The organism is Aeromonas sp. 62-46 (assembly GCF_001898585.1).
GTDB classification, from domain to species: Bacteria; Pseudomonadota; Gammaproteobacteria; order Enterobacterales; family Aeromonadaceae; genus Aeromonas; species Aeromonas caviae.
Genome location: NZ_MKUI01000022.1, coordinates 1 through 56,374, shown reverse-complemented (window position 1 = coordinate 56,374; position 56,374 = coordinate 1). Strand labels below are relative to the sequence as shown.

The window sequence follows — 56,374 nt, the reverse complement described above, 5'->3', positions numbered from 1 at the left end:
GGAGTGACCATGATATAATCCGCCGCCCTCTGGCGCCGGAAGATAGGAGAAGACATTGCAAGGCCAAGAATTGCTCGCCTTTATCGTCGACAAGATCGATGACATGAAAGGCCGCGACATCATCACCCTCGATGTGCGCGGCAAATCCAGCATCACGGACACCATGATCATCTGCTCCGGCAACTCCAATCGTCACGTCAGTGCCATCGCCCACAACCTCGCCAGCGAGGCCCGTCATGCGGGGCTCGACCTGCTGAGCGTGGAAGGGGAACTCACCGGTGAGTGGGTGCTGGTGGACATGGGGTCGGTCATCGTCCACGTGATGCAGGATGAGTACCGCGACTTCTACCAGCTGGAAAAACTCTGGAGCGGCGCCGCCCAGGTCAATTCGCAATAAAGGGCGACAGCGTAACCAAAGATGAAGATCCAGTTGATTGCCGTGGGCACCAAGATGCCTGCCTGGGTAGAGCATGGCTTCGAAGAGTACCGTCGCCGCTTCCCCAAAGACATGCCGTTCGAGCTGGTCGAGATCGGCGCAGGCAAGCGCGGCAAGAATGCCGATATTCCCCGCATCCTGCAAAAGGAAGGGGAAGCCATGCTGGCCGCCGCCGGCCGCTCCCGCATCGTGACCCTGGACATTCCGGGCAAGCCCTGGACCACGGAGCAACTCGCCGTGCAACTGGAAGCCTGGAAGCTGGATGGCCGGGACGTGGCGCTGCTGGTGGGTGGCCCGGAGGGGCTCTCCCCCGAGTGCAAGGCTGCCGCGGAACAGAGCTGGTCGCTCTCGCCCCTGACCCTGCCCCATCCCCTGGTGCGGGTACTGGTGGCCGAGAGCCTCTACCGCGCCTGGAGCATCACCACCAATCACCCTTATCACAGAGAGTGACCCATGCCGACCCTGAGCATGCATTTCTCCTCTCTCACCCGCACGTCAGCCACAAGGTAACGGCATGCTGAAGAATCGCATTGAAATGCGCGATCACAGTGCCGAGGGACGTCTGTTCTTCCGGCGCACCCTGGTCGCCTACATCGGCATGGTCACCCTCATGCTGGTGCTGCTGGCTAACCTCTACTACCTGCAAGTAGAGTCTTACGAAACCTATCAGACCCGATCCAACGACAACCGCATCCGTGTGGTGCCGGTGGCGCCGCCCCGTGGTCTCATCTACGACGCCAACGGTGTCCTGCTGGCGGAAAACCGCCCGGTCTACAGCCTGGAGATCGTGCCCGAAGAGACCGAGAACCTGGAGAAGACCGCGGACGACCTCATCACCCTGCTGGCCCTGCCGGAGGGGACCAAGGAGAAGTTCCTGGCCGAGGTCAAACGTCAGCGCCGCTTCAAGCCCGTGCCCCTGTTCGAGAAGCTGACCGAATACCAGGTCGCCCTCTTCTCGGTCAACCAGCACAACTACCCGGGGGCCAGCATCGAGGCCTACCTCAAGCGCTACTACCCGTTCGGCGATACCCTGACCCATGCCCTGGGCTACGTGGCCAAGATCAACACCCGTGACGTGGAGCGCCTCGAGAAGGAGGAGAAGCTCGCCAACTATGCCGCCACCAAGGACATCGGCAAACAGGGGGTAGAGAAGTACTACGAGGATCAGCTGCACGGCGTGGCGGGGTATCAGGAGGTCGAGGTGAACAACCGCGGCCGGGTGGTACGCACCCTGAAATTCCAGCCCCCCGAGCCCGGCAAGGACATCTACCTCAACATCGACATCCGCCTGCAGTTGAAAGCCCAGGAGCTGCTGGCCGGCCGCCGGGGCGCCATCGTGATGATGGAGCCCAACACCGGCGCCATCCTGGCCATGGAGTCGAGCCCGAGCTACGACCCCAACCTGTTCGTGACCGGCATCTCCAGCGCCAACTACTCGGCGCTGCTCAACGATCCCGCCCGGCCGCTGGTGAACCGAACCACCCAGGGCATCTATGCCCCCGCCTCCACCGTCAAGCCCATGATGGCGGTGATGGGGCTCAACGAGGGGGCGATCACCCCCAATTACCGCTATTTCGGCGGGCCCAGCTTCTCCATCCCGGGCACCACCAAGAAGTTCCGGGACTGGCGCCGCTGGGGCCACGGCTGGCTCGACGTCTATCGCGCCATCGAGGTCTCGGCGGATACCTATTTCTACGATCTCGCCTACCGGGTCGGCATCGACAAGATCAACAGCTACATGACCAAGTTCGGCTTCGGCCAGTACAGCGGCGTGGACCTCTATGAAGAGACCCGGGGCGTCATGCCCTCCCGGGACTGGAAGATGGCCCGCTGGCGTCAACCCTGGTACCAGGGGGACACCATCTCCATCGGCATCGGCCAGGGCTACTGGAGCGCCACCCCGATCCAGCTCGCCAAGGCCATCAGCATCCTGACCCAGAACGGTCACGACGTGACGCCGCACCTGCTCAAGAGCACCGCCTCCTCCGATGGCGTGGTCAACGCCCCCATCAACCCGAACGTGGCCATCGCCGCCAAGAGCGATACCTACTGGCAGGTGGCCAAGGACGGCATGTGGCGCGTCATCAACGGCCACGAAGGGACGGGGCGCCGCGCCTTCGCCAATACCCCCTACAAGGCGGCGGGCAAGTCCGGCACCGCCCAGGTGGTGGGCCTCAAGGAGAACCAGGTCTACAACGCGGCCACCACCAAGGTGGAGCACCGCGACAACGCCCTGTTCGTCGCCTTCGCCCCCTTCGAGGCACCCAAGGCGGTGGTCGCCCTGGTGCTGGAGAACGCCGGGGGCGGCAGCGCCATGGCGGCACCGGTCGCCCGCCACATGCTGGATGCCTATCTGCTGCCGCCGGAACCCCAGTTGCCACCGGCACCGGAAAAGCCGTCCCAACCGAGTGAGGTCGTTTCCCAATGAGTAATTCTGCCCGCCAGCAGAGCATCTGGTACAAGCTGCACATCGACCTGCCGCTGCTGCTCGGCCTGCTGACCCTGATGGCCCTCTCCATGGTGGTGCTCTACTCCGCCTCGGGCCAGGATCTCGACTCCATCGTGCGCCAGCTGGTGCGCGGCGCCCTGGCCTTCGGTCTGATGATCGGCATGGCCCAGCTGCCGCCCTCCCTCTATGCCCGCTGGTCGGTGCCCCTGTTTGCGGTGGTGGTGCTGCTGCTCATCGCGGTGGACGTGTTCGGCCATATCGGCAAGGGGGCCCAGCGCTGGCTCGATCTCGGCTTCATGAAGTTCCAGCCCTCCGAGGTGATGAAACTCTCCATGCCCATCATGGTGGCCGCCTGGCTCAGCCGGCACTCCCTGCCGCCAAAGTTCAGCCATGTGATGATCGCCCTGGTGATGGTGCTGCTGCCCACCCTGCTGATCGCGGCCCAACCCGATCTCGGCACCTCCATCCTGGTGGCCGCTTCCGGCTTCTTCGTCATCTTCCTGGCGGGGATCAGCTGGTGGCTCATCGGGCTCGCGGTCTTGCTCATCTGCGCCTTCATGCCGGTACTCTGGTTCTTCCTGATGCACGACTACCAGCGCCAGCGGGTGCTAATGCTGCTGGACCCGGAGAAGGACCCGCTCGGTCGCGGCTATCACATCATCCAGTCCAAGATTGCGATCGGCTCCGGCGGCGTGTTCGGCAAGGGGTGGCTGCAAGGCACCCAGTCCCAGCTCGAATTCCTGCCAGAGCGCCACACCGACTTCATCTTCGCCGTCTTCAGCGAGGAGTTCGGTCTGGTGGGAGTGGCCCTCTTGCTGGTCATCTACCTCTACATCATCAGCCGCTGCCTGTTTATCTCCATGCAGGCCCAGAACAGCTTCGAACGCCTGCTGGGGGGCGCCCTGACCCTGACCTTCTTCGTCTATGTGTTCGTCAACATGGGCATGGTAAGCGGCATCCTGCCGGTGGTAGGGGTTCCCCTGCCACTGGTGAGCTACGGCGGCACCTCCATGGTGACCCTGATGGCGGGCTTCGGCGTTCTGATGTCCATCCAGACCCACAGGCGGCTGCTCGCCTGATGCGGCTCGGCTGGCTGGCTCTATCTCTGTGCACCCTGACGGCGGGTGCTGCCGTCTCGCCGGCCCGGCTCAGCCTGCTTGCCGAGCAGCAGCAGGTGCCGCTGGCAGAGTTGCAGGCCGCCGCCGCCCAGGCCAGCCTGCGCCAGGAGGTGCTGGACACCATCCGCCGCCCCTGGGAAGCCAAGCCCTGGCACCGCTACAGGCCGCTGTTCATCACCCCGGAGCGCATCCGGGACGGAGTGGGATTCTGGCAGCGCCATGCCGCCACCCTGGCACGGGCCGAGCAGACCTACCAGGTCCCCGCCTCCCTCATCGTCGCCATCATCGGCATCGAGACCTTTTACGGTCGACAGATGGGCCGCCATCCGGTGCTCGACAGCCTTTACACCCTGGGATTCCACTACCCAGAACGGGCGGATTTCTTCGCCAAGGAGTTTGCCCAGCTGGTGCTGCTTGCCCGGGAAGAGAAGTGGCCGCTCACCAATCTCAAGGGCTCCTATGCCGGCGCCATGGGCATGGGCCAGTTCATGCCCTCCAGCTACCGCCACTACGCGGTCGACTTCGACGGAGACGGCAAGCGGGATCTCTTCGCCAACCCGGCAGATGCCATCGGCAGCGTGGCCAACTACTTCGCCCTGCACCACTGGCGCTGGGGCGAGCCGGTGGTGGAGCCCGCCTTGATCGGATTGGCGCCAGTAGGTACCCTGCTTGCACCCGAGCCCGAGCTAAGACACCGCTGGGCAGAGCTGGCCGCTGCGGGCATAGAAGTCGCCACACCGCCGTCACCCGAGACGCCGGTAAAACTGCTGGCGATGGAGCAGGCCGAAGGACCGGAATACTGGGTCGCGCGCCACAATTTTTACGTGATCACCCGCTACAATCGCAGCCCTCTCTATGCGATGGCGGTGCATCAACTCAGTCAAGCAATCCAGGACGCTTATGCATTACAGCCACAAACTTCTTCCCCTCAGCCTGACCTTGTTGCTGGCCGCCTGTAGCAGCCAACCCGAACCCCAGCCGCTGCCCCCGGAGCCCGTCCCCCAGGAGAAGCCCCAGGTCATCGAGATCCCCCAGGCGACCGGCGCCATTCCCCGTCCCGAACCCATGAGCGAGAGCGGCAACCGGGACTACTGGATCGGCAAGCAGAAGTTTGAGGTGTGGCGCGACGTCAAGCACTACAGCGAGGAAGGCACTGCCAGTTGGCTCTCCCGGGATCTGGACGGCAACAAGACTGCCAACGGCGACGTGCAGGACAGCACCCTGTTCAGCGCCGCCCACCGCAACCTGCCCCTGCCAAGCTACGTGCGGGTCACCAATCTGGACAACGGTCTGGAGACCATAGTACGCGTCAATGATCGCGGCCCCTTCGGCAGCGATCGCCTCATCGATCTCTCCCACGCCGCCGCCGCGCAGTTGGAGATGGTGGAAGGGGGTGAGGCCCGGGTGCGCCTCGAACTCATCACCGATCAGCCGGATCAGATGGTGGAGATGGTGCCCATGACCCCGATGACGCCCATGGAGCCAGCGGCGCCAGCAGCCAATTCCTTCGTCAACGAGACGCCGGCCCCCACGGCACCGGCCAAGGCCGAGCCTGCTCCTGCCGCCACGGCAACCACCACCGTCTCCCCCCCCAAGGCCGGTGCGACCCAGGGCAAGATGATCCAGGTGCTCGCCAGCGGCTCGCAGGCGCGGGCCGAGGCCATGGGCAAGGTGATGACCCAGCGCTATGGCGTGCCGTACCAGGTGGTGGCACATGGCGCCGTCTTCCGCGTCCTGCTCGGACCCGTGGCCAGCGACAAGCAGGCCCCTCTGCTCGAGCAGATCCGCCAGGGTGGGTTGGAGCAGGCCTTCATCGTGCCCTGATACCCGCCCCGACCTCGCGCCGGGATACGACGCGAGGTCGGGGACCATCCCATAAAATCCCGTCCAGGTCGCATCTCGGACTATGACCGACACGCACATCTGGTATAGTGGGGCCCGCTTTTTTTCAACTTGGGTACATCCCATCCAGGCACCAGGAATTTCAAGATGTCCAAATTTGCCCGCTCCGTTATTCTGGCCTCCCTGTTAAGCGCCACCGCTCAGGCCAACCAGCCTGTTCCGACCCCGGATTCGGCCCTGCCGAGTGCCCAGCCGGTCCCCACTTTGAACAGCGCCCCCATGGTGGTGCCTGCCGCGCCCGAAATCTCCGCCAAGGCCCACATCCTGATCGACTACTTCTCCGGACAGGTGCTGGCCGAGCAGAACGCCGACGAGCGTCTGCCCCCCGCCAGCCTGACCAAGATGATGACCTCCTACATCGTCGGCGACGAGTTGCACAAGGGGAACATCAAGGGCACCGACATGGTGACCATCAGCCAGAACGCCTGGTCCAAGAACTACTCCGATTCCTCCAAGATGTTCATCGAGGTGGGCAAGCAGGTCTCCGTCGATGATCTCAACAAGGGCATCATCATCCAGTCCGGCAACGACGCCTGCGTCGCCATGGCCGAGCACCTGGCAGGCAGCACCGACTCCTTCGCCAGCCTGATGAACGCCTGGGCCGCCAAGCTCGGCATGAAGGACTCCCAGTTCAAGAACCCCCACGGCCTGGATGAAGAGGGCCACTACAGTACCGCCCGCGACATGGCCCGCCTGGGTCAGGCCCTGATCCACGATCAGCCGGAGGAGTACAAGATCTACTCCCAGAAGTCCTTCGTGTTCAACGGCATCACCCAGCACAACCGCAACCGCCTGCTGTGGGACCAATCCCTGCAGGTTGACGGCATCAAGACAGGTCACGTCAGCCAGGTCGGCTACAACCTGGTCTCTTCCGCCACCAACAACGAAGGCATGCGCCTGATCGCCGTGGTCATGGGGGCCAACAGCGAGGCCTCACGCGCTGCCGAAAGCAAGAAGCTGCTCACCTACGGCTTCCGCTTCTTCCAGAGCCTGACCCCCTACAAGGCGGGCACCGAACTGGTCACCCAGAAGATCTGGATGGGCGACAAGCCGGAAGTGAAGCTGGGGGTCGACAAGGACGTCTCCGTGCTGGTCACCCGTGGCCAGGGCAACAACCTCAAGGCGGACTTCCAGCTGGAGAGCGAGCTGAAGGCGCCCCTGGCCAAGGGCCAGCGCGTCGGCACCGTGTACCTCAAGCAAGGGGACAAGGAGATCAAGCAGGTTCCCCTGGTTGCCCTGGAAGAGGTGCAGGAAGGTGGCCTGATGAGCCGCCTGTGGGATTACCTGGTCATGCTGGTCTCCAGCTGGTTCAAGTAACAGACCCTTCCTCAAGCAGCGGCGCCAACAGGCGCCGCTGCTGTCTTTTGCGGTCTGTCCAGTCAATAACCCTGTAATCTGCAGGTTCCGCCGACTGACGATTTGTGGTAAAAAGCAGCATTTCCACGTCTTGCCGCACCGCCGGGTCTTGATCCCGAGGCGGCTCATGCCCATATAGACTGGGAACTGTCCCCTGGGGGCAGATGAGGGGACCGTTTCGGCGGCCCTCAAAGACGTAAAGATGACGCCGCTTCCCGGCGACCCAGAAAGGTGAAGTAGATGAATACCAAGTTTGATGAACTGCTGGAGTTCCCCTGCAAGTTCCCGTTCAAGGTGCTTGGCGTGGCCGATCCCGCCCTGCCCGACATGGTGGTGGAAGTGCTGCAGCAACATGCTCCCGGCACCTACAGCCCGACCGTTCAACCTAGCTCCAAGGGCAACTATCACTCGGTACGGGTGACGGTCACCGCCCAGAGCAAGGAACACATCGAGGCCATGTATACCGCCCTTGGCAAGATCGAGCTGGTTCGTTACGTCCTGTAAGTTGCCTCTCTCGCCCCACCACCGGGGCGACTGATTATTTGCCGCCCGGTCGCAGCGGCGACCGTACCGACACCGCGCCGCCAGTGAGGAAAGATGTCACTCGAAACGCCCGCCGAGCCACAACCGTCAGCCGGCCAACTGCTCGTCAGACAGCTGGGCCGTCGCCCCTACCAGCCGGTGTGGGACGCCATGAAGGCGTTCACCGACAATCGCACCCCCGACACCCCGGACGAGTTCTGGGTGGTGGAGCATGACCCCGTCTACACCCAGGGCCAGGCCGGCAAGGCCGAACACCTGCTCGCCCCGGGCAACATCCCGGTGGTGCAGAGTGATCGCGGCGGCCAGGTGACCTATCACGGCCCGGGCCAGCTGGTGCTCTACGTGCTGGTGGATGTGCGCCGCAGCAAGCTCTCTGTACGGGAGCTGGTGACCTGCCTCGAAACCGCCATCATCAACACGCTCGCCAAAAGCAATATCAAGGCCTACGCCAAGGCCGATGCCCCGGGCGTCTACGTGAAGAGCGATCTGGGTATGGAAGCCAAGCTGGCGTCCCTGGGTTTGCGCATTCGCAAGGGGTGCTCGTTCCACGGGTTGGCCCTCAACGTCAACATGGACATGACTCCCTTCCTGCGCATCAATCCGTGCGGCTATGCGGGCATGGCCATGACCCAGACCAGCGCCCTGGGCGGCCCGCAGAGCGTCGCCGAGGCACAGTCCCTGCTGGTGACGGAGCTGGCCCGCCTGATTGGCTACCAAGAGATCACGAATACCGAAGAGGCGGCATGAGCAACCCCATGCCCCGTGGTCACGAGGGAGCCGGGAGGCCCCTGATGACCGTCAACCAGACAATAACAAACACCGAGAGTGAATCATGAGCAAACCCGTTCGTATGGAGCCGGGCGTCAAGCTGCGCGATGGCGACAAGATGGCCCTGATCCCGGTGAAATTCATGCCGGATCCCAACGAGGAAGTGCTGCGCAAGCCGGAGTGGATGCGGATCAAGCTGCCGCCGTCGAGCCAGAAGATCGAGCACATCAAGAGCACCCTGCGCAAAAACAAGCTGCACTCTGTGTGTGAAGAGGCTTCCTGCCCCAACCTGGCGGAGTGCTTCAACCACGGCACCGCGACCTTCATGATCATGGGCGCCATCTGTACCCGCCGCTGCCCCTTCTGCGACGTGGCCCACGGCCGTCCGTTGCCGCTGGATCCGGAGGAACCGAAGAAGCTGGCACTCACCATCAAGGAGATGAACCTCAAGTACGTGGTGATCACCTCGGTGGACCGCGACGATCTGCGGGACGGCGGTGCCCAGCACTTCGCCGACTGCATCCGCGAGATCCGCGAGCACAGCCCCCAGACCCGTATCGAGATCCTGACCCCGGACTTCCGTGGCCGGATGGAGCAGGCGCTGGAGGTGTTCCGCGAGACCCCGCCTGACGTCTTCAACCACAACCTGGAAACCGCCCCGCGCATGTACCGGGTTGCCCGTCCGGGTGCCGATTACAAGTGGTCCCTGGAGCTGCTGCGCCGCATCAAGGAGATGCACCCCCACGTGCCGACCAAGTCCGGCCTGATGATGGGCCTTGGCGAGACCAACGAGGAGATCGTCGAGGTGCTCAAGGATCTGCGCGAGCACGGCGTCAACATGCTGACCCTGGGCCAGTACCTGCAACCGAGCCGCCACCACCTGCCGGTGAAGCGTTATGTGCCGCCCGCAGAATTCGACGAACTCAAGGATGTGGCCATGGATCTCGGCTTCAGCCACGCCGCTTGCGGTCCCTTCGTGCGTTCCTCCTACCACGCAGACCTGCAAGCCAAGGGGGAAGAGGTCAAATAAGCCTCTTTTCCTGCTGGCAGAAAAAAGAGCGCCTCTGGGCGCTCTTTTTTTATCGCCGTCACCTCGCAGGCAGCGGTTGTCCCTTTGTGATTGGCGCCGTTCTGGCGTAACGTGGCCACTCCCCTTCTCTGGAGTGCTGTGCCGGATGCCGACTCTCACCGTTCGCCTGATCCCCCTGCGTGACGCAGACTTTCCCGCCTATCGCGACTACTTCATCGAGGATTACGCCCAGGATCTTGCCAGCAACCACGGGATGGCGCTGCCTGACGCCCACCGTCAGGCCGACGCCTCGTTGCAGCAGCTCCTGCCACTGGGTGTCGCCACCCCGGGTCATCACCTGCTCGCCATGGTACCTGAAGCCTCGAACACACCGGGCGAGCCTCTGGGCTATCTCTGGCACGCCATCGACGGCGCCGCCGGCACCACCTTCATCTACGACTTCTATGTGACACCGCCCCATCGTGGTCGCGGCCTCGGCAAGGCTGCCATGGCCGCCCTGGAGGCGCAGCTCGCCCCCCTAGGCATCCACCAGATCAAGCTGAGGGGGGCCCATGACAACCCGAGGGCACTGGCGCTCTATCAGGCACTGGGCTTCACCATCACGGGCTACAACATGGCAAAGCGTCTGGATTGAGCACCTTCATTGGGCCACCACCCGGCCCATGGCTCAGAGCGAGATGCCGGAAAAAGACATGAAGCCGAGGGACATCAGCCCCGCCACGATGAAGGTAATGCCAATCCCCCTCAACCCCTCGGGCACATCCGAATACTTCATCTTCTGGCGCAACCCCGCAATGGCGACGATGGCCAGCAGCCAGCCCAGCCCTGAGCCCGCCCCGTAGACCACGGATTCGATGAAGTCGTAATCCCGCTGGGCCATGAACATCACCCCGCCGAAGATGGCGCAGTGCACCGTCAGCAGCGGCAGATAGATACCGAGCGCGTGATGGAGCGCCGGGAAATGTTTGTCGAGCACCATCTCCATCACCTGCACCAGCGCCGCCAGCACCCCGATGTAGACGATGAAGTCGAGAAAGCCCAGATCAAACTCCCCGAGGAAGGTACTCTCGGGACGCAGGATATGGCGGTAGATCAGGTTGTTGAGGGGGATGGCGATCACCATGACCACCAGCACCGTCATGCCCAAACCGAAGGCCGTGTTGATGTTTTTCGAGACGGCCAGGAAGGTGCACATGCCAAGGAAGAAGGCCAGCGCCAGGTTTTCCACAAAGATCGCCTGGATGAAGAGATTGACGTAATAGTCCATGAATGAGTTCACCACTTGATTGCAATAAGAGCATGTCCGCGCCCGGCCAACGGCCAGTCGCGAAGATGACGTTTACAGAGAGAGCTGGCGCAGCACCCGGTAATGACCACGGCAGCCGCCAGACTGCCGAGCAGCCCGGTCAGCGGTACTCAATGACGGGGATCAAACGGGCGGGCGCCCGGCTGGTGAACCTAGTCGCCCTGGCAGAAGCGATATTGCAGGTGGTGGCAGCGAAGCCGCCGTGTGTGCAGAGCGCCGAAGTAGTCGGGCCGCTGCCTGAGATAGATGAGGGGCAGGAAAAACAGCAGGCCGCAGAGCAGGCCGAGGATCTCGTGCTGGAACCAGGCCAGCAGCATCTGGTAGAGCTCGGCATGAGCGGCCCCTTCCAGTCGCCGTCCCTGTTCGAAACCGAGCCGCCACTGGGAGGCGGGCGGCAGGCTGACGTTGTCGGCAAGCCCCGGGTTCGCTGGCTCATGGAACAGCATCGGCCACTCCTGCCCTTGCGTCTCCATTCCCGGCGTTGCAACGACCCCTGCCGCCGCCGCAGCGGCAAGCCACAGAAGGCAGGCGATGGCAAGCACCATCGGCCATGACGAGGGGCGGCGAGAGGATGACAAGGGGGCGGTCCGTCAAGAAAAATTACAGGTGGAATATATCACAATACCGTCACTTATTGCATTTTCCACCATGAGATATCAGAAAGGTTGATATTAAACACCGCCCCATTTCCTAAAACCGACAAGGTTGCACCACCTTGAGAAAGCGACTTGCATCTTCCTCAAGGTGAGGGCTCACCCCTGCTGGAAGGCCTGGTGGTAGCGCACTTCACCACTGGGCATGGCAGCGCCGAACGAGCAGGCCATGAAGTACTCGGGCGGCACGCCGAGCAGCGTCAACCCCGGCTCGGGCACGAAACCGAAACGGCCGTAGAAGCCGGGATCCCCCAGCACTACGCAGCCGGCCGCCCCTATCCCCTTGAGCTCGGCCAGACCCGCGTCCATCAGCCGTGACCCCAGCCCCCTGCCCTGAAGCGCAGGGGAGACGGAAATGGGGCCAAGGCCATACCAGTGCGGGCTGCCATCGCTGATGGTGACCGGCGAGAAGCAGAGGTGGCCGACCACCCGCCCCGCCTGCTCCGCCACCAGCGACAGGCTGAGTGCCCCGGCCTGGCGCAAGGCGCGCACGATCAGCTGTTCGTTGTGATCGGTATGGGGGGCATTGAGGAACGCGGCCACGGTCAGCGCTTCAATGGCGTCGTGATCGGCGCCCGTTTCAGGTCGAATGAGAATATTCATAAGGTTTTCTCCGTTTGCTCTCTTTCAATGGATGGCCTGATCAGACTGTCTGCAGGCAGCAGATCACATAGCCATAGCTGCCCAGGTATTGGCGGTGGATGGCCACTTCCCGGCTCAGATCCTGCCAGGCTGGGCTATCCCCCAGCTCGGCACGGTGGCGCGCCAGATTGCGCTCGATGGGATCCAGATAGTTGTCCCAGGCCCTTTGCGGCAACTCGGTGTGCCACAGGCAGCGATAACCCGCCTCCTGCACCGTTTTGAGCAGGCCCGCGAGGGTCTGCATGGCGGGATAATCCCGCTGCCAGAACGCCAGTGCCTCCTCTGGCGGCGTGTCCGTCAGCCACACCAGGTCGCTCAGCACCAGGCAGGCAGCAGGATCGGCAAGGTACGGCCGCCATGCCTGCAAGGCGTTGGCCACCCCGATGGTGTAGGCGCTCCCCTCGGCCCAGATGAGATCGGCGGGGGTCAGGTCTGCCGGCAGCGCCGCCATGTTGGCGCACAGGGTAGTGACCTGACTCAGCCCCGCAGCACTGGCGCTACGGGCCACGGCGGCCAGCGCCTCCTCGTCCAGATCGATGGCTACGATGGTGGCGTCCGTCACCTGTGCCAGCGCCAGGGTGGCGGCGCCGCGCCCACAGCCCATGTCGAGGATCCGGCGAGGCTGGCTGGGCAGCGCGGCAAATTGCTGCTGGGTGAAGAGGCTATCGCCCGGCCCCCAATAGCTCATGCCATCCAGCAGCAGCTTGAAATCCCGGATGTAACGTTCATGTTCATTCATGTCTTTGCTGAGCCACTGCAGGTGGTAGCGCTCTTTTTCACTGAATCCCTGCTGCATCACCCAGGCAAAGTAAGCCTGCGGGGCTTGATGCTGCAGTTGCTGCTGCCAGGCCTTGAACTCGTCGCCGGAGTGCGCACGCAAACCGGCGAGATCTGCCAGCAAATCCCGGGCGCGTTGCATCCGCGCCAGCTCTTCATCCAGCTCCCTGACCCGGGCTTCCAGTGTCGCCTGCTCCAGCTCGCCCGCCAGACAGGCGAGGCACTGCTTGAGGCTGAGGCCACCCGCCTGCAGGGCCTGTACCATCCGCAGCCGCTGCAGATCGTCATCGTCGTAGTGGCGATAGCCGTTGGCGCCCCTCGTGCCCGCAATCACCCCCAGCTTCTCGTAATAGAGCAGGGTGGAGCGGGCCAGGCCGCAGCGCCGGGCCAGTTCGGATATTTTCATGACAACCACTCGCTGAGGGGTCCGTGACCCGATGAAGGGAAGCTTAAACTGTGAAGCAATAGACGGGTCAACGACCACATCCGGGTTCACACCATAAAAAAACGGCCACCCTGAGGTGGCCGTCATCGACAGCAAGAGAGACTCGCGGGATCAGAGGCCGGCGGCTTCCAGATGCTCCACCAACAACTGCACGCTGCGGTTGCCACGCCACTCGTTGACGTCGAGCCGGTAGACCAGCCGCACCCGCTTCACCGAAGCATCGGGCCAGCGCTGCAAGTCGACGCCAAAGGCGATGGCATCCACCGCGTGGCCGGAATCCGTGGTCAGCATCATCTTGAGGTGCTTCTCCCCCACCAACCGCTGCTGCACCAGCACGAACTCGCCGTCAAACAGCGGCTCGGGGAAGGCCTGACCCCAGGGGCCGGAGGCGCGAATAAGCTCCGCCAGCTCGAGGGTGAGCTCGTCCGGCAGCAGTTCGCCATCGGTGAGCAGCACCCCGGTCAAGAGCTCAGGGGTCACCAGCTCGCCGATGACCGCCTCAAAAGCCCGCCCGAAGGCCTCGATATTGGCCTTGGGCAGGGTCAACCCGGCCGCCATGGCGTGGCCGCCAAACTTGCCCATCAAGCCGGGGTGGCGGGTATCGAGCAGTTCCAGCGCATCGCGCAGGTGCACCCCCGGGATGGAGCGCCCGGATCCCTTGAGCTCGGTCTCGCTGCTCTCGGCAAAGGCGATGACCGGGCGGTAGTACTTCTCCTTCACCTTGGAGGCCACCAGCCCCACCACCCCCTGATGCCACTCGTTTCGGTGCAGCACGATGCCGGAGGGCACCTCGCCGTCACGAAAACGGATCTGCTCCAAAGTGGCGAGCGCCTCCTGCTGCATCCCCTGCTCGATCTCCTTGCGCTCCTGGTTGAGGCTGTCCATTTCGGAGGCGAACTGGCGCGCCAGGTTGATGTCGTCACAGAGCAGACAAGCGACCCCGAGGGACATGTCATCGAGCCGGCCCACCGCGTTGAGGCGCGGCCCCAGCGCAAAGCCGAGATCGGCAGCGCACAGGCGACGACCGTCGCGGCCCGACACATCCACCAGCGCCTGGATGCCGGGGCGACAACGGCCGGCCCGGATCCGCTGCAAACCCTGATGAACCAGGATGCGGTTGTTGCCATCCAGCGCTACCACGTCGGCCACGGTGCCGAGGGCCACCAGATCCAGGTAATCTGCCACGTTGGGGGCGCGCAGCCCCTGACGCTCATACCAGCCGCTCTGGCGCAGATGGGTGTTGAGGGCCGCCATCAGATAGAAGGCGACCCCGACCCCGGCAAGCGACTTGGAGGGGAAGTCGCAGCCATGCTGGTTGGGGTTCACTATCGCGTCGGCGTCAGGCAGTTCCAGGCCCGGCAAATGGTGATCGGTAACCAGTACCTGCATGCCGGCCGCCTTGGCCGCCGCCACCCCGGCGATGCTGGAGATACCGTTGTCCACCGTGATCAGGAACTCGGCGCCACGGGCCACTGCCAGCTCGACGATCTCCGGGGTGAGGCCATAACCGAACTCGAAGCGGTTGGGCACCAGAAAATCGATGTGGCGACCGCCCATGGCGCGCAGGGCCAGCACGCACAGCGCCGAACTGGTGGCGCCGTCGCAGTCAAAGTCACCGACGATGAGAATGCGTTTTTGCGCCGTCAGCGCCTCGGCCAGCAGCGGCACCGCCTGCGCCATGCCGAACAGACGTTGGGGCGGCAGCAGCTGGTTGGCGCTGCGCTCCAGCAGGGCAGGGTCTTCTACCCCGCGGCTGGCGAAGATCTGGCGAAGCAGCGGGTGCAGGGTGGCGGGCAGATGGGAATCATCAACTCGCGGACGACGACGGATTAGCAGGGGCATTGATGTGATCCAGTATCTTGAGCAGTTGTTCGGGGCTCTGGTAACCGCGCACCAGGTCGCCATTGGGCAGGACCCAGCTCGGTGACGCCTTGATCCCGAGCCATTGGCTCAGGCCGATATGATGGGCAAGGATCGCATTACAACCGCTCTCAGGCAAACGATCGCTGAAGTTGAGTTCGCGCAGCAGCCCGGGATCGCACCAGCTAGCCTGATCCGAGGCGGCGACAGGCGCAGGCAGCAGTTGCACGCTCACGCCCCTCGCCTGCAAGCGGGGCAACTCCTCCAGCGCGATGCGGCAAGGACCGCAGGCGAGATCGGTAAACAGGGTGAGGCGGTGGCGTTCAGGGGTGGCCTTGAGCCAGAGCCGGGCCTCCCCTATCTGGGAGAGCGCCAGCCTGCGTTGCTGCTGCTGGCTGAGCCGGGTGAGGTTTCTCATGTCGTGGGCCAGATCCAGCATGGAGCCCTGCAGCACATAGTCTCCCCTGGCATCGCTGTAGAGCAGTCCCTGGGCCGTGCCCAGCAGATAGAGGCCCGGCATGGGGGTCTCGTCCACCAGGTAGACCTGCACACCGAGGCGCTGCTCTATGGTCTGTTTCAACACATGGGGGTCCATCCCCGCGCTGGCCGCAAAAGCGCACAGCAGCATCATTCCCAGCAGTAAATATCGCATCAGCTCATTCACTTGGCATGATTGAAGGGTCTCATAAGGTAACCCAGACAATTCCCTCTCCCAAAGGCCTTAATTAGTGATCGATTAATAACGTCCGCAAGAAAAAATCACGGGATGACAGGTTGCCAATCGGGCTTGAGCCCCGCAAGCTAATCAGGACGACGGGAGACATCTTTAGTCATCCCTCTGTTTTGCTGATGTTTTATTATTCAAATCGACGTGCGCTCAGGTGGCACGTCGTCCATTTATAGGGGGAAAAATGAGTCTTATTCAAGAGTTCAAGGCCTTTGCATCCAGGGGCAATGTGATCGACATGGCGGTCGGTATCATCATAGGTGCCGCCTTTGGCAAGATTGTCTCCTCCTTCGTGGGAGACGTGATCATGCCCCCCATCGGGCTGATCCTGGGGGGCGTGGATTTCAGCGATCTCGCCGTGACCCTGAAGGCCGCCGAAGGGGATGCCCCTGCCGTGGTCATCGCCTACGGCAAGTTCATCCAGACCTGTATCGACTTCCTGATCATCTCCTTCGCCATCTTCATGGGGCTCAAGGCCATCAACACCCTGAAGAAGAAGCAGGAAGAGGAAGCCGCTGCCCCGGCCGGCCCCACCAAGGATCAGGAGCTGCTGACCGAGATCCGCGACTTGCTGAAATCCCAGCAGGGGAAATAACCGTTTCCTCCCTGTCGTGTGCTGAAAAAAACCGCCTTCGGGCGGTTTTTTGTTGCAAGGCAGGTGAGGCGATCAGGCTCTGGGGTGGTGCTGGCCGTGCAGTGCCTTGAGCCGCTCGTTGGCCACGTGGGTATAGATCTGGGTGGTGGAGAGATCCGCGTGGCCCAGCAGCATCTGCACCACTCGCAGATCGGCACCGTGATTGAGCAGGTGGGTGGCGAAGGCGTGACGCAGGGTGTGGGGGGAGAGCTCGCCCTGGATGCCGGCGCGCTGGGCATAGAGCTTGATGCGGTGCCAGAAGGTCTGACGGGTCATCATGCGCGCCTGCTTGGAGGGGAACACCACGTCCGAGCTGGTGCCGCCGAGGAGCAGGGTACGCGCCTCCCGGTAGTAGCGCTCCAGCCAGTGCACCGCCTCCTCCCCCATGGGCACCAGGCGCTCCTTGTTGCCCTTGCCCACCACTCGCACCAGCCCCTGGCGCAGGCTGACGTGTTCGGCGGTCAGCCCCACCAGCTCGGACACCCGCAGCCCGGTGGCGTAGAGCAGCTCAAGCATTGCCTTGTCCCGCAGCTCCAGCGGGTCGTCCACCAGGGGCGCTTGCAGCAGCGCCTCCACCTCGGCTTCGCTCAGATCCGATGGCAGCTTTTTGGGGAGCTTTGGCCCCTCCAGCAGCACGGTGGGATCGTCGCTGCGCAGCTTCTCGCGATTGAGGTACTGGTAGAAGCGGCGCAGGGCCGAGAGGAAACGGGCCGTGCTGCTGGCCGCGAACTGATGGTCCACCCGCCAGGCGAGGTAGTGCTGGATGTCGTCCAGCCCCGCCAGCAGCAGGGAACCGCCTTGCTCATCGAGCCAGAGGGCAAATTTTTCCAGGTCGGTGCGATAGGAGCTGACCGTGTTGTCGGAAAGCCCCCGCTCCAGCCAGAGGGCGTCGAGAAACGGCTCGATCAGGGGATGGGGTTCTGCTTTGCTCATGGTGCTCCGCGCTCAGGGAAACAGGTCGCCATTGTAACGTGCCGACCCACCCGGGCCGCAAGGCAAGGCTGCACATCCCCTCAGGCGGTGAAGAGCCCGGCGCAATCTGCTAGACTGGCGCCCTCCCCCCGGGCGCCGCTGTGCCGGTCACGCCCCTTGCCGACTGCGATCAAGAGAAGAGCGATGAAGATAGGTTTGTTTTATGGCTCCACCACCTGCTACACCGAGATGGCCGCCGAGAAGATCCGCGCCCTCATCGGCCCCGAGCTGGTCGATCTCCACAACATCAAGGATGTGCCCCTCGCCCGCATGCAGGAGTACGACATCCTGATCCTGGGCATCTCCACCTGGGACTTCGGCGAGCTGCAGGAGGACTGGGAATCTCGCTGGGAAGACATCGCCGACCTGCATCTGGAGGGACGCATCATCGCCCTGTTTGGCATGGGCGATCAGCTGGGCTATGGGGAGTGGTATCAGGATGCCCTCGGCCTGCTGCACGATCAGCTGGTCCCCAAGGGGGTCAAGCTGGTGGGCTACTGGCCCAACGAGGGGTACGAGTTTGACGCCTCCAAGGCGCTCATCGACGATGGCCGTCACTTCGTCGGGCTGGCCCTCGATGACGCCAACCAGTACGACCAGACTGAGTCCCGTATCGAGCAGTGGGTCGACCAGATCCTGAACGAGATCCACGAACTGCTCTGATCCTGGCCGCCTGGATGTTCGACGACGCCGGCCAATGGACGACCAGACCGACCCCGCATCGAGCCGTGGGTCGACCTCATATCAAGCGAGCGCCATGAGAGGCGCCAACCTCCCCTGCCGGTAGCCTGCGCTCGGGCTGCCGGGCGCATAAATCGCACCGATTTTCTCGTTTGGTATCATCGGCTGACGCTATAGCGACTTTTTGCTTCTGGTCTGCAACAATGAGGTCGACACCCCATAACAACACAACGCCGGGTGTCGGAAGCAAACGGACAGACCAGAAAAGGATATTCTATGACTTCATTCTCCCTGTTGGCCCCCGCCATCGCCCGCGACGTGCTCGATCACGCGCTGGCTCTGGGTGCCGACTTCGCCGAGCTGTTTGTGGAGCGCAAGCGCCGCAGCCAGCTCAGCCTGCTCTCCAGCCAGATAGAGAACATCAGCGGTGGTCTCGACTTCGGTATCGGCGTTCGCCTGTGCTACGGCCACAAGGTGCTCTACGGCTACACCAATCTGGCCGATCGCAACGAGCTCTTGCGCATCGTTACCCTGCTGGCGGCCAAGGACAAGCGTGACCCCGTGGTCACCGCCACTGCCTTTGACTTCACCCGCCTGACCGACCGCAACCCGATCGCTCTGCCGCTGTCGGCCGACAAGCTGCTAGAGCAGAAGATCGCCTACCTGCATGCCATGGACGCTGCGGCCCGCGCCGAGAGCGACAAGGTGAGCCAGTTCTCGGGCAACGTGCTCGGCTGGGAGCAGGAGGTGGAGATCTTCAACAGCGAAGGGGTGCAGGTGAGCGATCGCCGCCACTACAACCGCATCATGGCCCAGACCATCGCCCTGGACGGGGGCGAGCAGAGCGTAGGTTATGAAGCCCCCGGAGCCATGAAGGGATGGGAGCATGCCGAGAGCATCGATCCCCGCGAGCTGGCTCTCACCGCCACCCGCCAGGCACTGGTGAAGCTGGGAGCCGCCCCCTGCCCGAGCGGCAAGCTGCCGGTCATCATGGAGAGCGGCTTTGGCGGCGTCATCTTCCACGAGGCGTGCGGTCACCTGCTGGAGACCACCTCGGTGGCCAAGAAGGCATCCGTGTTCCACGACAAGATGGGCCAGCTCATCGCCAACCCCGCGGTCAGCGCGGTGGACGAGGGCTTGCAGGGCAACGCCTGGGGCTCCATCAACGTCGATGACGAGGGGATGGCGACCCAGCACACCCAGCTCATCAAGGACGGCGTGCTGACCGGCTTCCTGGTGGACAGAATGGGGGCCCTTCGCACCGGCTACGCCCGCACCGGTTCCGGGCGCCGGGAATCCTACAAGTTCGCCCCCGCCTCCCGCATGCGCAACACCTATATCGAACCGGGCAACTACAGCCTCGACGACATGCTGGCAACCGTGGAACACGGCATCTATGCCAAGCGGATGGGGGGTGGCTCTGTGCAGCCCGGTACCGGCGAGTTCAACTTCAACGTGCAGGAGGCCTACCTCATCGAGGGGGGCAGGATCACCCGTCCCCTCAAGTCGGCCACCCTGATCGGCACCGGCCCGCAGGTATTGAAGGAGATCTCCATGGTGGGGCACGATCTAGCCCTCTCCGCCGGCATGTGCGGCTCGGTCTCCGGATCCATTCCCGCCTCGGTCGGCCAACCGCCGCTCAAGGTTGACAGCATTCTGGTCGGAGGGAACGCCTGATGAACATCCATGACACTCTATGCGGTTCCTTCTCCCGCCTCATTCGCGTTGCAGTCGGCCAGCCGCCGCTCAAGGTTGACAACATTCTGGTCGGAGGGAACGCCTGATGAGCCAACTCGACATGAACCAACTGCTTGCCCGTCTGCTGGACCAGGTCGCCGATCTGGGTGCCGAGGCGGACGTCATCGCCAATCAGGAGAAGGCCTTCTCCCTCAAGGCCGACAAGGGCGAACTCAGTGAATACAAGGTCACCAGCAGCCAGCAGATCGGCATTCGCCTCATCAAGGAAGGCCGGGTCGGCATCGCCTATTCCGAGTCCCTCGACGCGTCGGCCCTGGACGCCATGGTGCAGGATGCGCTCGATGCGAGCCGCTTCGCCAAGGTGGACCCGGATCAGCGCATCACAGTGCAGCAGAGCAGGCTCATCACCGACTGCGCCGAGATACATCAGGCCGACACCACGGCGGTGGAAGAGAAGATTGCCCTGACCCTGCGCCTCGAGTCCGACATGCTGGCCCTGCCGGACGTGACCGGCGCCCCCTACAACGGCTTCTTCGAGGGGGAGAGCCGCCTCTGGCTTGCCAACAGCCAAGGCAGCCTCTGCGAACATCAGGAGTTCAGCGTCGGCTGCCACAGCTCCGCTCTCATCGAGCGGGAGGGCCGCCAGTCCATGCACTACCAGGGACAGTACGCACGGCGCTTCGACGAGTTGGAGAGCCAGCCTCTCATCCGCCAGATCCACGCCGTGGCCGATGGCCTGCTGATGGGTGAGGCGGTGCCGAGCGGTCGCTACAGCGTCATCTTCAGCACCCACTGCTTTGCCAGCCTGTTTGGCTGCTTCCAGTCCGCCCTGTCTGGCAAGTGGGCCCAGCAGGGGATCAACCCCTGGCGCGACAAGCTGGGCCAAAGCGTGGCTTCTCGCTGGCTCACCCTGGAGAGTCGTGCCTATATGCCGGGGGGCATGAAGATCAAGGCGTTTGACGGCGAAGGGGCCGCCACTTCGGATCTCCTGCTCATCGGCGAGGGGGAGCTCAAGACCCTGCTGCACAACAGCGCCACCGCCCGCCACTTCGGCGTGACGAGCAACGGTGCAGCCGCCCGCAGTGCCCGCAGTGCCCTGGACGTGGCCCCTCGTCACCTGGTGTTCGGGCTCGGCCCCCACGGCGAGGCCGAGGTACAAAACGGTGAGTACCTGGAGCTGGTCAAGCTGGACGGCCTGCACTCCGGGGCCGATGCGGTGAGCGGCGACTTCTCGTTCGGTGCCTCCGGCTTCCTCTGCCGAAATGGCGAGCGCGTGGCACCGGTACGCGGCATCACGGTGGCGGGCAACTTCTATCGTCTGCTCGGGGAGCTGGAAGCGGTCGGCAACCAGCTGCACCATGACGATGGCAAGGACTTCTATGCCCCGCTGATCCGCTTTGGCGGGCTCAGCATTGCCGGCAAATAAGAGGGGGAGCCTTACTCGGCTCTTCCCCCTTCAAGCGGCGCCATCAGGCGCCGCTTTTTTTATCCATGGCGCCCCCCGACAGCCACTTCTAACCTCAAAGAGCCACCGACCGCGTTGGCCGGGAACTCTGGAGAATACGACGATGGACAACACCCTGGTCTGGGCCGACATTCCGACACGGGATCTGGATCGCGCCATGGACTTCTACTCGGCCCTGCTCGATGTGCAGGTCACCCCCATCCAGGAAGAGACCATGCGCTTTGCCATGCTGCGCCACGACGGCAGCAACGCGGCGGCCTGTCTCGGCCCCATGGACAAATATCACCAGCCCGGCGGTGCCGGTCCCCTCATCTATCTCTCCCTCGGTGACAGGCTGCAGGAAGCGGAACTGCTGGTCCCCCGGCTCGGCGGGCGGGTGCTGGAGCCTCTGCACAGCATCGGCAGCGGTCATGGCTCCCGGGTCATCATCGAAGATACCGAAGGCAACTGGCTGGCTCTCTATGCCCCACCAGCCAGCTGACGTCCGGATATGCAGAAACAACAACGGCGACCTGATGGTCGCCGTTGTTGTTTAACTGCACTTGCCGGCCATTACGCCTCTGGATTGAGGCGGGTCGGGATGCCGGTACGCTGTTCCAGCACCTGCTTGACCACGTTGGAATCGCTGTCAGCATGGGCGATGAAGCGGGTGGTAGCCGGGGTCATGGGCAGCGGCACGGAGGCGGTGGAGTTGAACTCTTCCTCGGTGCGCGACAGCGGCTCGTGCACTTCCATGTAGCGACCGCCATCCGGCTCGACCGTGGTCTTGACCGGCTGGTTGACGAACTGGACGCGGGTGCCGACCGGCACGTGATCGAACAGGTACTTGATGTCGTCGGCGCGCAGGCGCACGCAGCCGCTGCTCACCCGCAAACCGATACCGAAGGTGGCGTTGGTGCCGTGGATGGCGTACAGGTTGCCGATGTAGAGCGCGTGCAGGCCCATGGGGTTGTCCGGGCCGGCCGGCCAGACCGCGGGCAGGGTCTTGCCCTGGGCGGCGTAGCGGCGACGGATATTCTCGGTCGGGGTCCAAGTCGGGTTGGCACGCTTGCGTTCAACCTTGGTGATCCAGTTCTCCGGGGTGTTGACCCCGAGCTGGCCGATGCCGATGGGCAGCACATGCACCACGTTCTTGCCCTTCGGGTAGTAGTAGAGACGCATCTCCGCCACGTTGATGACGATCCCTTCGCGGGGAGCGTTGGGCAGGATCAGCTGATGGGGAATGATCAGCGTGCTGCCCGCCTTGGGCAAGTAGGGGTCGACGCCGGGGTTGGCTTCCATGATGTTGGTCAGACCCAGCTGGAAGTCGGAGGCGATCTGCTCCAGCGGACGGTTGTCTGCGGGCACCACGTATTCCTGGTTCTCACCGATCAGGCGGCTGTTGGCTGCAGGCAGCTGGTATTCAACGGCGGCGGCCTGCTGGCTGACCAGCGCCAGCGTACATAAAAGAGCCGAAGCGGCAATGCGAAGGGGATTCATAAAATTCCTGTATGGTTTCCTGTTCCTGTGGGCCTTTGCCCTGCTCATCATCGGTCTCTTGTGGGCCCGTCACCGGGGACCAACAACCGAGCGCGCATTCTTTCCCGAGCAGGGCAAAATTTCAACTTGGAGATGGTCTTTTTCGCCGAAAAGATCCATTTCACAGCCAACTCAGGGGCATCTTTCACCCCTTGCACTCTAGCAACCCCAGTCTGAGCGTAAAATGAACATGGCGCAGGCATGCCAAGGCCGTCCCAAATTGCATGACGAGGCGGTCACGAGTACAATCTCGCACCCCGTATATCCGGAGTATCGAGTCACCTCCTGCTCCGATGTACCCCCATCGGATGGCCGTGCGTCGAAGACGGTCGCGCCACCGATGAACCCACACGACGCCATCAGGTGGCGCCGTCCTGATTTGCAATCAGAACGCAACATAACATACCGCCATAAATTCAGTCACTTACAACAATCTTCAAATTGATATCCATGGAACTATACACAATGCTAGTATGAGACTGCGTTGAGTATTAGGGGCTTCTCATGAGCGATTTGATCGATGTGTTGAGTAAATTTTCTGTACATGACTTGGCTAGAATGCTGGCAGAGAGGATCGAGGCTGACAGTCAGAGCACGTTCAAAAATCGTCATGATTTGGGCGGGGGCATAACACTATTCAAACAAAAAGGCAGCTCCAGATGGCACTGTAGAGTCCATCAACCAGCAGATGGCATTTATGACTATCGTCAGAGCACACGGAAACTCGACTTACGAGATGCAACGTCCGAAGCACATCAAATAGCACTGATGTTAAAAATTAAATTATCGAGTGGTGTTGCGCTTAAAAAGGGTATTACGTTTAAAACAATAGCGAATGAAATCGTTCAATTCTACTTGAAGCGCTCTAAGCCTATAGATACATACTACATTAGCCTGATCAAGAATCACCTCCTTCCATATTTTGGTGAGCAAGAGATTGCTAGCATCAACGATAGATCAGTTAGACTGTTTTGGAATAAATACTGTGAGACTCATGATGCTCCAGGAAAATCACTTGCCAACTCAATCCATATTGTATTGAGAAGGATCTTGCTTGAAGCAAAAGAACAAGCCCTCATAAGCTCGATACCTGACATGAGCAATAAAGTAGAAACTAAAAATATTATAAAAGGAGAGTGCTGGGAACCTAATCAAATAAAAACAATTTTTGATAAATTAACTAAATGGCAATCATTATCCCCAACAAACACCGATAGAGTAATTTTTAACTTGTATTGCAGGTTTCTTTATTTAACCGGTATTAGAACAGGGAATGAGGCACTTGGTGTTAGATGGGATGATCTAAAAACAGAAAAAGATTATTACTTAAAAGTACGCAAGGGGAAAATGGAGGGCACGATAAAAGAGGGCCGTGAGATGATTATTTCAAGGAGTGGGCAGGAGAGCAAGGTTATAATTGAGGTCATGTCTCCGCTAGCTAAAATACAGGGATTTGAAAAAATTTCTGAAGCCAAAGCTAAGGCTCCAACCCAGTACCTATTCGAACTAAAACGCCCTGCCGAGATTTGGCGATCTTTCGCTGATGAGATGGAAGTTGAAGGAACATTGTATTGGTTCAGGCATACCTATATAACTAATGAGATACTTAGGGGAGAGCCGCTTGCACACATTGCTGCGCAGGTCGGCAACAGCGTAAAAATGATCGAACGGCACTACTCTCATGCAACTATGAGACGAATTCGAACTGCTGAATTGGATAGAAATAAAAAAGACAAATGATAAATAGATAGATTTCTAACGTTGAATAAAAATACTATCACTACCATAGCGAGCGAGTGATATCTGAGCACAATTGAAATTTAAACACCCGCGTGTTAGCTTCGCACACGCTCGTGCCACTTCGTTGTTATTCGATTTGTATTATTAGGCGCTTCGCTTTAAAATTTTAGGGCTTCGCCCCCATTTTAATTTTATCAAAAAATTGATACCCGCATTAATTCTTGGATGTGGTCTGGGACTTTTTTATGGACAGATGGCATTACAATTTTTACTTATGGAAATCGTTAATTGTTCACCAGCCCAAATTGGAAGGTACACGACTTTCCCATGAAGATGTGGTCATTTTATGAGCATCATGATGTGAACCCACTTATCTCAAGATGAGGGGCTAAGGGTGATAATACCATTTTCATGGTCGGTGTTTATTCTGTGCATGGCCACTAAATTTAAAACGCATAGATTAGCATCTATAAATTTACAACCAACAGAAAAAGGAACTGGCCATCCATGATGCTCTGTGTGAAACACTGAGCAATAAAGAAACTAAGTATGGTTTCTTAATAAAATTGGCTATTCTTTAAGTTATTCTTAAACAGCTGAAAAACGAAATGGCTGAAGCCCTTGTAGGGCAAGGGCTGCAAGAGATTTCACAATCAATTTTCGTACCATGAATTAACGTAGCAACGTACCATGCTTTAACGCTGACGGCGTACATCGCTTTAACGTCATGGGTTACTCTTTTCTACAGCCCCATTGATGACTCTTAAACGCTTCACCTCAACCTGCCTATTAGAGCCAACCTTGTCATTAAACCGAACTCTCCAGCCGTCCAACTCGCTGAGCTGCTTCAATGCAGTAACAATCTCAGCACGTTTACGCCTTATCTCTTTTTTTTCATACTCTGTTTTTGATTTAGATTGGTGAGGCTTGCATGGCTCTCCCCAAATCCGCTGTACTAGGGTATCTATATAAGGAGATAAGTGGTAGCCATGATTGATATTGAATGAAAGCCATGTATGAAGCAACTTGGCTATATTTGAGCTAAGCGAACGACGCTCCTCCAAACATATCCTAGCGTACTGTCCCCCATCGAGTGCCCTTGCAATTTTGGAGTTCAAAACAACATAGACGATATCTTCCCCACCAATTGCCGACGTGTTGTTAATTAGATAACTCAGCAGCCCAGATCGCCACTGTCTCTCCCCCTTAGATATAAGTAAACTTACATTCTTCAATCTATTTAAGCATTTCTTCAACCTATTGTATTCATGACCTGATCTATTCCACCCTAGAATGTTTAAAATGTCGGTCTGTGTAGTAGTTACTAAAGCGCATTGTTCAGTTTCAGCATCAAAACTTACATTCAAATCATTCCACAACAGACTCGACTTCGGCCCTGTATTGGCTGACGAAATTATTTTACTATCAATTCCTGCTAGGGCGATTAATACGAGAAGCACGCTTTGGTCTGAACTATCAAGCCCTTCCGCCAATTCAACACGCAGTTTTTCATGACCACTTTCAGCATCTAGTATAATATTTATTGGACGCTTACCACTTGGCATAGGCATGAACAACCCAGGTATTCGCCCTAAAAATGGGGCAGCCAGAGCGAAATTCTTTACATTGTGGTCATTATTTTTAGAAATTTTCATCAACTATTTCTTTAGTTTTTTTATCTTTACGGGGTCGCTGGTTGTTCTTATCTTGTATAGTACTTGGGGCTCCGACCAAACGACTATCATGGTCTATGACAACCAAGGTATCAATGGTTTTTCCTTTTGTAGTTTTCCCTATAGCCTCGATCTGTAGATTTATTTCCATTTTTAATCCGTCACTCCCCTCCTTATTTTTAGTGCATTCTAATTTAGTAGTTATAGTACCATTGCCTTCTATCTTAGTTATAAAATACTCACTGTCTAATGCAGCTTTGAATGAATAGGCACCTCTTGCACCCTGACCTAGGTCTTTCCCTGTGTGATGCACAATGAGAATTGTTGCACCAGTTTTGTATTTTATTTCATCACAACCAGCGATGAATTTCCCCATATCCTCAGCAGAGTTTTCATTACCAATAAAACTGCGTGCAAGCGTATCAATAACGATCAATCTTACAGGCATATTAGTTTCATTTTTAACATTCTCTGTAGCCAAAATCAAATCGGTAACAACCTGTGGCTGTGATACAAATATTGGTTGTGATATACGGTACAGATTGTCCAGATCTTGCCCATTATTGTATTTATTAATCCAGGCGTGCATGCGTTTTTTCATGCCATTGCTTCCCTCGGCAGCAATATATATTACAGCACCCTGTTTTACCTCCCGGCCCTGCCACTTCTTTCCTGATGCAATCCGACAGGCAATATCTATTATAATGAACGATTTTCTCGAACCGCTGGGCCCGTAAAATCCAGCTAACGAATTTTCGTCCAAAAGGTCTTCAACTAAAAATTGGTCGTAATCAAAGTTTATCGACCCTGCGCCCCTTTCCATAATAAATTGGCTTTTCTGGGGAGATATAGTTTCCATTTTCAATCCACTAATAGAGCAATCAAATATAACAACATAATATTTACATTATTTTTTTCAATTTTAATTAGCTGAACAGAAACTCAGTTACGGAAACCAAAAAACGTTCAATATAGTATCATTAGCTATGCAGCTAACAAGCAAAAATAGCTTTTCAATGGGTGCTAGTACCGAGCACCGAGAAGTCGGATAAAAAGTGCGACACTCATGGTTAAACGGTGGGAAGTAACCAACAGCTGACGCTGTGGTACTCTTCAACTTGCCAAAGCAAAAGCAGTATCACCATGAGTTATCAGCAGTTGGCCGAGGGGCAACGATACCAGATATCCGCGTACTTTGCGCAGGGCGTGTCTGTGTCCGCCACTGCGCAAGCCATTGTCGTTCATCGCTCCACCCTTTATCGAGAGCGACGTCGTAATGCCCACCAGGAGGGTTACCTGCCTATCTGGCGCATCAGCAAGCGCACCTTCATCTAGGACGAGCGCTCGGTTGATGAACGTCCCGCCATCGTCGATAGCCGGAAGCAGTTTGGCAATTGGGAGGCAGATACCGTACTCGGCAAAAAAGCTCGGGCGTGCTAGTGACGCTCGCGGAACATAAGAGCCGTCTATCTAACTTGTGCCACTGTCGACCTATGTGATTCACCCAAGGGCTGTAGACTGGCTGGAATACCAAGCATAACTAATAATGGCCCCGAGAAACGACTCCATATGAGCACCAGCATTTTATGTCAGAGACTTGTTCACCTTCTTAGCTCCTGAGGTATCGGCCAATTTTTCTTAAAATCCATAAACTCAGCAACAAACGAACCCATCACACTCTTAACAAATTCATCATATATGGATTGATTGATAGTGACATGTAAGAGTGAATCCACTCTCAGCGAATCTCCTACTGCGGCTAGGAAATCCGCATTGTGAAAAATTAATGTCACTGTGCCACTTTTTTGATCCTGGCTCAGGATGATCTGTTGATTGGACATTATCCACCCTCAAATGATGCTTATATGCCGTGTCATTATACAAGTGTACTAATAGGCGTGTACAGTGCGCCGTATAATGTAGACCATAGCTCCTCTTGTGAGGAGATAACATGGATTCTGACGAGTTTGAGCTGACGATGCTCGCAACTGCATTCGGTAAAAATGTACGAGAACTGCGGTCTGCACGAGGTATGCAACAGGAAAAACTAGCGCTAATTGCTGGTATAGACCGTGGTCATATGGGAAAAATCGAACGTGGGGAGACTAGGGTAACCCTTGAAAAAGTTTATTTGATCGCAAAGGCCCTTGGGGTCTCGCCTGCATCATTGCTGCCATAGCCATAGCCATAGCATGGCTGTTGCTCTTACCCAATGGCCCGCCCTGGATTTGCAATAAACTCGAACACGCCAAACACCTCACCTTATCACTGCATACAAACCGCCCTGAGCTGGTTTGGTACAGTTTCAGCTCCAGCCAGTGCCAGGCGAAACCACACTCGTTGTCATCGGACGCATCAGGGAGATGCGTCACATTCGGCCAGAAGTTTGCCCACAAACGCTACATCCGGTGCTCCGTCGACCCTCACAGAGTAGCGATGATACTAGGCAGTCCTCTCATGAGGCCAGTAGGGAAAGGAGATCTTGTTTAGGAAATCGTCGGTGTCACAACTCACAAACGCATCGTCCAGACGGCCGATTAGGAAGCCGGCAGGTATCTCAACAACCCTGTGCCTGGGAGATATTCTGAAAAAATCGCTGATACCGAGATTGATGTACTGTAAGCATTTCACGATACTTATAATGCAAATGCCTGCGGGCATTGATGTACTGATCACTACGTTGTCAGCTGACAATTGCCATCGCTGGACAGGACGAGTTCCATCTCACGCTACCGATAATCCATCTGCCAGAAAGCACCGAGCCGAAGATCGGCCAGCAGCCAGGATTTCATTTCACGATACCGATAATGGGGTCGCCAGCGACTACTGAGGCGCAGATCACCTCGTTGTCAGCTGACAATCGCTGCCAGCCAGCAGCTTGGTTTCCATTTCTCGATACCGATAATGCGGTTTGCAGCGGCTACTGAGGCGCAGATCACCTCGTTGTCAGCTGACAATCGCTGCCAGCCAGCAGCTTGGTTTCCATTTCTCGATACCGATAAAGCGGTTTCCAGCGGCTACTGAGGCGCAGATCACCTCGTTGTCAACTGACAATCGCTGCCAGCCAGCAGCTTGGTTTCCATTTCACGATACTTATAATGCAGATGACTGCGGGCACTGATGTACTGATCACCTCGTTGTCAGCTGACAATCGCTGCCAGCCAGCAGCTTGGTTTCCATTTCTCGATACCGATAAAGCGGTTTCCAGCGGCTACTGAGGCGCAGATCACCTCGTTGTCAACTGACAATCGCTGCCAGCCAGCAGCTTGGTTTCCATTTCACGATACTTATAATGCAGATGACTGCGGGCACTGATGTACTGATCACTCCGTTGTCAGCTGACAATCGCCATCGCTGGACAAGCCGAGTTCCATTTCACGCTACCGATAATCCATCTGCCAGAAAGCACCGAGCCGAAGATCGGCCAGCAGCCAGGCTGGTAGCTATCTTAGCAGGCGTTACGCCGCAGTTCCCGATAGACAGTGGAACGATAACACCAATGGAGTGAGCCATGGCGGCAACGGATATCCTTTGCCGATATCTGGTATCGTTGCCCTTCAGTCACCTGCTGATAACTCATGGTGATACTGCTTCTACTTTGGCGAGCTGAAGCGTACCACCGTCAGCAGTTGACTACCTCTCACCGCTTAACCATGAGTGTCGCACTTATTATCTGAATTCCCGGACTGCCTTGAAAAAATGCCTGAGGGTGGTAGAAATACCCGCTATCAGATCAAAATTTCTCTGTAACCGTTTTCGCCATCCTTACCGATAAAATCAATTTAAAAATGACCATTTATTACGGTCAAAAAATGAGTGATCACGCCACTGACATAGCTATCATCAAAACTAAAATTACGAACCTAAAAATTTACTCAAAAATAACTTTTCAAAAATCAATAATAACTTCATTGGAAGGGTTGATATCATTTTTATAATTTGCAATAATTAAAACAAGATTATTGATTTAGACTTTTCCTTGTAGCTTAACATCAATATTTATGACAGATTACACTTAAATTATTATGTTCTTGATAATTTTCCTTACCAGCTATATTTAGGTGGCTACTTATCTGGTCTTATTGTTCACAGATAGGAACAAAAACACTAATAACAACTATAAGAAGGTGTTTATGATAAAAAGGCAAAAATGGGGTAGACCCCCCAAAATAGACTCGGACAAACGCACCCTGCGAGTTCGAGTTTCGTTTACAGCGGACGAATATCAGAAATTAAAGGCACGATGCCATGCATCCGGGGTAGCTAAAATTAGCGACCTCGTTCGTGCAATTGCACTCAACGAGAAAAAAATAGACTCGAAGCCAGCTATCCGTCATGTAGAATTGATCCATTGGTTAGCTCAGCTAAATAGGCTGGCGGCAGATATCAACGAATTCATTTTGGAGTGTAGACTCCATTTACATTCTGATGAAGTCAAAAATGATCACTCCAAAAATGTTTTGATCCTCCAGAAAATCCAATCCGTCTATAAATTACTGATAAATATTTCAGGCGTAGCACATGTGGAGGGCAAACATGATCGGTGAGGTTTTTGATCTGACGCCAGGTTTTTCTGGGAGACTAAATTATATATTCAGGAATTCTCCATTCAAAAATTCTAACAACAAAAAGAAAGACCATAAAAAACAGGCCCCAACACAGATAAATTATCTTGGCGGAAATGTATTCAGCTACCCAGAGTTGGCGCTCACTGAAAGCGGTAAAAATTATAATGTCAGTGGGCTGCTCACAGAACTAGAGCAGCAGGCGAATTTGTATTTGGGTTCTGGAGAAATGAAATGTGCGCATTATTCAATTTCGTTACCTGCTGGTGATAGCCTCAGCCCATATCACTGGTTCGTGTCAGCTCGAATTTTCATGGATCGGATGGGATATGGAAATGACACGAAATGGACCTCTGTAATACACAATGACGCTCATTGCCAACATATCCATATCGTTGCATGTCGCGTAAAACTAGATCGCACTCTAGTCAATACCTACAACGATTATGACCGTTGCATACAGGCGGTACGAGATATAGAAAAAATTCTTGGCCTCGTTAAACAAAAAAATCCTAATGAAAACTGGGGAATTGAATATTCTATCACAGACATGAAAACCGGCACTGGTAGAGGAACGTTGTCAGCCCAGCAAGATCCAAAAAATCTTATAAGATCTGTTTTAGATAGAGTGTTTGAATGTAGACCGAGAACCATCTCTGGACTCGTAAAAAAGTTGCGGGGCTATAATGTGATGGTTGCCGTGCGTAGAAAAAATGGTGTCCCAACAGGCATTATGTACAGTGTTGATGGACTGATATGGATTTCAGGAACGCATGTTAAACGCCGCCGTGCGGCCTGGGGCAGGCTACTAGAACAGGGTATTACATACTCACCAACTAGAGATGATAAAATTTTAGAGTTACGTACTCACAATTTAGAGGAACAAAAAATAATAACTGAACTTCAAAAATACAACAAAATTTCACCAGAGCCAAATTTACATTTAAAACAAATCAACCCTATAGCATCAGAGGTTAATTTAAATGAAAGAAAACATAACCAAAAATCACTAACATCTAAATGTGACACATATATAGAAAATTTCATAGCATTGGTTCGCTGTACTCAAAAGCAATATAAGAAAATTATAGGTAGGGTTAAGTCATACATATACAGGGATAAACGATTTAACGCTCATAACCTGCTACAACTTAATTTTTCATGTGAATGGAAAGAAAAACCTTCCGATTCAGTGATTGAGGAGTTCTTAGCCGCGATAACGGCTGCATTAAAACGCATATTCAAGAATGGTTTTGAGTCAGTTAATCACGGATTGGAACCAAACCTACCCGATGGGTACGTTATGGATACAGAGGCACAGGCACAGGCACCAAACATCGTTGTGATTACATCATCCAATCAGGAGGAGTTAGTCACGTCAATTCACAACGCTAACAAATGGATCGATGATTGGACTGGAAGAACCATCCCAAATGGCATTGAGTTATTAAAGATAAAATAATTAAAACAATAAATTATGAGGTTAGTAATATGGCAATAGCAAGATTGAATTCAAACTTAAAAACAATCACATTCAGTACAACAATCAGCATTCAAGAAAATTTAGAACTCAAGGACGGAACCATTAGGTCAATATATAAATCCAAACATGAGCACCTTGGCACTGTTGATATAGATTCTGATTACTCACTAATTTCAAGTCTAACACAAGATGAAGTGATAAAATTTACCGAATGGGCTAAACAGCAACAAAATGACGTTAAAAATTCCTATCTCGCGAATCATGCCAGAGGTTTTTGGGGTGGTTACCCCGTTATAAAAAGATCAGTTTCCGATGATGAAAAGTATCGCGATGAATTTGGATTTATTCAAAATAGACGTATAGGTGAGTTCATAGGCGTTATCGCTGATCCGATAAAAATAAACCACCTCCTCTCGACATCAGACAAGGGTAATTCATTAAATTTCCACCTTATACGTAAGGATGGGACACTGGTCGACATGCTAAGTCCGTTGTGTGATGAAATTATCAGATCTCACAAAAAAACAAAATTAAACATTGAGGAGGCTAAGAATATTTTCCAGGGATTGAAACCCATTACCTACCTGATAACTGAGGTTATTGGATTTAAACAATCCGACCTAGAAAAAAAACTACCTCCTGGTTACAGAGCAAAAACTGTATCATTGTTAAAAAATAAAACTAACGGTAAGTTTGGATAGTAAATACCGATAACAGGTCTGTCTAAAAACTAAAAAATGATGAACAACGGATTGTATGTACGCAGGCATATTAAAATAATAGTATTTTATTATACTGGCATCCTGCCGTTGACTAACGGCAATTTAAAAAATTCTACACTGTGGGCATAGCGTCAAAACTTGCCCACTATTCAGCTGACAGACGGCGATTGTTAGCTGCCCTCATTCATCAGAGGGACACTGATCGCGCCCCTCTGACAATACGCTCCATCAAGCTTGTGTCAGTTCATACCGACAGTTACGACCTCATGGGCCAAATGTTGCACCAGGTGTGGGTCATGACTTACCAGTATGTACAGATCTAGTTATCACTAGACACCGGCCTCAAACCGGTGTCTTGTTGTTTAGATTACTTTTGTGCGCCCTTCCTTTGGTATCAAGTTGAAGCCGTTTGCAACATCGGAAATAACCATAATAATTTAAAGTAATTCCTCATCACACCTTGCTAATTTGTTACTTGTCCAAAATTTGGCAATGAATTAATATGCATTTGGTTTTTAGTAAATTGATTGTTTTGTTAATTTATTTTTTGGCAATTTACAGCATGTATTCAAGGTATTGACTATGGAATTACAGACAAGGCTAGCTTTTATAGATACAAGTGCTTTTGAAAAGAAAAACTATCAATTTGGACAATATGCCCTTGGTCGTCTTCAAGAACTAATTGAGGATGAGAAAATTCACTTGCTCATTACTGATGTGACAAGGAAAGAGATCGACTCTCATCTTAAACGAAAATCTGAAGAAGCAGCTTCTATGATAAGTAAGATGCAAAGAGATGGGATGTTCCTAAGAAACACTCCCAACCTTGACTGTCATGGAATCTTTACCAAGGTTAAAGGCGAGGATATTTATACTGTTGTCAGTAAAAAATTTGATGATTTTGTCGAAAATGGCTACGTTGAAACAATAAATGTAAGCATTGTTAACCCTCAACTTGTATTTGATGCTTACTTCAACAACCACCCACCTTTTGGCAAAGAGTCAAAAAAACACGAGTTTCCTGATGCATTTGCGCTAGAGGCTATTAAACAGGTGAGCTTGGCTAGAGGGAATGCAGTCTATATCGTTAGTGACGACGGCGATATGAAATCCTTCTGTGAGAAAGAGGACAACTTCATTCATCTTGAAAAAGTAGATGACCTAATTGACTTAATTGTTCGAAGCGACAAAGCGTACAAAGAGCCAGCCGAATTTGCTGACGAAGTTTTCGAACAACTCCTAGAGCAAATCAAAGTGGATGCCCTGCAAGCTATAAAAGATGGCGAGTTCAACTATGAACATGCAGACCCTTTCGATGATATTATCAATTCTATAGAAATAAACTCACTGAATGTTGAAAAGAAAAGCTTGCAGAATGTCGGTGCCGAAGGTGCTGAATACGAAGTAGAGTTTGAGGTAGTTGTTACGGCAGAGTACCAATTTTCAGATTATGACCGTTCACCTTGGGATCCTGAAGACAAGCAATATGTATTCATCTTGAGTAATGAGTCAATCGTAAAACACAAAGAAACATATACTGCTCACCTAACACTTGCCTATCCAGATGGATTGAAAACCAACGCGCACATTGAAGAACTTTACTTCCAAGACACATGTTTTGAGCTGACCGATGGTGACTCAGAAGTCATTAGCTTCAAAGAACTAGATATTAATGGTGAATAACATGAAGTTGTATGTAATAGGTAATGGATTTGATGTTCATCATGGCCTTGACACTAGGTATACATCTTTTGGACTTTATCTCAAAAAAAACTACAGGGAAACTTATGAACTACTTCTCGACTATTACGGGTTTGCTGACTTAGACCCAGATTGTCCAACAATAATGTCAGACCCTTTATGGTCTGAATTTGAAACAAGTATGTCACTACTTGATAAAGATTCTGTTTTGGAAGCAAACACGGATGCAATGCCAAGCTATTCTTCAGATGACTTTAGAGACCGAGACAGATACACATTTTTAATTGAAATGGAGAGAATACTTGGCCTTCTAACCACTGAACTGTATAAAGCATTCGAAGAGTTCATTTTGGCAGTGCAGTTTCCTATGTTTGATCATGGCCGTTCAGTAAATATTGATAGGGACGCTGTTTACCTCACATTCAACTACACAGATACACTTTCTCAATACTATGCAGTCCCCGATGAGAACATATTATTTATTCACGGAAAAGCCAATACACATGCTGGTGAGTTAATTCTCGGTCATGGTGTTGCCCCTGAAAATTTCAAAGAAAAACCTGCTGAACCACCATCAGGATTGAGTGATGAAGACTTAGAGCGTTGGATGGATTATCAATCTGAACAATATGACTACTCATTCGAGCTTGGTAAAGATGCTATTAATCAGTATTTTTCAGCCACTTTCAAGGGCACAGATCAGGTCATAAAAAACAATGAAGCTTTCTTTGCAAAGCTCGGCAATATTGATGAAGTATATGTTCTCGGTCACTCATTAGCTGACGTAGATTTACCCTACTTCAAAAAGTTGGTTCAATCAGTCAGACCTGATGCTAAATGGGTTGTGACTTTTTATGACCCTGATGATGAGAAAAAACACGGTGACACTCTTAAAGAATTTGGAATAGCTAACGTTGTAGTTGTCAGAATGGAACAGATATAAGAAAAAAACCTGTAAAATTATTAACGATTGCGGTGAATTCCATCACCATACAGAGATCGTTGACATAAAGTCAGCCATATAACTAGAAATGGTTCTTATTTACTTACTTTTGTGATCCCAGTGCCTTTTCGTTAGTGTTGAAGGTGATGTAGATCACAGCCCTAACTGGATTTATTTGATACGCAGCAAGAATTAAACAACGAATAAAGGATTGTTAACATTGCTTGATATTGGTCAAATGCGTATTTCTTGAATGCCTGCAAAGCTAATCATCTAGGGACACAATGGATGGTTGATGCTATGTCGGCTCACAAACATGAATTTTTAATTTCCAGACGGGGCTTTTTGCTCGGCGCTAGCGCTTTAGCTGCTTCGTCAATTTTCACTCCCAATGCCATTACCATGGCGATGGCCAAGGCTGGCATGGTGTATCGACCCGGTGAGGGGGAATGGCTGCCGTCAACCTGTAATGGCTGCACCTCATTTTGTGCCAAGCAGGTTTATATGCTCGATGGCAGAGCACTGCATATCAGGGGCAACGAGCACTCCAAGGTGCATGGTAAATCCAGCTGCCCAAGACAATACCTCGCCCTGCAAGAACTCTATGATGCCGACAGGCTCAAGACTCCGCTACTACGTACTAACCCCCAGAAAGGTCGGGGCATAGACCCTGGCTTCAAGCCCATCTCTTGGCCAGAGGCGATCAACCTCATCGCTGACAAGTTGATGGAGTTAAGGGCCAATGATGAAACCCATCGCTATGTTGCATTGCGGGGCCGATACTCGGAATTGAGCGATGTCTTGATCAAGAACTTTACCGCAGTGCTGGGATCACCCAACGCGATCACCCATAGCTCCCTCTGCGCAGAAGCCGACAAGTTCTCCAGTTTCTTTACCGAAGGGGACTGGGGATATCGCCAATACGACATCCAAGACACCCGCTATATCCTTTCCTTCGGTGTCGATCCGCTCAGCGCCAATCGTCAGGTCTCCTACTACAGCTCCGCCTGGGGAGACATGCTGGATAAGGCTCAGGTTGCCATTGTAGACCCTCGCTATTCATCCTCTGCTGCCAAAGCGGATGAGTGGCTGCCCGTTATTCCAGGACAAGATGGCGCCCTTGCATTGGCACTGGCCCATGTGATCTTGACCGAAGGGCTCTGGCATAAACCATTCGTTGGTGACTTCACCGACCCTGAGCAGCGCTTTGTCACCGGGCAGCCAGTGAGCGCAGAGCTTTTCGCCGAGCGTCATACCCATGGTCTGGTGCAATGGTGGAATCTAGAACTGAAAGATCGGACACCCGAGTGGGCAGCCCCCATATGCGGTATCCCCGTTGAGAAGATTCGGCGGTTGGCGCACAAGCTTGGGGATGCGGCTCCCAGAGTCCAGATTTGGCGCTCCAGAGGCATCCAGATGCAACAACGCGGTGCTTACATTGGGCTTGCCTGCCACGCATTGAATGGCTTGCTCGGTGCCGTTGATAGCAAAGGTGGAGTCCTGCAATACAACAAGACCTTCCTGACTGATTTTGCGTCTGGCAAAGAGTATGCGGATGAGATCGCCAAGCATGGCCTCAAGAAGGAGAAGATCGACAGAGTGGGTCGCTTGGAATGGCCCGCATTGAAAAAAGGGGAGAGTGGTGCCGGTGTCATGACCAACGTGGTGGCAGACAGCATTCTGGAAGAAGACCCCTACCTTCCCAAGGTATTACTGGGCTATTTCAATAACTTTGCCTTCTCGGCCCCCGGTGCCGGTCGTTGGGAAAAGGCGCTGGCGAAAGTCCCCTTCGTGGCTCACGTTTCGACCCACGTCAGCGAATTCAGCTGGTTCTCCGACCTGCTGTTACCCGCTCCCCATTTCATGTTTGAACGATGGGGCATTCAGAGCACCTCGGGTAACCGCCACTCTCAGGTTTCAATCACAACACCGCTAGTTACTTCGCTCGGCAATGACATTGGGGATGAGACTGGCCTCCCTTGGCTGTTAGCAGAGGCTCTGGCCAAGCGTGGCTATGATGCCCCGCTGCGCTATTTCCAGGAGCAATTCAAAGACCCTGAAACCGGAAAGAGCCCCGCCAATCACGCAGAGCTGGGGTTGTTTGCCACCAAGTTGATGACGCAACCACTGTGGGATCCTGCGCAATATACCAATGGTGATCGCTTTGACGGCTGGGAGCACTTCAAGAAGATCGGAGTCTGGAACTCATCGCCATACTCTTTCGAATCTCGCTGGAGCAAGATGAAAACAGCAACTCACAAGTTCGAGTTCTACAGCGAAACCCTAAAAGTCGCACTGGAAACTCATGCCAGTAAGCATGGCAAGTCGGTCAATGAGGTGATGAATGCGTGTCACTACACCGCCGAAGGTGAACTTGCCTATGTTCCCCACTACGAGCCGCCATTCCGATTCGGCGATGTCGAGGCCTATCCCATGTTGTTTGTCGATCACAAGTCGCGCCTGAACCGGGAAGGCCGTTCGGCAAATACCACCTGGTATCAGCGCAACCGGGATTTGGATCCAGGGGAGAAGAAAAATAAAGACGTGGTGAAGATCAACCCGCTTGATGCCAAGTCATTGGGGTTGAGCGAGGGAGATCTCGTCAAACTCACCACCGTACAGGGCAGCATTACCTGTGAAGCGACATTGTTTGAGGGTGTCCGGCCAGGCACGGTTGCCAAGGCCTTTGGTCAAGGGCACTGGGCCTATGGACGAACTGCCGCATTGGAATTTGGCAAGCTGCCACGAGGTGGCAATAACAACGACATCCTACCGCCAGCTCACGAGCATTTGTCGGGGTCTGCTGCATATTACGGGGCGATTGGTGTCCGGGTTGAGAAGGTGTAGGTAAGGAGACAAGTCAATGCGTTATGGAATGGTAATTGACCAACAGAAATGTGTTGGTTGCAGTGGCTGTGTCTTCGCTTGCAAAGCGGAAAACAACACCACACCCGATATTAACTGGTGCGACAAGATCATCAAGTCCGAAGGGGTCTTCCCTGATGTGAGATTTGAGTACATCTCCACCATGTGCAACCACTGTGACAATGCGCCCTGTGTCAACGGCTGCCCTACCAAAGCCATGCATAAGGGCGAAGGGGGACTGACACTCCACGACCCCGACAAGTGTATTGGCTGCAAGGCCTGCATGGTGAATTGCCCATACGGTGTCATCAGCTTCAACTGGAATAAACCCCACGAAGAGTGGCAGCGGCTAGATGGGGTGTTGCCTGCTGGCACCTACACCCCCAAGACCATGCTGGAAGCATCTGGAGGTGAGGGATGTCCCAACAGTAACCCCGAGCGTGGCAACACCTATCCAGTATTGCGGCATCGTGGCAAGGTGGAGAAATGCACCTTCTGTGACCACCGTCTGAAAGTGGGGCTCAATCCTGCTTGTGTCGATGCCTGTCCGTCACATGCTCGGGTTGTGGGCGATTTGGATGACCCTAACAGTGAGGTATCTGTCCTGATCCGCCAATTTGATGGCAAACCGTTGAGAGCTGAATTAGGCACTCAGGCCAAGGTTTTCTATATCAGACAATACACACCAACCCGCCGGGTATAGGGAGGCGCTATGACTAATACATCCAGGATGACCCTGTTACTGGCGGTGGCTGGCTGTCTTTTCGGTGGTTTTTTCGCTATTGAAGAGTGGTTTTTCCACTCTTCATTCAAAACCAACGACAGCATGATCTGGACGCTGCCGCTGATCACCTACATTTTTCTGGCATTGATGAGCACGGGGGCATCCATCTTGCTCGCGTTGGCTGAGATATTGGATGATGACTGGCTGAAACAGAACAAGAGGCAGTTGCTGCTCACCGCCATAGCCCTGTTGCTGGGAGCGTTCACTGCACTGGCGACAGAGATGGGGTCACCCTTTAGCATCATCTGGTTGGTCTTGTCCCCGAACGTGATGTCCCCTATCTGGTGGATGGGAACACTCTATTCCATTGAGCTGGTGTTGTTACTGCTTAAGTTCTTGGCTGAATGGAAGGGAGTACACCTTGCGAAAGGCCGTATGTTGGCCTGGAGTACCTTGGTCATTGCCTGTCTGGCCTCGCTGACATTAGGGTCGGTGTTTGGCACTGTCGTGGCCAGAGCCGCATTTTCAGGGGCGCAGTCAGCGCTGTTTACCCTTGTCTGCGCCATGGTCAGTGGGGTCTCCATTATCGGCTTGCTGCAAGTAACCCGCGCATTCAATCCACGCTTATGGGGTATTTGGCGGCTTGCAGTGATAGCCCAGATTATCCTGCTCTCTGTACTCTGGGTTTACAGCATCAGAAACAGCGGTGTGGGAAACGGTATGTGGGTACAGGGCTGGCTGCCACTCGGTTTTGTCATCGCCTTGGCGCTGTCATTCATGAATGTGAAAGTGGCCATGCTGGTGACCTTGCTCTGGTCTTTCCTGGCTGAGGTTGCCTTTGTGACCAGCGGACAGTTGGTGTCTCTTGGGCCAAAATCGACCTGGTTTGGTGCTGTACAACACTATGTTCCTAACCTGGCCGAGATCGGTATTCTGATCTTGGGGATTTCAATGGCTGCGTTGTTGTTCCAGCTGATGGGGTTGTTCATCAACACACGCTCATCAATAGCCAAGTAATTTTCCCGTGTAAAAAAGGGCCTTCTGTTTCAGAAGGCCCTTTGTCATTTATGCAAACAGCAGTTGGGTCAGATAACCCATCATGACGGCCATCCCCAGTATTACGGTCAGGAACGCCACAATCATAGGTGTTCTGAACATCGACTTGAGCAGGATCACCTCGGTCAGGCTGGCCCCCGCACTACCGATAATCAGTGCCATCACCGCCCCCATGCCCATTCCTTTGCCCAGCAATACCGATGCCAGAGGGATAACGGCTTCTGCCCGGATATAGAGTGGAATACCCACAACTGCGCTGAATGGGATCGCCAGCGGGTTGTCTACCCCGGCGTGGGCCGCTATCCACTCGGCGGGGATGAAACCATAGATAAATGACCCTATCAGCACCCCCAGCAACAAGTAAGGCAGCACTTCTTTGAATTGTTGCCAGGCATCGATACGCGCTTTGGCGAAGGCCGTGGGAATGACTGGGGCCTGGGTCAGTGCCGCAGTGCCATCTGCGCAGCAAGAGACAGTTGGCGCGGCCTCATCGGGTTGCGCAGTACAGCAAGATGCCTGAGCTTTTAGCGGTTTGACGGACTTGATAGCATTGCTTGAGCAGCAGGCTGTTGCACTCACACTTGCAGGTTCTTGTGTAGTGGTGTCACAACCGGTGCCACAGCTGCTTTGCTTGGCCTCTTTGGGGTCAATGACATGACGCTCAAACCCCAGCATGTCCAGCAGCATACTCGCCAGTACAGAAACGCCTGCTGCAATCACGGCATACAGTACCGTCACTTTCCAGCCGAAAGTGGCCCACATCAAGCCGATGATGATCGGGTTGAGCAGCGGCGAGACAAACAGGAAGGTCAGGGTTGGCCCAAAACCGGCTTTGGCAGACAAGAGTCCGCGCAGCATAGGAATGGTTGAGCAACTGCAAAAAGGGGTCAATGCCCCCAGTACCGCAGAAATCAAATAGCCTCTGCCTTTTCGTGCCCCCAGCATGGCTTGAATCTTGGCGTCGGGTATCTTCTGGCGGATCAAGCTGACCCCGGCACTGATCACCAGGAACAGTACAGAGAGCTCAAAGGCCAGGAACAAAAACATCTGAGATGCATCTGTCAGCATGGTTAACCAATCATTCATCTTCATATCCTCTTTGATTTACTACATTTCCAGAATAATCGAACAATTGGGGTGGTCAAGATATTTCTGGTATTATCGAAATATGTTTCATCAAGGAGAGCGAGCTATGGAGTTGGAAGAGGTTGCCAAGGCATTGAAAGAGCTGGGTCATCCGACCCGTTTGTTCATTTTCAAGCATTTGGTCAAGGCGGGAGAACAGGGCCTGCCTGTCGGAGAGTTGCAAAAGCAGCTCGCCATTCCCGCATCGACCCTGAGCCACCACATTGCCGCACTGGTCTCGGTGGGTCTGGTCAAGCAGAACCGGGAGAGCCGTACTCTGCTGTGCGTCTCTCAATACGAAGTGCTGGAAGAGATCATCGCGTTTTTCCGTGAAGAGTGTTGTGTAAACAGCACCTGTACCTAAATAAATCAATGGCAAGGTCTGGGTGGGTTGATCATTTCAACTATTCTTGTATAGTTGTACTCATGAAATGAATGAAGAGGTTCAAATGAATAAAGATACTGCCACTAAAGTCTTCGAGTCTCTCGCATCCGGTATCCGCCTCGATGTATGGCGTCTGCTGGTCAAGGCAGGGCTGGAGGGTATGGTCGCTGGCCAGCTTGCCAGTGAACTGGATATCGCCCCGAACACTCTTTCATTCCATCTGAAAGCCATGCTGCATGCAGGCCTTGTCTCGGTGGAGCAAGAGGGCCGTTTCTTGCGTTACCGCGCCAATATTCCCCTGATGCTCGACTTGATCGGTTACCTCACCGAAGAGTGCTGCTATGGCAATCCAGAGCAGTGCTCGGATATGCGCAGCGCGGCCAATTGTACCCCTGAGGTGCTCCCCCCCGTTCATACCTGCACCAACAAGGAAAGTTGCTCATCATGAATATCTTGTTCCTATGCACAGGCAACTCTTGCCGTTCCATTCTGGCAGAGGCGACCTTTAACCACCTGGCTCCAACCGGTTGGCATGCCATGAGTGCCGGTAGTCAGCCAACCGGTGAGGTACATCCTCGTTCACTGGCGTTATTGACCCACGAAGGTATCGACATCAGCGGATTGCACAGCAAATCTTGGCATGAGCTGCCGGTGACGCCAGATGTTGTGATCAGTGTGTGTGGTAACGCGGCCAATGAAACCTGTCCTGTCTATTTGGGGCCTGTATTGCGAGCCCACTGGGGCGTAGATGATCCCGCTCATGTGACCGGCAGCGAGGAGCAGATAGCGCTCGCCTTTCACTGTGCATACTCGACGCTGAGAAAGCGTATCGAAGCCCTCTTGTCGCAGGATGTATCCCGTTTTTCCAATGATCGCGAGGGGCTGAAAGCAGCTCTGGATACGATTGCCACCGAGATTAAGTGAGGAAGAAATCATGAGACTGATACAGGTATTCGACCCTGCCCTGTGCTGCTCCAGCGGTGTATGTGGCGCAGATGTTGACCAAAATCTGGTGATCTTTGCTGGTGATGCCGAGTGGCTCAAGCAGCAGGGTGGCTCTTTATACCGATTCAACCTGGCACAACAGCCTCTGGTCTTCGCTGAAACCCCGGCAGTATCTTCCTTCTTGGAACTGACAGGGGAAGAAGGATTACCGGTGACGCTGGTTGATGGTCAGGTGGTACTCACTGGTCGTTATCCCAGCCGCGCTGAGCTGATCCGCTATGCAGGACTGGAGTTGCCGAAAGCACCAGAAAGCGATGGTGCCGACGTTGAACAGCCAGAAGCTGAGTCCAACAAAGCCGGGGCCATCAAAGGGATCGTCAAGAGTGGATGCTGCTCCGGTAGCAGTGGTTGCTGCTAAGCACCATCGTGTGGTTGGAAAGATCTCTGTTTGCTTTATGGCCTCGTTCTTCCTGATAGGAGTCTCTCATGTCCCCGTTTCTGAACTACTCGTTTCTCAATGATTCGCCCCCATTTCTCTTCTTCACCGGTAAAGGTGGGGTGGGTAAAACATCGCTGGCCTGTGCCAGTGCGGTTGCCTTGTGTGACAGTGGCAAACGGGTACTGCTGGTCAGCACGGATCCGGCTTCAAACGTAGGCCAAGTGTTCGACACCCAGATAGGGAACCAGATCACCAGGATCCCGCAAGTCGATGGGTTATCAGCACTGGAGATTGACCCGCAAGCCGCCGCGCAAGCCTATCGCGAACGTATCGTTGGCCCAGTGCGCGGCAAGCTGCCCGAAAGCGTGGTACGCAGTATTGAAGAACAGCTCTCCGGTGCCTGCACCACAGAGATCGCCGCCTTTGACGAGTTCACTGCGCTCTTGACCGACAGCAGCCTGGTGGGGGAATACGACCACATCGTGTTCGATACGGCACCGACCGGTCACACCATCCGTCTGTTGCAATTGCCGGGGGCATGGAGCGAGTTTCTGGAGCAGGGCAAAGGCGATGCTTCCTGTCTGGGGCCATTGGCTGGACTGGAAAAGCAGCGCAGCCAATATGCTGAGGCCGTTGCAGCACTCTCTGATGCCGGGAAAACACGGCTGATCCTGGTCGCCCGCGCGCAAGCCTCGACCCTGCGGGAAGTGGCACGTACCCATGACGAACTGGCGACCATCGGTCTTGCCAATCAGCAACTGGTTATCAATGGCATCTTCCCGCAAAGCGAGCTGGTTGATGATCCCTTGGCAACAGCCGTATGGCAACGTGAGCAGCAGGCTATGGCTGATATGCCAGCGCTGCTGGCAAGTTTGCCACAAGACAGAGTGCCGCTGTTAGCGACCAATCTGGTGGGCGTGGACAGCCTGCGCCAGTTACTGGGTGCAGCATCGGTCACTGGGACTTATGAGGTTGAGAGCGCAACCACTGAACCACACCCCGGATTGAAGCAACTGGTCGATGAGCTGGCCAGCGATGGCCACGGGCTCATCATGCTGATGGGCAAGGGCGGTGTGGGTAAAACTACCCTGGCTGCGGCAGTGGCGGTGGAGCTTGCTAGTCGAGGCCTGCCGGTTCACCTGACCACCTCAGATCCCGCCGCCCATTTGGGGGAGACACTGGCAGGGGCACTGCCCAGCCTGGAGGTCAGCCGTATCGATCCCCACGCCGAGACCGAGCGTTACCGTGCTCAGGTGCTGGCTACCAAGGGGGCGAGTCTGGATGCCCAGGGTCGCGCACTGCTGGAAGAAGATTTGCGTTCCCCCTGCACCGAAGAGATTGCCGTGTTTCAGGCCTTCTCGCGGATCATTCGCGAGGCTGGCAAGCGCTTCGTGGTGATGGATACGGCGCCCACTGGCCATACCCTCTTGCTGCTTGATGCGACTGGTGCCTATCACAGAGAGATCGCCCGTCAGATGGGTGGCAAAGGGCTGCACTTCACCACCCCCATGATGCAGCTGCAAGACCCGAAACAGACCAAGGTGATGATCGTCACCCTGCCCGAGCCCACCCCGGTACAGGAGGCGGCCAACTTGCAAGCTGACCTGCGCCGCGCCGGTATCGAGCCATGGGCCTGGGTAGTCAATCACATGTTGGCCCCGGCCAGTGTCACCTCGCCACTGCTGGCCCAGCGAGCGTATCGCCAGCAGCCCCATATCGAAGCGGTCAAGCAGGAGCATGCCAAGCGTTATGCCGTGGTGCCCTTGCAAGCTGTCGAGCCGGTGGGCGTGAAAGCGCTGCAAGATTTATGTCACCCCATCTACAAGGAGATGTGAGATGCAACGTCCGTTCAATGTGCTCTTCCTTTGCACCGGCAATTCGGCCCGCAGCATCATGGCGGAGGCGCTACTCAACCGGCTCGGTCAGGGCAACTTCAAGGCGTTTAGTGCTGGCGTCTCCCCGAAAGGGGAGATACACCCACTGACCCTTGAATTGCTGGCGCAACACAATCTGGACACCAGCACCCTGCGCAGTAAAGGCTGGGAAGAATTTGCCCACCCAGATGCCCCCAAGATGGATTTTATCCTGACGGTATGTGACCAGGCGGCAGGCGAGCAGTGCCCGGCATGGCCGGGGCAGCCCATCACCGGCCATTGGGGCTTTAGTGACCCGGCTGCCGTGACAGAGAGTGATGCGGCGCAATGGGCGGCGTTCAACAAGGCTTATCACGAAATCGGCAACCGGCTGCGGATCTTTCTGAGCCTGCCACTGAACAAACTGGATCGCATCTCGCTGCAACAAGCGATGCGTACCATCAACCTATCTTCACCCACCTAACGTTCTCAATGAGACATGGAGTCGCTGTTTATCATGCACCCGTTTGACATCCTGAACCTGGATAATGGCGCCCGCCTTATCTTCACCCCCTGCCCTGGCACCAAGGAGGCTTCCTTGCAAGCCTCCCTCAAGACCCTGCAAGCCGCAGGGGCAGATGCGGTGGTCACCATGATGCCCGATGCCGAGCTTAGCGAATTCAAGGCCGATAGCTTGCCCGCAGAGTGCGCCGCGTTGGGGCTGGCCTGGTTCCAGCTGCCGGTAGAGGACGATTGTGCCCCCGAAGCGCCCTTTGCCGCTGCCTTTGCCAACCACAAGGCAGATCTGCTGGCGCGTCTGGCGGCGGGTCAGACCCTGGCCATTCATTGCCGTGGCGGCTCGGGTCGTACCGGGCTGATGGCGGCCATCTTGCTGCTGGAGGCGGGCTACGCCCCCACACAGGTCAAGTCGCTTGTGCAAGGGCTGCGCCCTAAGGCGCTGACCCTGGCGCCCCACGTTCACTACCTCAATACCCACTACTCATTCGCCGGTTAAGGAAAACAGCATGACTATCAAAGTTGGTATCAACGGTTTTGGCCGCATGGGCCGTCTCTCATTTCGCGCCGCCTTCGACTGGGCGGATGTGGAGTTTGTGCGCATCAATGACCCGGCTGGCGATGCCGCCTCTCTGGCACACCTCATCACCTTCGATTCAGTCCATGGCCGCTGGCATCATGAAGCCAGCAGCGATGGGGACGAGATGGTGATCGGTAACCATCGCATCCTCTGCACTCGCAACAAAGAGATCGGTCAGACTGACTGGTCTGATTGTGATGTGGTGATCGAGGCTTCCGGCAAGATGAAAACCAAGGCCCTGCTCAATGCTTATCTAGCGCAAGGGGTGAAGCGTGTTGTGGTGACAGCTCCGGTCAAGGAAGAAGGTGTCCTGAACGTCGTCATGGGAGTCAACCACCACCTCTACGACAAGGCGCAGCATCCCATAGTGACGGCTGCCTCCTGTACCACCAACTGCCTGGCGCCAGTGGTGAAGGTGATCCATGAGCAGCTCGGCATCAAGCACGGCTCCATGACCACCATTCATGACATCACCAACACCCAGACCATTCTGGATGCCCCCCATGCTGACCTGCGCCGTGCCCGCGCCTGCGGCCTGAGCCTGATCCCCACCACCACGGGTTCTGCCACCGCCATCACCCATATCTTCCCCGAGCTCAAGGGCAAGCTGAACGGTCATGCGGTGCGGGTGCCGCTCGCCAACGCCTCCCTCACCGACTGCGTGTTCGAGGTGAACCGCCCTACTACCGAAGCCGAAGTCAATGACTTGCTCAAGGCTGCCGCTATGAGTGAGCTCAAGGGGATCATGGGCTATGAAGAGCGCCCCTTGGTGTCGGTGGATTACAAGACGGATCCGCGCTCCTGCACCATAGATGCACTCTCCACCATGGTGGTCAACGACACCCAGGTGAAGATTTACGCTTGGTATGACAACGAGTGGGGCTATGCCAACCGCACCGCCGAGCTGATGCGCATGGTCGGTCAAATGGACAAGGCGCAAGGATAACCCCGCCATGGAACTGACCCGACTCTCCCCCGAGATCCGCCAGTATCTGCTGGTGACCGGCAACTACTGGGCCTTCACCCTGACCGATGGCGCTCTGCGCATGTTGGTGGTGCTCTACTTCCATGGGCTCGGTTACAGCCCGCTGGCCATCGCCTCCCTGTTTCTCTTTTACGAGATCTTCGGGGTGGTGACCAATCTGGTGGGGGGCTGGCTCGGGGCTCGCCTTGGGCTCAACCGCACCATGAACATAGGGCTGGCCCTCCAGGTGCTGGCACTGGGCATGTTGCTGGTGCCACCGCTCTGGCTGACGGTGCCCTGGGTGATGGGGGCGCAGGCGCTTTCGGGGATAGCCAAAGACCTCAACAAGATGAGCGCCAAAAGCTCCATCAAGTTGCTGGTGCCGGGGGAGGCCCAGGGTCAGCTCTACAAGTGGGTGGCACTCCTCACCGGCTCGAAGAATGCCCTGAAAGGGATGGGCTTTTTCCTCGGTGGCGCCCTGTTGACCCTGCTCGGGTTTCAGGGGGCCGTGCTGGTTATGGCCCTGGCGTTGGCGCTGGTGTGGTGCGTCAGCATGCTGACCCTGAAACGGGATCTCGGCAAAGCCAAGAACAAGCCCAAGTTCAGCGAAATCTTCTCCAAGAGCCGCGCCATCAATTACCTGTCGGCGGCCCGTCTGTTCCTGTTTGGTGCCCGTGATGTCTGGTTTGTGGTGGCGTTGCCTGTCTACCTCGCCTCCAGCTTTGGCTGGGATCACTGGTATGTGGGGGGATTCCTGGCGCTCTGGATCATTGCTTATGGCGTGGTTCAGACCCAGGCGCCCCGCTTTACCGGCAAGCGAGAGGGACGTGTACCCGATGGCAAGGCTGCGATGCGTTGGGCGCTAGTGTTGGCACTGACCCCGGCCCTGATTGCCCTGGCGCTCCACTATGAGGTGCATCCGGCCATCAGCCTGGTGGGCGGCTTGATGGTGTTTGGCGCTCTGTTTGCCATCAACTCCTCCCTGCACAGCTACCTCATCGTCAGCTATGCCGGTGCAGATGGGGTATCGCTCGATGTGGGCTTCTACTACATGGCCAATGCCCTGGGGCGCCTGCTAGGCACCCTGCTCTCCGGGCTGGTGTTCCAGCTCTATGGTCTCGAGGCCTGCCTCTGGATCTCCACCCTCTTTATCCTGCTGGCGGCGTTTATCTCCATTGGTTTGCCACGCCATCAGCCTTCCACTTCATCCAACCCTCATGGAGTCTCGTGATGAGTACAACAGCCTGCTGCGATCTGCCCGTCAGCAAAAAAATGAGTTTTCTCGACCGCAATCTCACCCTCTGGATCTTCGTCGCCATGGCCATCGGGGTGGGAATTGGTTACCTGTTCCCCCAGGTGGCTCAGTGGAACGAGGCGGTGTCGGTCGGCACCACCAATATCCCGCTGGCCATAGGCCTCATCCTGATGATGTATCCGCCGCTCGCCAAGGTGAACTACGGCACCATGGGCGCCATGACACGCGACCGTCAGGCGATTACCCTCTCATTGGTAATGAACTGGTTGGTTGGCCCCACCCTGATGTTCGTCATCGCCCTGACATTCTTGCATGATTACCCCGACTACATGGTTGGTCTTATCTTGATTGGCCTGGCTCGTTGTATCGCCATGGTGTTGGTGTGGAACGATCTCGGTGGTGGCAACAAGGAATACGGCGCAGGCCTGGTGGCGCTCAACAGCGGTTTCCAGATCCTCACCTACAGCTTTATGGCCTGGCTGTTCATTACAGTGCTGCCCCCGCTGTTTGGTTTGCAGGGTTTCGCGGTGGATATCACCATGCTGGATATCGCAGAAAGCGTACTGATCTATCTTGGCATTCCCTTCCTGGCAGGTTTTCTGAGCCGTCATTACCTGGTCAAGGCCAAGGGGGAGAAGTGGTACACCGAGCGCTTCATCCCGGCCATTTCCCCCATTACCTTGATCGCCTTGCTGGCCACTATCGTGCTGATGTTCAGCCTCAAGGGCGAGATGATCGTTGAGCTGCCGATGGATGTACTGCGGGTTGCTGTGCCTCTGGTGGTATATTTCGTGCTGATGTTCTTCACCAGCTTCCTGGTGGGCAAGAAGCTGGGTATTCCCTATGACAAGAACGCCTCCATCGCCTTTACTGCGACCGGCAACAACTTCGAGCTGGCCATCGCGGTCTCCATCGCGGTATTCGGCCTGAACTCGGATCAGGCCTTCGCCGGTGTGATAGGCCCGCTGGTTGAAGTGCCCGTGCTGATCGCCCTGGTCAACGTGGCCCTGCGCATGAAGCGCAACTATGGCAAAGCGGAGGCGCAAGCATGAGTGACCCCAAGATCACCATTTACCACAACCCGGCCTGTGGCACCTCTCGCAATACGCTGGCACTTATCCGCAACTCAGGGGTTGAGCCGACCGTCATCCACTATCTGGAGACGCCGCCGAGCCGCGAGATCCTGGTCGCGCTTATTGCCGCCATGGGGATATCGGTGCGCGACCTGTTGCGCAAAAACGTGCCGCCTTTTGAGGCGCTTGGACTGGCCGAGGAGAGATTCAGCGACGACCAGCTGATCGATGCCATGCTGGCTCATCCCATCCTGATCAACCGTCCCATCGTGGTGACCCCGCTTGGCACCAAGCTGTGCCGTCCGTCAGAGGCGGTGTTGGATATCCTGCCGAGCCCTCAGCAAGGGGCCTTTACCAAGGAGGATGGGGAGCAGGTGGTGGATGCCCAAGGAAAACGCATCAAGTGACCCAGCCAACCGGTGCGCCGCCTTGCCTGATGACGGCATGGCAACAGCATGAACATGAGATCTATGGGTGGCTACTCAAGCAATCTGGCAGCCCGATGGATGCAGATGATCTGCTACAAGAGACCTTCTTGCGAGCAATCCGCCAGCAGGGCAAGTTCTGCGCCATCGAGAATGCCAGGGCTTGGCTGTTTGAAGTCGCCAGACATCTGGTGATTGATAGAAGCCGGCGACAACGCCCGATGTTTCAACTACATGACGAGCTGGCAATGCAGCAGAGTGAGCTTGATGCGGTCGATTCATTGGCTGGCTGCTTGCCTAGAGTGCTGGAGAGGCTGGCCCAGGCTGACCGGGATATTCTCAAGCGCTGCGATTTGGAAGGCGTGAAGCAGGCGGATTATACCGCCCAATACGGTCTGACCCTCACCGCCACCAAGTCGCGTTTATTGCGAGCCAGGCAACGCTTGCGTCAGCAGCTCTCTCTGGACTGTCAGGTCAGGCTGGATGAGACGGGTCGGGTGTGTTGCTTCACTCCGGCTGCGAAGTAAGCCATGACCCATGTTCAGTAAAAAGGCCAAGGTTTTCACCTTGGCCTTTTCTTTATTTGTTCTTGGCTTCGGACAGGTACTCATCCAAGGTTTCTTGGTTGGCTGCTTTAATGGTCATGCCATTGGGGCCTGCCCCGATATTGCTGAACTGTTTTGCCGGTTCGCCATGTTGCTTGAACTCTTCCAGCTCTGGCGAGCCTTCTTTAAAGACCCATAGCCGCCCATCTTCCACTTCGGTGACAAAACCGGGCAGGTTGAATTCGCTCGCAAAGGCGGCGGTGCTAAGCAGACTAAAGCCCAGCAGGGCGGCGGAAGCGACGATTTTTTTCATGTTCATCTATCCATGTTGATTGATTAATTCTTATTAATCATCGCTGGGAAGTATGACGAGAATATGACAATACCTGAGTCAGGTTGACGTGGTTCAGAAAATTGAAGTGCATCCTTTTCGCTGCTTGCGCGTCTTCCTCGTGACGTGCTGCGCTCGTCTGATGAGGATATGAAGATCGCTGTTCGATATGAGGGCTGGGCAACCACGCCTTGAGGTTCGTGAGTCAATAATCAGGATCGTATGATGAGTTCTTTCGACATCCAGAAAGCCAAAGATGATGCAGTCGAGTGGGCATTAACCCACGGTGTAGCCTTTAAAGAGTCGCTGTATTCTGCTGTGCATACCCCATTTACCCTGGCGCCGACACCGATCAGCCAACGGGACTACCAGCATTTGAAAAGTGCGGCACAGACCTTAAGCAAACTGATTTATGCCGTCTCAGAGGATCATGGCTTTTTACATGATGCCATTCATCCCATTACGGCGGGCGATCCCTTCTTTTCAGCCCTGCTCAGCATGCACCAACAGATACACTCATCAGCCACCAAGCCACCCCGGCTGCCATTACTCATCATGCGCAGCGACTTTATGGACGACCAGCGCGATGGCCACAAGCTGATCGAGTTCAATGGTATCGCCGCAGGTATGGGGCCATTTGGTCAGCGGATACATGAACTGCACCGCTATCTGCAACGGCAATGGCCTGCTGCGTACATGCAAGAGCCGCATCAGGCAATGGGTGAACTTGTCAGTAATCATGCCATTGAAGGATTGTCAGCAGGCATTGCCGAGGCCACCTTCAAGATCAAGCGTGAGTTTGGCGACCCCGGCCCGGCAAGGTTTCTGATGATTGTGCAGGAACATGAAAACAATGTGTTTGATCAACACCTGCTTGAGCTGGCACTCCAGCGCAAAGGGATTGAGACGCAGCGCAGAACCTTTCGTGAACTTCATAATCAACTGAGCACGGGCGCTAACAACAGACTGCTCCTCGATGGTGTCGGCTCCCTCGATACCGTCTACCTGCGGGCCGGATACCAATATTCAGATTATGAGGCGACAGACCTCAAAGAGCAGAGATGTTGCCAGGCGCTGATGGCGACCCGTGTGGTGATTGAGCGACATAGAGTCGCCGTCAATGCCACGGTCGCCCAGCAATTGGCGACCAGCAAGCGAGTACAAATGCTGCTGTCACGTTTGGGAGAAGAGGGATTCGCTGCATTTGGCTTGACCCCGCAAGAGGCTGACACGGTAAGAGGCGTGTTGGGTGAAATGCATCCTGTGACCCCTGATAGCCTCCACTTTGTAAAAGCTGCGCCCTCCAATAGTTGGGTACTTAAAAACCAAGGAGAAGGAGGTGGGCATTGTCTGTTTGGGGCAGACATCCTGGCAAAATTAGAAACACTGGAGCCCCGGCAATATCAGGCTTGGTCACTAATGGGCCGATTACATCCCGTTCCCAGACCGATGTCAGCCTGGATAGTACGCAAAGGAGAGCTGCATCGGGTGACGGACTTGATCAGTGAACTAGGCATGTTCACCGTTCAGATAGATGGCAATCCTGGTTGCGCCGAGCAGAGCTTTGCTGGATACCTGATCCGTAGCAAATCAGCCGGATCGACAGAAGGGGGCGTTCATAGCGGGCAAGGCGTCCTTGATTCATTGGTATTCAGTGATTGATGAAGGGGCTGGGGGCGAACCATGAGATCGCGGCGTTAGCAAAAAACAAAAGATATGAGCATCTTTTGCGGACATGCCACGTCTTCTGGATAACACCGATGTTGATGGAGTCATTATGTTTCAGATTTTCACCGACCTAGCCAGCTGGCTGGTCTACGAGCAATTGGGCCTGAGCCCGCAAACCAAGCTGGGGGATGCGCTGCATTTCTTCGTGGAGGATGTGAGCAAGATCTTTGCCCTGCTGCTGGTCATGATTTACATCGTGGCCATGTTGCGGGCCTCCCTGAATGTTGAACGGGTGAGGGACTATTTGGCGGGCAAGCACAGAGGGTTGGGCTATCTTCTTGGCTCCGGCTTTGGTGCCATTACTCCCTTCTGCTCCTGTTCGAGTATCCCTGTGTTCCTCGGCTTCACCTCAGCCGGTATCCCGCTAGGGATTACCATGGCCTTTCTCATCACCTCACCGCTCATCAACGAAGTGGCCGTCTTGTTGCTGGTCAGTCTGCTGGGCTGGAAGTTCACCCTGATTTACGTGGTAGTTGGCATGGCGGTTGGCATGCTGGGTGGGGCGTTTTTGGACAAGATAAAGGCCGAGCGTTGGCTGGCTGATTTTGCCGCTGAGGCCCTCAAGCAGGGGCAGCATCAGCAAGGTGATATCGTCCAGCAGCATACCGATGCCCCGAGCCTCTCGCTGGCCAAGCGTCATGCCTTTGCTAAAGATGAAACCCTCACCATCTTCAAACGGGTATGGATCTGGGTCATTGTCGGTGTGGGGCTTGGTGCCGCGCTTCATGGCTTTGTGCCTGATGGCTGGATTGCCTCACATCTTGGAGCAGGCCAATGGTGGTCAGTGCCTGTGGCGGTTCTCATCGGCATTCCCCTCTACTCCAACGCCACCGCAGTGATCCCGGTGATGGAGAGCTTGATTGTCAATGGGCTGCCGATTGGGACGACACTGGCATTTTGTATGAGCACAGTAGCGGCCAGTTTTCCTGAATTTATTCTGCTCAAACAAGTGATGAAGTGGCAGTTACTGGGCACCTTGCTGCTGGTGCTACTGGTTTCCTTCACGTTGGTTGGGTGGGTGTTTAACTTCGTATCGCCGTTAATTTCTTGATGAGGAATATGAGATGAAAAATGTAAAAGTGCTCGGCATCGGCTGCGCCAACTGCAAGAACACTGTTCAACTTATCCAGCAGGTGGTGGATGAGCTTGGTGTGTCAATTCAGCTTGAGAAGGTGGAGTCATTGCCCGAGATAATGAAGTACAAGGTGATGTCTACGCCAGCAGTCGTCATCGATGACAAGGTAGTACATGCCGGTGGGATACCTGCCAGAGAGGCGGTGCAAAGCTGGTTCTGATACACGCAGGGGCAGGTTATCCCGCCCCTGCTACTAAATTACCTCAGCAACAGCAGAGAGGCTTTGGTCGTTTTCAGTATCCCCGCTGTCGTGCTTCCCACAATGAACTGCCTGATCCGTGAGTGACCGTAAGCCCCCATCACTATAAGGTTGCAACCCACCTCTACCGCATGCTGGCAAACCACTGGCACCACATCCCCTTGCAGCAGTATTGCTTCAACCCTGATACCAGCTCAAGACCTATTTGGCTTGTGCATGCGGGCGTTTGGGCTCGTCACTTGCTGACCATCACCCAGTCACATTCCAGCCCCTTGAGTTTCGGGCGGCATAGTGCATGAAAGCCCAACAGTACCACCACAATGGAATTCTTATGGGTGTGCATGGCGTTTTCGATAATTATCGTTCTGTCAGGTATAACTAAGGAAGGTGCGAATAAGTCATATGGCACGAGAGCATTTACTGGTAACCCATTGATATTAAATGACTAAAATTTTCATTTTTTGTTCTTGGGATACTTGTTCGCACTTTCCCTAGAGAAGCCGGGCGATTCATGCTGCATGAACCGAATCTCTATCTGAGCAGGCCAAAAATAGGGTATGTCCTGATCCAGTCATCCAGCTTTCCCCAAGCGCTCTTCAATAGGTTTATTACTAATTTGTAATTTTTGTGACAGCTTCATGTAATGACTCAGAGTTTATAGTTAGTCACGTAACTTGAGTCATAATTAAATGAGGTGGTTTATGAATATTAAAATTGGTGCATTAATGGCATGTACGCTGGTCGTCGGAAGCTTCTCCGCTTTTGCTCAGGCTCCGGTGCCTTATAACGTTCGTGCTGGGCACAACATTATATATATGGATTGGAGTGCCAACGCACTTAGTACCGACACTGTAAGTGTATCTACCCTGGATGACACTAAACTGGGTACTGTAATGGCTACTCCTGGGAAGACAAAGCAACTGCAACTCCCCATGGGCAAAAGTATCAACACAGTCAAAGTCAGCTACAACGGTGATGTCCATGTGATTGCACTTCAGCATGGAATGGGTAGTGGGCGAAACAGATAAAGCAAATAAAATCATGCGCTTAACGTAAGTTTGGCGCATTTCTTTCTACGCATTGAGAAAAATGACAGTATTGTAATTGTACATTGATTTCTATAATGAGCATCATCACACATCACAGCTGTGATGAAATGGAGGCGCTTATGAATGATGTTCATAGTAAAAATGGATTTAATCCTTCTATCTCAAGAAGAAAGTTTGTTCAAGGGATTGCTGCTGGCGGAGTTGTGGCATCGATTCCTATGTCAATTAACGCTAAAGAAGAACTGCCGCAAAAGGTTTACAGCTCAGTTTTAAGTGGAACAGTAATCGATCTGGTAGTTGAAGAAGTTGTTGTCAACTTTACTGGAAGTACAAGAATTGCCACGGTTGTCAATCGCTCCATACCTGCACCGACATTACGCTTAAAGGAAGGCGATGAGGTTACTCTTCGTGTTACCAATAAGCTCAGTGAGCCTACCTCTATTCATTGGCATGGTATAATACTCCCATTTGAAATGGATGGCGTACCTGGTATTAGTTTCAATGGTATTAAACCAGGAGAGACATTCACATATAAATTCACGTTGGAACAGTCCGGTACATATTGGTATCACTCTCACTCTGGTTCTCAAGAACAGACGGGAATGTATGGCGCTTTAATTATAGAGCCAAAAGAAGGCGAGATTATATCAGCCGATAGAGATTATGTTGTTCTCTTGTCAGACTGGACAGATGAGCACCCGATGCGAATTTTATCAAAATTGAAATCGCAAAGTGATTACTATAATTTTAATCAGCCTACAGCTATCGACTTCATTAACGATGTCAGCAACAGTGGATTAAAAGTTGCCTTCACCAAACGCCAGATGTGGAATGAAATGAGAATGAATTCTACAGATTTGGCTGACTTATCCTCCGCAACTTTAACCTATCTAATGAATGGGACAACCCCTAATGGAAATTGGACTGGTGTCTTTAATAAAGGTGAGAAAATCAGACTTAGATTTATAAATGGTGCTGGAGGGTCTTTTTACGATGTCAGAATTCCAGGCATAAAAATGACGGTTGTACAAACCGATGGTGTTGATATTGAACCTATAGACGTAGATGAGTTTCGTTTCGGCCCTGGTGAAACTTACGATGTCATTGTTCAACCCATCGATAACGCCCATACGATTTTCGCACAGTCGATGGATCGTACTGGTTTTGCCCGAGGTACGTTGTCGACGGCGATTGGCCTTTCAGCTCCGATTCCTACTGTAGACAAACCTGAGCCTCTTTCAATGGAAGATATGATGGGCTCCATGGACGGAATGGATCACGGCTCCATGGCAGGTATGGATCATGGCTCAATGCCTGGTATGGCATCAGGTGCAATGCCAGCGATGGATCATAGCTCTATGGCAGGTATGGATCA

58 protein-coding genes and 1 pseudogene are annotated in these 56,374 nt (G+C 54.9%); 45 read left to right on the top strand and 14 right to left on the bottom strand.

Features of this window, described 5'->3' with window-relative positions; translation table 11 throughout:
* Positions 1-55 precede the first annotated feature (55 nt).
* The 11 genes from rsfS to BGO64_RS07785 all read left to right on the top strand — a co-directional run bounded on the left by rsfS (position 56) and on the right by BGO64_RS07785 (position 10,236).
* The gene (gene rsfS, locus BGO64_RS07835; protein ID WP_010673762.1) at positions 56-397 is read left to right on the top strand and encodes a ribosome silencing factor; all 342 of its coding nucleotides are present in this window, start codon (positions 56-58) and stop codon (positions 395-397) included.
* A gap of 21 nt (positions 398-418) precedes the next feature.
* Positions 419-886, top strand: coding sequence for a 23S rRNA (pseudouridine(1915)-N(3))-methyltransferase RlmH (gene rlmH, locus BGO64_RS07830; protein WP_005298242.1), 468 nt, complete (start codon positions 419-421; stop codon positions 884-886).
* Positions 887-950: 64 nt separating this feature from the next.
* Positions 951-2,864: a penicillin-binding protein 2 gene (gene mrdA / locus BGO64_RS07825; RefSeq protein WP_010673761.1), complete on the top strand. Its 1,914-nt coding sequence runs from the start codon at positions 951-953 to the stop codon at positions 2,862-2,864.
* Entirely contained in the window at positions 2,861-3,964 is a 1,104-nt protein-coding gene (gene rodA / locus BGO64_RS07820; RefSeq protein WP_010673760.1) for a rod shape-determining protein RodA, read from the top strand. Before mrdA ends, rodA begins: the two co-directional genes overlap by 4 nt.
* Positions 3,964-4,962: a lytic murein transglycosylase B gene (gene mltB, locus BGO64_RS07815; protein ID WP_286700418.1), complete on the top strand. Its 999-nt coding sequence runs from the start codon at positions 3,964-3,966 to the stop codon at positions 4,960-4,962. Before rodA ends, mltB begins: the two co-directional genes overlap by 1 nt.
* Positions 4,904-5,827 (top strand): septal ring lytic transglycosylase RlpA family protein, encoded by a 924-nt coding sequence (locus BGO64_RS07810; RefSeq protein ID WP_286700417.1) that lies wholly within the window; start codon positions 4,904-4,906, stop codon positions 5,825-5,827. Before mltB ends, BGO64_RS07810 begins: the two co-directional genes overlap by 59 nt.
* Positions 5,828-5,992: 165 nt before the next feature.
* The gene (locus BGO64_RS07805; RefSeq protein WP_010673757.1) at positions 5,993-7,222 is read left to right on the top strand and encodes a D-alanyl-D-alanine carboxypeptidase family protein; all 1,230 of its coding nucleotides are present in this window, start codon (positions 5,993-5,995) and stop codon (positions 7,220-7,222) included.
* A 279-nt stretch (positions 7,223-7,501) separates the two neighbouring features.
* Positions 7,502-7,765 carry a DUF493 family protein YbeD gene (ybeD, locus tag BGO64_RS07800; protein ID WP_010673756.1) on the top strand — a complete coding sequence of 88 codons (264 nt, stop codon included), beginning with the start codon at positions 7,502-7,504 and terminating at the stop codon, positions 7,763-7,765.
* A gap of 93 nt (positions 7,766-7,858) precedes the next feature.
* Positions 7,859-8,551 (top strand): lipoyl(octanoyl) transferase LipB, encoded by a 693-nt coding sequence (lipB, locus tag BGO64_RS07795; protein WP_257711267.1) that lies wholly within the window; start codon positions 7,859-7,861, stop codon positions 8,549-8,551.
* 85 nt (positions 8,552-8,636) lie between these two features.
* Positions 8,637-9,602 (top strand): lipoyl synthase, encoded by a 966-nt coding sequence (gene lipA, locus BGO64_RS07790; protein ID WP_039041111.1) that lies wholly within the window; start codon positions 8,637-8,639, stop codon positions 9,600-9,602.
* A gap of 145 nt (positions 9,603-9,747) precedes the next feature.
* Entirely contained in the window at positions 9,748-10,236 is a 489-nt protein-coding gene (locus tag BGO64_RS07785; RefSeq protein ID WP_286700416.1) for a GNAT family N-acetyltransferase, read from the top strand.
* A 33-nt stretch (positions 10,237-10,269) separates the two neighbouring features.
* Here the strand turns inward: BGO64_RS07785 and nqrE are convergent, their stop codons facing one another.
* The 6 genes from nqrE to BGO64_RS07755 all read right to left on the bottom strand — a co-directional run bounded on the left by nqrE (position 10,270) and on the right by BGO64_RS07755 (position 15,937).
* Positions 10,270-10,869: an NADH:ubiquinone reductase (Na(+)-transporting) subunit E gene (nqrE, locus tag BGO64_RS07780; protein WP_286700415.1), complete on the bottom strand. Its 600-nt coding sequence runs from the start codon at positions 10,867-10,869 to the stop codon at positions 10,270-10,272.
* A 191-nt stretch (positions 10,870-11,060) separates the two neighbouring features.
* On the bottom strand, positions 11,061-11,354 hold the full coding sequence (locus tag BGO64_RS07775; RefSeq protein ID WP_010673751.1) for a hypothetical protein: 294 nt from the start codon (positions 11,352-11,354) through the stop codon (positions 11,061-11,063).
* Positions 11,355-11,660: 306 nt separating this feature from the next.
* The gene (locus tag BGO64_RS07770) at positions 11,661-12,164 is read right to left on the bottom strand and encodes a GNAT family N-acetyltransferase (RefSeq protein ID WP_286700414.1); all 504 of its coding nucleotides are present in this window, start codon (positions 12,162-12,164) and stop codon (positions 11,661-11,663) included.
* Between the two features lie 40 nt (positions 12,165-12,204).
* Positions 12,205-13,386 (bottom strand): MerR family transcriptional regulator, encoded by a 1,182-nt coding sequence (locus BGO64_RS07765; RefSeq protein WP_286700413.1) that lies wholly within the window; start codon positions 13,384-13,386, stop codon positions 12,205-12,207.
* 150 nt (positions 13,387-13,536) lie between these two features.
* Positions 13,537-15,267, bottom strand: coding sequence for a single-stranded-DNA-specific exonuclease RecJ (gene recJ, locus BGO64_RS07760; protein WP_286700412.1), 1,731 nt, complete (start codon positions 15,265-15,267; stop codon positions 13,537-13,539).
* Positions 15,233-15,937, bottom strand: a complete 705-nt coding sequence (locus BGO64_RS07755) for a disulfide isomerase DsbC N-terminal domain-containing protein (protein WP_039041117.1) — start codon at positions 15,935-15,937, stop codon at positions 15,233-15,235. The genes recJ and BGO64_RS07755 overlap by 35 nt, the downstream gene beginning before the upstream one ends.
* Before the next feature lie 259 nt (positions 15,938-16,196).
* Here BGO64_RS07755 and mscL point away from each other — a divergent pair, with 259 nt between their 5' ends.
* Positions 16,197-16,607: a large-conductance mechanosensitive channel protein MscL gene (gene mscL, locus BGO64_RS07750; protein ID WP_010673746.1), complete on the top strand. Its 411-nt coding sequence runs from the start codon at positions 16,197-16,199 to the stop codon at positions 16,605-16,607.
* Between the two features lie 72 nt (positions 16,608-16,679).
* Here the strand turns inward: mscL and xerD are convergent, their stop codons facing one another.
* Complete coding sequence (gene xerD / locus BGO64_RS07745) at positions 16,680-17,579, bottom strand: site-specific tyrosine recombinase XerD (RefSeq protein ID WP_286700411.1); 900 nt, start codon at positions 17,577-17,579, stop codon at positions 16,680-16,682.
* Positions 17,580-17,762: 183 nt separating this feature from the next.
* Here xerD and fldB point away from each other — a divergent pair, with 183 nt between their 5' ends.
* From fldB to BGO64_RS07720, 5 genes are all read left to right on the top strand, one after another.
* Positions 17,763-18,281, top strand: coding sequence for a flavodoxin FldB (fldB, locus tag BGO64_RS07740; protein WP_049636563.1), 519 nt, complete (start codon positions 17,763-17,765; stop codon positions 18,279-18,281).
* Positions 18,282-18,575: 294 nt separating this feature from the next.
* Entirely contained in the window at positions 18,576-19,976 is a 1,401-nt protein-coding gene (locus BGO64_RS07735; RefSeq protein WP_286700410.1) for a TldD/PmbA family protein, read from the top strand.
* Positions 19,976-20,083 (top strand): TldD protein, encoded by a 108-nt coding sequence (locus tag BGO64_RS07730; RefSeq protein ID WP_286700409.1) that lies wholly within the window; start codon positions 19,976-19,978, stop codon positions 20,081-20,083. The genes BGO64_RS07735 and BGO64_RS07730 overlap by 1 nt, the downstream gene beginning before the upstream one ends.
* Positions 20,083-21,423 carry a TldD/PmbA family protein gene (locus tag BGO64_RS07725; RefSeq protein ID WP_160838799.1) on the top strand — a complete coding sequence of 447 codons (1,341 nt, stop codon included), beginning with the start codon at positions 20,083-20,085 and terminating at the stop codon, positions 21,421-21,423. Before BGO64_RS07730 ends, BGO64_RS07725 begins: the two co-directional genes overlap by 1 nt.
* Positions 21,424-21,565: 142 nt before the next feature.
* Positions 21,566-21,943, top strand: a complete 378-nt coding sequence (locus BGO64_RS07720; RefSeq protein ID WP_010673739.1) for a VOC family protein — start codon at positions 21,566-21,568, stop codon at positions 21,941-21,943.
* Between the two features lie 71 nt (positions 21,944-22,014).
* On the opposite strand, the gene BGO64_RS07715 is transcribed toward BGO64_RS07720, so the two are convergent.
* The gene (locus BGO64_RS07715) at positions 22,015-22,941 is read right to left on the bottom strand and encodes a L,D-transpeptidase family protein (RefSeq protein WP_041212511.1); all 927 of its coding nucleotides are present in this window, start codon (positions 22,939-22,941) and stop codon (positions 22,015-22,017) included.
* 543 nt (positions 22,942-23,484) lie between these two features.
* On the opposite strand from BGO64_RS07715, the gene BGO64_RS07710 reads away from it, so the two are divergent.
* Positions 23,485-24,720: a site-specific integrase gene (locus BGO64_RS07710; protein ID WP_005303803.1), complete on the top strand. Its 1,236-nt coding sequence runs from the start codon at positions 23,485-23,487 to the stop codon at positions 24,718-24,720.
* A gap of 725 nt (positions 24,721-25,445) precedes the next feature.
* Here BGO64_RS07710 and repC read toward each other — a convergent pair.
* Both repC and BGO64_RS07700 read right to left on the bottom strand, forming a co-directional pair.
* Entirely contained in the window at positions 25,446-26,375 is a 930-nt protein-coding gene (gene repC, locus BGO64_RS07705; protein WP_080697940.1) for a replication protein C, IncQ-type, read from the bottom strand.
* Positions 26,362-27,252, bottom strand: coding sequence for an AAA family ATPase (locus BGO64_RS07700; protein WP_005303807.1), 891 nt, complete (start codon positions 27,250-27,252; stop codon positions 26,362-26,364). Before BGO64_RS07700 ends, repC begins: the two co-directional genes overlap by 14 nt.
* 284 nt (positions 27,253-27,536) lie before the next feature.
* Here BGO64_RS07700 and BGO64_RS07695 point away from each other — a divergent pair.
* A pseudogene (locus BGO64_RS07695) lies at positions 27,537-27,862 on the top strand (helix-turn-helix domain-containing protein); the annotation flags it as partial.
* A 132-nt stretch (positions 27,863-27,994) separates the two neighbouring features.
* On the opposite strand, the gene BGO64_RS07690 reads toward BGO64_RS07695, so the two are convergent.
* Positions 27,995-28,234 carry a hypothetical protein gene (locus BGO64_RS07690; protein ID WP_005303809.1) on the bottom strand — a complete coding sequence of 80 codons (240 nt, stop codon included), beginning with the start codon at positions 28,232-28,234 and terminating at the stop codon, positions 27,995-27,997.
* Between the two features lie 110 nt (positions 28,235-28,344).
* On the opposite strand from BGO64_RS07690, the gene BGO64_RS07685 reads away from it, so the two are divergent.
* The 9 genes from BGO64_RS07685 (at position 28,345) to BGO64_RS07645 (ending at position 40,413) form a co-directional block, all read left to right on the top strand.
* Positions 28,345-28,572, top strand: a complete 228-nt coding sequence (locus tag BGO64_RS07685; protein ID WP_080697938.1) for a helix-turn-helix domain-containing protein — start codon at positions 28,345-28,347, stop codon at positions 28,570-28,572.
* 1,954 nt (positions 28,573-30,526) lie between these two features.
* Positions 30,527-30,940 (top strand): plasmid mobilization protein, encoded by a 414-nt coding sequence (locus tag BGO64_RS20860; protein ID WP_370736472.1) that lies wholly within the window; start codon positions 30,527-30,529, stop codon positions 30,938-30,940.
* Positions 30,930-32,420, top strand: coding sequence for a relaxase/mobilization nuclease domain-containing protein (locus tag BGO64_RS07675; protein WP_161772508.1), 1,491 nt, complete (start codon positions 30,930-30,932; stop codon positions 32,418-32,420). The genes BGO64_RS20860 and BGO64_RS07675 overlap by 11 nt, the downstream gene beginning before the upstream one ends.
* Positions 32,421-32,449: 29 nt before the next feature.
* Positions 32,450-33,142 carry a hypothetical protein gene (locus BGO64_RS07670; RefSeq protein WP_005303813.1) on the top strand — a complete coding sequence of 231 codons (693 nt, stop codon included), beginning with the start codon at positions 32,450-32,452 and terminating at the stop codon, positions 33,140-33,142.
* Positions 33,143-33,745: 603 nt separating this feature from the next.
* The gene (locus BGO64_RS07665) at positions 33,746-34,846 is read left to right on the top strand and encodes a PIN domain-containing protein (protein ID WP_005303816.1); all 1,101 of its coding nucleotides are present in this window, start codon (positions 33,746-33,748) and stop codon (positions 34,844-34,846) included.
* A gap of 1 nt (position 34,847) precedes the next feature.
* Entirely contained in the window at positions 34,848-35,807 is a 960-nt protein-coding gene (locus tag BGO64_RS07660; RefSeq protein WP_005303817.1) for a bacteriophage abortive infection AbiH family protein, read from the top strand.
* A 288-nt stretch (positions 35,808-36,095) separates the two neighbouring features.
* Positions 36,096-38,654 (top strand): molybdopterin-dependent oxidoreductase, encoded by a 2,559-nt coding sequence (locus tag BGO64_RS07655; protein WP_050438159.1) that lies wholly within the window; start codon positions 36,096-36,098, stop codon positions 38,652-38,654.
* A gap of 16 nt (positions 38,655-38,670) precedes the next feature.
* Positions 38,671-39,375, top strand: coding sequence for a 4Fe-4S dicluster domain-containing protein (locus tag BGO64_RS07650; RefSeq protein ID WP_005303823.1), 705 nt, complete (start codon positions 38,671-38,673; stop codon positions 39,373-39,375).
* Positions 39,376-39,384: 9 nt separating this feature from the next.
* Positions 39,385-40,413 (top strand): polysulfide reductase NrfD, encoded by a 1,029-nt coding sequence (locus BGO64_RS07645; protein WP_005303825.1) that lies wholly within the window; start codon positions 39,385-39,387, stop codon positions 40,411-40,413.
* A gap of 48 nt (positions 40,414-40,461) precedes the next feature.
* Here the strand turns inward: BGO64_RS07645 and BGO64_RS07640 are convergent, their stop codons facing one another.
* On the bottom strand, positions 40,462-41,538 hold the full coding sequence (locus BGO64_RS07640; RefSeq protein ID WP_005303827.1) for a permease: 1,077 nt from the start codon (positions 41,536-41,538) through the stop codon (positions 40,462-40,464).
* 106 nt (positions 41,539-41,644) lie between these two features.
* On the opposite strand from BGO64_RS07640, the gene BGO64_RS07635 reads away from it, so the two are divergent.
* The 12 genes from BGO64_RS07635 (at position 41,645) to BGO64_RS07580 (ending at position 50,539) form a co-directional block, all read left to right on the top strand.
* Entirely contained in the window at positions 41,645-41,941 is a 297-nt protein-coding gene (locus tag BGO64_RS07635) for an ArsR/SmtB family transcription factor (RefSeq protein ID WP_005303829.1), read from the top strand.
* Between the two features lie 85 nt (positions 41,942-42,026).
* Positions 42,027-42,410, top strand: a complete 384-nt coding sequence (locus BGO64_RS07630; protein ID WP_005303831.1) for an ArsR/SmtB family transcription factor — start codon at positions 42,027-42,029, stop codon at positions 42,408-42,410.
* Positions 42,407-42,886, top strand: coding sequence for an arsenate reductase ArsC (locus tag BGO64_RS07625; RefSeq protein WP_005303833.1), 480 nt, complete (start codon positions 42,407-42,409; stop codon positions 42,884-42,886). Before BGO64_RS07630 ends, BGO64_RS07625 begins: the two co-directional genes overlap by 4 nt.
* A gap of 10 nt (positions 42,887-42,896) precedes the next feature.
* Positions 42,897-43,325, top strand: a complete 429-nt coding sequence (arsD, locus tag BGO64_RS07620; protein WP_005303835.1) for an arsenite efflux transporter metallochaperone ArsD — start codon at positions 42,897-42,899, stop codon at positions 43,323-43,325.
* Between the two features lie 68 nt (positions 43,326-43,393).
* Positions 43,394-45,181, top strand: coding sequence for an arsenical pump-driving ATPase (arsA, locus tag BGO64_RS07615; protein WP_005303837.1), 1,788 nt, complete (start codon positions 43,394-43,396; stop codon positions 45,179-45,181).
* Position 45,182: 1 nt separating this feature from the next.
* Positions 45,183-45,683 carry an arsenate reductase ArsC gene (locus BGO64_RS07610; RefSeq protein ID WP_043163174.1) on the top strand — a complete coding sequence of 167 codons (501 nt, stop codon included), beginning with the start codon at positions 45,183-45,185 and terminating at the stop codon, positions 45,681-45,683.
* 33 nt (positions 45,684-45,716) lie between these two features.
* Positions 45,717-46,214 (top strand): phosphatase domain-containing protein, encoded by a 498-nt coding sequence (locus tag BGO64_RS07605; RefSeq protein WP_224480018.1) that lies wholly within the window; start codon positions 45,717-45,719, stop codon positions 46,212-46,214.
* Between the two features lie 10 nt (positions 46,215-46,224).
* Positions 46,225-47,241, top strand: a complete 1,017-nt coding sequence (locus tag BGO64_RS07600; RefSeq protein ID WP_005303842.1) for an ArsJ-associated glyceraldehyde-3-phosphate dehydrogenase — start codon at positions 46,225-46,227, stop codon at positions 47,239-47,241.
* A 7-nt stretch (positions 47,242-47,248) separates the two neighbouring features.
* Complete coding sequence (arsJ, locus tag BGO64_RS07595; protein WP_005303844.1) at positions 47,249-48,490, top strand: organoarsenical effux MFS transporter ArsJ; 1,242 nt, start codon at positions 47,249-47,251, stop codon at positions 48,488-48,490.
* On the top strand, positions 48,490-49,566 hold the full coding sequence (gene arsB, locus BGO64_RS07590; RefSeq protein WP_005303846.1) for an ACR3 family arsenite efflux transporter: 1,077 nt from the start codon (positions 48,490-48,492) through the stop codon (positions 49,564-49,566). Before arsJ ends, arsB begins: the two co-directional genes overlap by 1 nt.
* Positions 49,563-49,994 (top strand): glutaredoxin-dependent arsenate reductase, encoded by a 432-nt coding sequence (gene arsC, locus BGO64_RS07585; RefSeq protein WP_043163175.1) that lies wholly within the window; start codon positions 49,563-49,565, stop codon positions 49,992-49,994. Before arsB ends, arsC begins: the two co-directional genes overlap by 4 nt.
* Complete coding sequence (locus tag BGO64_RS07580; protein WP_224480017.1) at positions 49,991-50,539, top strand: sigma-70 family RNA polymerase sigma factor; 549 nt, start codon at positions 49,991-49,993, stop codon at positions 50,537-50,539. Before arsC ends, BGO64_RS07580 begins: the two co-directional genes overlap by 4 nt.
* 52 nt (positions 50,540-50,591) lie before the next feature.
* Here the strand turns inward: BGO64_RS07580 and BGO64_RS07575 are convergent, their stop codons facing one another.
* A complete protein-coding gene (locus tag BGO64_RS07575; RefSeq protein WP_005303852.1) occupies positions 50,592-50,870 on the bottom strand; it encodes a hypothetical protein in 279 nt (92 codons plus the stop codon).
* 243 nt (positions 50,871-51,113) lie between these two features.
* Between BGO64_RS07575 and BGO64_RS07570 the strand changes: the two genes are divergently transcribed.
* The 3 genes from BGO64_RS07570 (at position 51,114) to BGO64_RS07560 (ending at position 53,911) form a co-directional block, all read left to right on the top strand.
* Entirely contained in the window at positions 51,114-52,550 is a 1,437-nt protein-coding gene (locus BGO64_RS07570; protein WP_005303854.1) for a glutathione synthase, read from the top strand.
* A 115-nt stretch (positions 52,551-52,665) separates the two neighbouring features.
* The gene (locus BGO64_RS07565; protein ID WP_005303856.1) at positions 52,666-53,667 is read left to right on the top strand and encodes a permease; all 1,002 of its coding nucleotides are present in this window, start codon (positions 52,666-52,668) and stop codon (positions 53,665-53,667) included.
* A 13-nt stretch (positions 53,668-53,680) separates the two neighbouring features.
* Positions 53,681-53,911 (top strand): thioredoxin family protein, encoded by a 231-nt coding sequence (locus tag BGO64_RS07560; RefSeq protein ID WP_005303858.1) that lies wholly within the window; start codon positions 53,681-53,683, stop codon positions 53,909-53,911.
* Between the two features lie 38 nt (positions 53,912-53,949).
* Here the strand turns inward: BGO64_RS07560 and BGO64_RS07555 are convergent, their stop codons facing one another.
* Positions 53,950-54,096 carry a universal stress protein gene (locus tag BGO64_RS07555; protein WP_231504395.1) on the bottom strand — a complete coding sequence of 49 codons (147 nt, stop codon included), beginning with the start codon at positions 54,094-54,096 and terminating at the stop codon, positions 53,950-53,952.
* A 555-nt stretch (positions 54,097-54,651) separates the two neighbouring features.
* Between BGO64_RS07555 and BGO64_RS07550 the strand changes: the two genes are divergently transcribed.
* The gene (locus BGO64_RS07550) at positions 54,652-54,978 is read left to right on the top strand and encodes a hypothetical protein (RefSeq protein ID WP_017778717.1); all 327 of its coding nucleotides are present in this window, start codon (positions 54,652-54,654) and stop codon (positions 54,976-54,978) included.
* A gap of 95 nt (positions 54,979-55,073) precedes the next feature.
* Positions 55,074-56,374: copper resistance system multicopper oxidase (locus BGO64_RS07545; RefSeq protein WP_502686714.1), on the top strand; the 1,301-nt coding region annotated here is incomplete at its 3' end.

What these genes read in the sequence shown, in the direction of transcription:
- rlmH (WP_005298242.1), top strand. Translation starts at nt 419, where the DNA reads ATGAAGATCCAGTTGATTGCCGTGGGCACCAAGATGCCTGCCTGGGTA.
- mrdA (WP_010673761.1), top strand. Translation starts at nt 951, where the DNA reads ATGCTGAAGAATCGCATTGAAATGCGCGATCACAGTGCCGAGGGACGT.
- rodA (WP_010673760.1), top strand. Translation starts at nt 2,861, where the DNA reads ATGAGTAATTCTGCCCGCCAGCAGAGCATCTGGTACAAGCTGCACATC.
- mltB (WP_286700418.1), top strand. Translation starts at nt 3,964, where the DNA reads ATGCGGCTCGGCTGGCTGGCTCTATCTCTGTGCACCCTGACGGCGGGT.
- BGO64_RS07810 (WP_286700417.1), top strand. Translation starts at nt 4,904, where the DNA reads ATGCATTACAGCCACAAACTTCTTCCCCTCAGCCTGACCTTGTTGCTG.
- BGO64_RS07805 (WP_010673757.1), top strand. Translation starts at nt 5,993, where the DNA reads ATGTCCAAATTTGCCCGCTCCGTTATTCTGGCCTCCCTGTTAAGCGCC.
- ybeD (WP_010673756.1), top strand. Translation starts at nt 7,502, where the DNA reads ATGAATACCAAGTTTGATGAACTGCTGGAGTTCCCCTGCAAGTTCCCG.
- lipB (WP_257711267.1), top strand. Translation starts at nt 7,859, where the DNA reads ATGTCACTCGAAACGCCCGCCGAGCCACAACCGTCAGCCGGCCAACTG.
- lipA (WP_039041111.1), top strand. Translation starts at nt 8,637, where the DNA reads ATGAGCAAACCCGTTCGTATGGAGCCGGGCGTCAAGCTGCGCGATGGC.
- BGO64_RS07785 (WP_286700416.1), top strand. Translation starts at nt 9,748, where the DNA reads ATGCCGACTCTCACCGTTCGCCTGATCCCCCTGCGTGACGCAGACTTT.
- nqrE (WP_286700415.1), bottom strand. Translation starts at nt 10,869, where the DNA reads ATGGACTATTACGTCAATCTCTTCATCCAGGCGATCTTTGTGGAAAAC.
- BGO64_RS07775 (WP_010673751.1), bottom strand. Translation starts at nt 11,354, where the DNA reads ATGCTGTTCCATGAGCCAGCGAACCCGGGGCTTGCCGACAACGTCAGC.
- BGO64_RS07770 (WP_286700414.1), bottom strand. Translation starts at nt 12,164, where the DNA reads ATGAATATTCTCATTCGACCTGAAACGGGCGCCGATCACGACGCCATT.
- BGO64_RS07765 (WP_286700413.1), bottom strand. Translation starts at nt 13,386, where the DNA reads ATGAAAATATCCGAACTGGCCCGGCGCTGCGGCCTGGCCCGCTCCACC.
- recJ (WP_286700412.1), bottom strand. Translation starts at nt 15,267, where the DNA reads ATGCCCCTGCTAATCCGTCGTCGTCCGCGAGTTGATGATTCCCATCTG.
- BGO64_RS07755 (WP_039041117.1), bottom strand. Translation starts at nt 15,937, where the DNA reads ATGCGATATTTACTGCTGGGAATGATGCTGCTGTGCGCTTTTGCGGCC.
- mscL (WP_010673746.1), top strand. Translation starts at nt 16,197, where the DNA reads ATGAGTCTTATTCAAGAGTTCAAGGCCTTTGCATCCAGGGGCAATGTG.
- xerD (WP_286700411.1), bottom strand. Translation starts at nt 17,579, where the DNA reads ATGAGCAAAGCAGAACCCCATCCCCTGATCGAGCCGTTTCTCGACGCC.
- fldB (WP_049636563.1), top strand. Translation starts at nt 17,763, where the DNA reads ATGAAGATAGGTTTGTTTTATGGCTCCACCACCTGCTACACCGAGATG.
- BGO64_RS07735 (WP_286700410.1), top strand. Translation starts at nt 18,576, where the DNA reads ATGACTTCATTCTCCCTGTTGGCCCCCGCCATCGCCCGCGACGTGCTC.
- BGO64_RS07730 (WP_286700409.1), top strand. Translation starts at nt 19,976, where the DNA reads ATGAACATCCATGACACTCTATGCGGTTCCTTCTCCCGCCTCATTCGC.
- BGO64_RS07725 (WP_160838799.1), top strand. Translation starts at nt 20,083, where the DNA reads ATGAGCCAACTCGACATGAACCAACTGCTTGCCCGTCTGCTGGACCAG.
- BGO64_RS07720 (WP_010673739.1), top strand. Translation starts at nt 21,566, where the DNA reads ATGGACAACACCCTGGTCTGGGCCGACATTCCGACACGGGATCTGGAT.
- BGO64_RS07715 (WP_041212511.1), bottom strand. Translation starts at nt 22,941, where the DNA reads ATGAATCCCCTTCGCATTGCCGCTTCGGCTCTTTTATGTACGCTGGCG.
- BGO64_RS07710 (WP_005303803.1), top strand. Translation starts at nt 23,485, where the DNA reads ATGAGCGATTTGATCGATGTGTTGAGTAAATTTTCTGTACATGACTTG.
- repC (WP_080697940.1), bottom strand. Translation starts at nt 26,375, where the DNA reads ATGAAAATTTCTAAAAATAATGACCACAATGTAAAGAATTTCGCTCTG.
- BGO64_RS07700 (WP_005303807.1), bottom strand. Translation starts at nt 27,252, where the DNA reads ATGGAAACTATATCTCCCCAGAAAAGCCAATTTATTATGGAAAGGGGC.
- BGO64_RS07690 (WP_005303809.1), bottom strand. Translation starts at nt 28,234, where the DNA reads ATGTCCAATCAACAGATCATCCTGAGCCAGGATCAAAAAAGTGGCACA.
- BGO64_RS07685 (WP_080697938.1), top strand. Translation starts at nt 28,345, where the DNA reads ATGGATTCTGACGAGTTTGAGCTGACGATGCTCGCAACTGCATTCGGT.
- BGO64_RS20860 (WP_370736472.1), top strand. Translation starts at nt 30,527, where the DNA reads ATGATAAAAAGGCAAAAATGGGGTAGACCCCCCAAAATAGACTCGGAC.
- BGO64_RS07675 (WP_161772508.1), top strand. Translation starts at nt 30,930, where the DNA reads ATGATCGGTGAGGTTTTTGATCTGACGCCAGGTTTTTCTGGGAGACTA.
- BGO64_RS07670 (WP_005303813.1), top strand. Translation starts at nt 32,450, where the DNA reads ATGGCAATAGCAAGATTGAATTCAAACTTAAAAACAATCACATTCAGT.
- BGO64_RS07665 (WP_005303816.1), top strand. Translation starts at nt 33,746, where the DNA reads ATGGAATTACAGACAAGGCTAGCTTTTATAGATACAAGTGCTTTTGAA.
- BGO64_RS07660 (WP_005303817.1), top strand. Translation starts at nt 34,848, where the DNA reads ATGAAGTTGTATGTAATAGGTAATGGATTTGATGTTCATCATGGCCTT.
- BGO64_RS07655 (WP_050438159.1), top strand. Translation starts at nt 36,096, where the DNA reads ATGGTTGATGCTATGTCGGCTCACAAACATGAATTTTTAATTTCCAGA.
- BGO64_RS07650 (WP_005303823.1), top strand. Translation starts at nt 38,671, where the DNA reads ATGCGTTATGGAATGGTAATTGACCAACAGAAATGTGTTGGTTGCAGT.
- BGO64_RS07645 (WP_005303825.1), top strand. Translation starts at nt 39,385, where the DNA reads ATGACTAATACATCCAGGATGACCCTGTTACTGGCGGTGGCTGGCTGT.
- BGO64_RS07640 (WP_005303827.1), bottom strand. Translation starts at nt 41,538, where the DNA reads ATGAATGATTGGTTAACCATGCTGACAGATGCATCTCAGATGTTTTTG.
- BGO64_RS07635 (WP_005303829.1), top strand. Translation starts at nt 41,645, where the DNA reads ATGGAGTTGGAAGAGGTTGCCAAGGCATTGAAAGAGCTGGGTCATCCG.
- BGO64_RS07630 (WP_005303831.1), top strand. Translation starts at nt 42,027, where the DNA reads ATGAATAAAGATACTGCCACTAAAGTCTTCGAGTCTCTCGCATCCGGT.
- BGO64_RS07625 (WP_005303833.1), top strand. Translation starts at nt 42,407, where the DNA reads ATGAATATCTTGTTCCTATGCACAGGCAACTCTTGCCGTTCCATTCTG.
- arsD (WP_005303835.1), top strand. Translation starts at nt 42,897, where the DNA reads ATGAGACTGATACAGGTATTCGACCCTGCCCTGTGCTGCTCCAGCGGT.
- arsA (WP_005303837.1), top strand. Translation starts at nt 43,394, where the DNA reads ATGTCCCCGTTTCTGAACTACTCGTTTCTCAATGATTCGCCCCCATTT.
- BGO64_RS07610 (WP_043163174.1), top strand. Translation starts at nt 45,183, where the DNA reads ATGCAACGTCCGTTCAATGTGCTCTTCCTTTGCACCGGCAATTCGGCC.
- BGO64_RS07605 (WP_224480018.1), top strand. Translation starts at nt 45,717, where the DNA reads ATGCACCCGTTTGACATCCTGAACCTGGATAATGGCGCCCGCCTTATC.
- BGO64_RS07600 (WP_005303842.1), top strand. Translation starts at nt 46,225, where the DNA reads ATGACTATCAAAGTTGGTATCAACGGTTTTGGCCGCATGGGCCGTCTC.
- arsJ (WP_005303844.1), top strand. Translation starts at nt 47,249, where the DNA reads ATGGAACTGACCCGACTCTCCCCCGAGATCCGCCAGTATCTGCTGGTG.
- arsB (WP_005303846.1), top strand. Translation starts at nt 48,490, where the DNA reads ATGAGTACAACAGCCTGCTGCGATCTGCCCGTCAGCAAAAAAATGAGT.
- arsC (WP_043163175.1), top strand. Translation starts at nt 49,563, where the DNA reads ATGAGTGACCCCAAGATCACCATTTACCACAACCCGGCCTGTGGCACC.
- BGO64_RS07575 (WP_005303852.1), bottom strand. Translation starts at nt 50,870, where the DNA reads ATGAAAAAAATCGTCGCTTCCGCCGCCCTGCTGGGCTTTAGTCTGCTT.
- BGO64_RS07570 (WP_005303854.1), top strand. Translation starts at nt 51,114, where the DNA reads ATGAGTTCTTTCGACATCCAGAAAGCCAAAGATGATGCAGTCGAGTGG.
- BGO64_RS07565 (WP_005303856.1), top strand. Translation starts at nt 52,666, where the DNA reads ATGTTTCAGATTTTCACCGACCTAGCCAGCTGGCTGGTCTACGAGCAA.
- BGO64_RS07560 (WP_005303858.1), top strand. Translation starts at nt 53,681, where the DNA reads ATGAAAAATGTAAAAGTGCTCGGCATCGGCTGCGCCAACTGCAAGAAC.
- BGO64_RS07550 (WP_017778717.1), top strand. Translation starts at nt 54,652, where the DNA reads ATGAATATTAAAATTGGTGCATTAATGGCATGTACGCTGGTCGTCGGA.